The organism is Pseudomonas sp. UYEF17 (genome assembly GCF_040546125.1).
In the GTDB taxonomy this organism is placed as follows: domain Bacteria; phylum Pseudomonadota; class Gammaproteobacteria; order Pseudomonadales; family Pseudomonadaceae; genus Aquipseudomonas; species Aquipseudomonas putida_Z.
In genome coordinates this window covers 1-57671 of the sequence record NZ_JBEPNE010000019.1, presented here as the reverse complement: position 1 = coordinate 57671, position 57671 = coordinate 1, and the positions used below count along the sequence as shown (strand labels likewise).

General features: G+C 63.6%; 48 protein-coding genes (1 of these 48 running past the window's edge). 35 read left to right on the top strand and 13 right to left on the bottom strand.

The annotated features are described in order from the left end of the window. Both ABIB24_RS22565 and ABIB24_RS22560 read left to right on the top strand, forming a co-directional pair. Positions 1-759, top strand: partial view of an acyl-CoA dehydrogenase C-terminal domain-containing protein gene (locus ABIB24_RS22565; protein WP_274078861.1) — the 3' portion only. 1020 nt of this gene lie to the left of the window's left edge; only the last 759 of its 1779 coding nucleotides appear in the window; the start codon falls outside the window, past its left edge; it ends in the stop codon at positions 757-759. A gap of 11 nt (positions 760-770) precedes the next feature. Beyond that, the gene (locus ABIB24_RS22560; protein WP_137163854.1) at positions 771-2411 is read left to right on the top strand and encodes a fatty acid--CoA ligase; all 1641 of its coding nucleotides are present in this window, start codon (positions 771-773) and stop codon (positions 2409-2411) included. A 1004-nt stretch (positions 2412-3415) separates the two neighbouring features. Here ABIB24_RS22560 and galE read toward each other — a convergent pair. The 3 genes from galE to ABIB24_RS22545 form a co-directional block, all read right to left on the bottom strand. Then, on the bottom strand, positions 3416-4390 hold the full coding sequence (gene galE, locus ABIB24_RS22555; protein WP_289514900.1) for a UDP-glucose 4-epimerase GalE: 975 nt from the start codon (positions 4388-4390) through the stop codon (positions 3416-3418). A gap of 79 nt (positions 4391-4469) precedes the next feature. Continuing rightward, positions 4470-7085, bottom strand: coding sequence for a cellulase family glycosylhydrolase (locus ABIB24_RS22550; RefSeq protein ID WP_354317266.1), 2616 nt, complete (start codon positions 7083-7085; stop codon positions 4470-4472). A gap of 5 nt (positions 7086-7090) precedes the next feature. Then, positions 7091-8617, bottom strand: coding sequence for an O-antigen ligase family protein (locus ABIB24_RS22545; protein ID WP_274120527.1), 1527 nt, complete (start codon positions 8615-8617; stop codon positions 7091-7093). Between the two features lie 376 nt (positions 8618-8993). On the opposite strand from ABIB24_RS22545, the gene ABIB24_RS22540 reads away from it, so the two are divergent. From ABIB24_RS22540 to ABIB24_RS22500, 9 genes are all read left to right on the top strand, one after another. After that, the gene (locus ABIB24_RS22540) at positions 8994-10448 is read left to right on the top strand and encodes an FAD-dependent oxidoreductase (protein ID WP_354317264.1); all 1455 of its coding nucleotides are present in this window, start codon (positions 8994-8996) and stop codon (positions 10446-10448) included. Between the two features lie 67 nt (positions 10449-10515). Then, the gene (locus ABIB24_RS22535) at positions 10516-11472 is read left to right on the top strand and encodes a glycosyltransferase family 2 protein (RefSeq protein WP_289514896.1); all 957 of its coding nucleotides are present in this window, start codon (positions 10516-10518) and stop codon (positions 11470-11472) included. Positions 11473-11480: 8 nt separating this feature from the next. After that, positions 11481-12005, top strand: a complete 525-nt coding sequence (locus ABIB24_RS22530) for a serine O-acetyltransferase (RefSeq protein WP_025339010.1) — start codon at positions 11481-11483, stop codon at positions 12003-12005. 5 nt (positions 12006-12010) lie between these two features. After that, the gene (locus ABIB24_RS22525) at positions 12011-12988 is read left to right on the top strand and encodes a glycosyltransferase family 2 protein (protein ID WP_354317263.1); all 978 of its coding nucleotides are present in this window, start codon (positions 12011-12013) and stop codon (positions 12986-12988) included. Positions 12989-12997: 9 nt separating this feature from the next. Continuing rightward, complete coding sequence (locus tag ABIB24_RS22520) at positions 12998-14002, top strand: VirK/YbjX family protein (RefSeq protein WP_354317261.1); 1005 nt, start codon at positions 12998-13000, stop codon at positions 14000-14002. Between the two features lie 60 nt (positions 14003-14062). Further along, positions 14063-15265 (top strand): glycosyltransferase, encoded by a 1203-nt coding sequence (locus ABIB24_RS22515; RefSeq protein ID WP_025339013.1) that lies wholly within the window; start codon positions 14063-14065, stop codon positions 15263-15265. Further along, complete coding sequence (locus ABIB24_RS22510) at positions 15262-16449, top strand: glycosyltransferase family 2 protein (protein WP_274078870.1); 1188 nt, start codon at positions 15262-15264, stop codon at positions 16447-16449. The genes ABIB24_RS22515 and ABIB24_RS22510 overlap by 4 nt, the downstream gene beginning before the upstream one ends. Next, positions 16449-17201 (top strand): WecB/TagA/CpsF family glycosyltransferase, encoded by a 753-nt coding sequence (locus ABIB24_RS22505; protein ID WP_274078871.1) that lies wholly within the window; start codon positions 16449-16451, stop codon positions 17199-17201. Before ABIB24_RS22510 ends, ABIB24_RS22505 begins: the two co-directional genes overlap by 1 nt. Positions 17202-17358: 157 nt before the next feature. Further along, positions 17359-18780, top strand: coding sequence for an undecaprenyl-phosphate glucose phosphotransferase (locus ABIB24_RS22500; RefSeq protein ID WP_075045164.1), 1422 nt, complete (start codon positions 17359-17361; stop codon positions 18778-18780). A 181-nt stretch (positions 18781-18961) separates the two neighbouring features. On the opposite strand, the gene ABIB24_RS22495 is transcribed toward ABIB24_RS22500, so the two are convergent. After that, positions 18962-19903, bottom strand: coding sequence for a LysR substrate-binding domain-containing protein (locus tag ABIB24_RS22495; RefSeq protein ID WP_075046970.1), 942 nt, complete (start codon positions 19901-19903; stop codon positions 18962-18964). Between the two features lie 146 nt (positions 19904-20049). Between ABIB24_RS22495 and ABIB24_RS22490 the strand changes: the two genes are divergently transcribed. Continuing rightward, positions 20050-21426, top strand: coding sequence for an L-serine ammonia-lyase (locus tag ABIB24_RS22490; protein WP_354317260.1), 1377 nt, complete (start codon positions 20050-20052; stop codon positions 21424-21426). Positions 21427-21584: 158 nt separating this feature from the next. On the opposite strand, the gene ABIB24_RS22485 is transcribed toward ABIB24_RS22490, so the two are convergent. Next, positions 21585-22262: a DUF3313 domain-containing protein gene (locus ABIB24_RS22485; RefSeq protein WP_085704445.1), complete on the bottom strand. Its 678-nt coding sequence runs from the start codon at positions 22260-22262 to the stop codon at positions 21585-21587. A 211-nt stretch (positions 22263-22473) separates the two neighbouring features. Between ABIB24_RS22485 and ABIB24_RS22480 the strand changes: the two genes are divergently transcribed. Both ABIB24_RS22480 and ABIB24_RS22475 read left to right on the top strand, forming a co-directional pair. Continuing rightward, a complete protein-coding gene (locus ABIB24_RS22480) occupies positions 22474-22857 on the top strand; it encodes a type II toxin-antitoxin system RelE/ParE family toxin (protein ID WP_085615606.1) in 384 nt (127 codons plus the stop codon). After that, positions 22838-23143 (top strand): helix-turn-helix domain-containing protein, encoded by a 306-nt coding sequence (locus tag ABIB24_RS22475; protein ID WP_003260255.1) that lies wholly within the window; start codon positions 22838-22840, stop codon positions 23141-23143. Before ABIB24_RS22480 ends, ABIB24_RS22475 begins: the two co-directional genes overlap by 20 nt. A 103-nt stretch (positions 23144-23246) precedes the next feature. On the opposite strand, the gene ABIB24_RS22470 is transcribed toward ABIB24_RS22475, so the two are convergent. The 3 genes from ABIB24_RS22470 to ABIB24_RS22460 form a co-directional block, all read right to left on the bottom strand. Beyond that, on the bottom strand, positions 23247-24542 hold the full coding sequence (locus ABIB24_RS22470) for an NAD(P)/FAD-dependent oxidoreductase (RefSeq protein ID WP_085704449.1): 1296 nt from the start codon (positions 24540-24542) through the stop codon (positions 23247-23249). A 13-nt stretch (positions 24543-24555) separates the two neighbouring features. After that, on the bottom strand, positions 24556-25644 hold the full coding sequence (locus tag ABIB24_RS22465) for a polyamine ABC transporter substrate-binding protein (protein WP_137163868.1): 1089 nt from the start codon (positions 25642-25644) through the stop codon (positions 24556-24558). Between the two features lie 190 nt (positions 25645-25834). After that, positions 25835-27193, bottom strand: coding sequence for a glutamine synthetase family protein (locus ABIB24_RS22460; RefSeq protein WP_025339022.1), 1359 nt, complete (start codon positions 27191-27193; stop codon positions 25835-25837). Between the two features lie 183 nt (positions 27194-27376). On the opposite strand from ABIB24_RS22460, the gene ABIB24_RS22455 reads away from it, so the two are divergent. After that, positions 27377-28276: a helix-turn-helix domain-containing protein gene (locus ABIB24_RS22455; protein WP_025339023.1), complete on the top strand. Its 900-nt coding sequence runs from the start codon at positions 27377-27379 to the stop codon at positions 28274-28276. A 164-nt stretch (positions 28277-28440) separates the two neighbouring features. After that, a complete protein-coding gene (locus ABIB24_RS22450) occupies positions 28441-30351 on the top strand; it encodes a DEAD/DEAH box helicase (protein WP_354317258.1) in 1911 nt (636 codons plus the stop codon). Between the two features lie 152 nt (positions 30352-30503). On the opposite strand, the gene ABIB24_RS22445 is transcribed toward ABIB24_RS22450, so the two are convergent. Then, positions 30504-31889, bottom strand: a complete 1386-nt coding sequence (locus tag ABIB24_RS22445) for an aldehyde dehydrogenase family protein (RefSeq protein ID WP_039613622.1) — start codon at positions 31887-31889, stop codon at positions 30504-30506. A 107-nt stretch (positions 31890-31996) separates the two neighbouring features. Between ABIB24_RS22445 and ptrR the strand changes: the two genes are divergently transcribed. From ptrR to ABIB24_RS22425, 4 genes are all read left to right on the top strand, one after another. Continuing rightward, positions 31997-32863, top strand: coding sequence for a putrescine utilization regulator PtrR (gene ptrR / locus ABIB24_RS22440; protein WP_013972688.1), 867 nt, complete (start codon positions 31997-31999; stop codon positions 32861-32863). A gap of 125 nt (positions 32864-32988) precedes the next feature. Beyond that, complete coding sequence (locus ABIB24_RS22435) at positions 32989-33432, top strand: hypothetical protein (RefSeq protein ID WP_025339026.1); 444 nt, start codon at positions 32989-32991, stop codon at positions 33430-33432. A 54-nt stretch (positions 33433-33486) separates the two neighbouring features. Beyond that, positions 33487-34233, top strand: a complete 747-nt coding sequence (locus ABIB24_RS22430) for a phytanoyl-CoA dioxygenase family protein (RefSeq protein ID WP_025339027.1) — start codon at positions 33487-33489, stop codon at positions 34231-34233. A 197-nt stretch (positions 34234-34430) separates the two neighbouring features. Then, the gene (locus tag ABIB24_RS22425) at positions 34431-34952 is read left to right on the top strand and encodes an acyloxyacyl hydrolase (protein WP_046614221.1); all 522 of its coding nucleotides are present in this window, start codon (positions 34431-34433) and stop codon (positions 34950-34952) included. Between the two features lie 117 nt (positions 34953-35069). Here the strand turns inward: ABIB24_RS22425 and ABIB24_RS22420 are convergent, their stop codons facing one another. Then, positions 35070-37193 carry a TonB-dependent siderophore receptor gene (locus ABIB24_RS22420; RefSeq protein WP_354317256.1) on the bottom strand — a complete coding sequence of 708 codons (2124 nt, stop codon included), beginning with the start codon at positions 37191-37193 and terminating at the stop codon, positions 35070-35072. A gap of 249 nt (positions 37194-37442) precedes the next feature. Next, a complete protein-coding gene (locus ABIB24_RS22415) occupies positions 37443-38333 on the bottom strand; it encodes a universal stress protein (RefSeq protein WP_025339029.1) in 891 nt (296 codons plus the stop codon). 146 nt (positions 38334-38479) lie between these two features. On the opposite strand from ABIB24_RS22415, the gene hisN reads away from it, so the two are divergent. Together hisN and ABIB24_RS22405 are read left to right on the top strand one after the other, a co-directional pair. Continuing rightward, a complete protein-coding gene (hisN, locus tag ABIB24_RS22410; protein WP_085693207.1) occupies positions 38480-39271 on the top strand; it encodes a histidinol-phosphatase in 792 nt (263 codons plus the stop codon). Positions 39272-39496: 225 nt separating this feature from the next. Continuing rightward, a complete protein-coding gene (locus ABIB24_RS22405; protein WP_137163872.1) occupies positions 39497-40228 on the top strand; it encodes a hypothetical protein in 732 nt (243 codons plus the stop codon). 57 nt (positions 40229-40285) lie between these two features. On the opposite strand, the gene ABIB24_RS22400 is transcribed toward ABIB24_RS22405, so the two are convergent. After that, a complete protein-coding gene (locus tag ABIB24_RS22400; protein WP_025339032.1) occupies positions 40286-41266 on the bottom strand; it encodes a LysR family transcriptional regulator in 981 nt (326 codons plus the stop codon). 417 nt (positions 41267-41683) lie between these two features. On the opposite strand from ABIB24_RS22400, the gene ABIB24_RS22395 reads away from it, so the two are divergent. The 4 genes from ABIB24_RS22395 to ABIB24_RS22380 all read left to right on the top strand — a co-directional run bounded on the left by ABIB24_RS22395 (position 41684) and on the right by ABIB24_RS22380 (position 46113). Beyond that, the gene (locus ABIB24_RS22395) at positions 41684-42844 is read left to right on the top strand and encodes a quaternary amine ABC transporter ATP-binding protein (RefSeq protein ID WP_025339033.1); all 1161 of its coding nucleotides are present in this window, start codon (positions 41684-41686) and stop codon (positions 42842-42844) included. Between the two features lie 19 nt (positions 42845-42863). Continuing rightward, positions 42864-43817, top strand: coding sequence for a glycine betaine/L-proline ABC transporter permease ProW (gene proW / locus ABIB24_RS22390; protein ID WP_025339034.1), 954 nt, complete (start codon positions 42864-42866; stop codon positions 43815-43817). 70 nt (positions 43818-43887) lie between these two features. Further along, positions 43888-44916: a glycine betaine/L-proline ABC transporter substrate-binding protein ProX gene (gene proX, locus ABIB24_RS22385; RefSeq protein ID WP_075045175.1), complete on the top strand. Its 1029-nt coding sequence runs from the start codon at positions 43888-43890 to the stop codon at positions 44914-44916. Positions 44917-45057: 141 nt separating this feature from the next. Further along, on the top strand, positions 45058-46113 hold the full coding sequence (locus ABIB24_RS22380; protein WP_354317254.1) for a GlxA family transcriptional regulator: 1056 nt from the start codon (positions 45058-45060) through the stop codon (positions 46111-46113). Positions 46114-46287: 174 nt separating this feature from the next. Here ABIB24_RS22380 and ABIB24_RS22375 read toward each other — a convergent pair whose 3' ends face one another. Then, complete coding sequence (locus ABIB24_RS22375) at positions 46288-47019, bottom strand: RHS repeat-associated core domain-containing protein (RefSeq protein WP_354317253.1); 732 nt, start codon at positions 47017-47019, stop codon at positions 46288-46290. A 482-nt stretch (positions 47020-47501) separates the two neighbouring features. Here ABIB24_RS22375 and ABIB24_RS22370 point away from each other — a divergent pair, with 482 nt between their 5' ends. From ABIB24_RS22370 to ABIB24_RS22330, 9 genes are all read left to right on the top strand, one after another. After that, positions 47502-48458: a helix-turn-helix transcriptional regulator gene (locus ABIB24_RS22370; RefSeq protein WP_137163873.1), complete on the top strand. Its 957-nt coding sequence runs from the start codon at positions 47502-47504 to the stop codon at positions 48456-48458. 159 nt (positions 48459-48617) lie between these two features. Beyond that, positions 48618-49976, top strand: a complete 1359-nt coding sequence (gene benA / locus ABIB24_RS22365; RefSeq protein ID WP_137163874.1) for a benzoate 1,2-dioxygenase large subunit — start codon at positions 48618-48620, stop codon at positions 49974-49976. Then, positions 49973-50458: a benzoate 1,2-dioxygenase small subunit gene (gene benB, locus ABIB24_RS22360; RefSeq protein ID WP_004374327.1), complete on the top strand. Its 486-nt coding sequence runs from the start codon at positions 49973-49975 to the stop codon at positions 50456-50458. The genes benA and benB overlap by 4 nt, the downstream gene beginning before the upstream one ends. A 72-nt stretch (positions 50459-50530) precedes the next feature. After that, entirely contained in the window at positions 50531-51541 is a 1011-nt protein-coding gene (gene benC / locus ABIB24_RS22355) for a benzoate 1,2-dioxygenase electron transfer component BenC (RefSeq protein WP_354317252.1), read from the top strand. Positions 51542-51740: 199 nt separating this feature from the next. Continuing rightward, positions 51741-52502: a 1,6-dihydroxycyclohexa-2,4-diene-1-carboxylate dehydrogenase gene (locus tag ABIB24_RS22350; protein ID WP_274120538.1), complete on the top strand. Its 762-nt coding sequence runs from the start codon at positions 51741-51743 to the stop codon at positions 52500-52502. A gap of 58 nt (positions 52503-52560) precedes the next feature. Further along, positions 52561-53910, top strand: a complete 1350-nt coding sequence (locus ABIB24_RS22345; RefSeq protein ID WP_354317251.1) for an MFS transporter — start codon at positions 52561-52563, stop codon at positions 53908-53910. A 30-nt stretch (positions 53911-53940) separates the two neighbouring features. After that, entirely contained in the window at positions 53941-54855 is a 915-nt protein-coding gene (catA, locus tag ABIB24_RS22340; RefSeq protein WP_354317250.1) for a catechol 1,2-dioxygenase, read from the top strand. 161 nt (positions 54856-55016) lie between these two features. Further along, positions 55017-56216, top strand: coding sequence for a benzoate/H(+) symporter BenE family transporter (locus tag ABIB24_RS22335; protein ID WP_137163879.1), 1200 nt, complete (start codon positions 55017-55019; stop codon positions 56214-56216). 54 nt (positions 56217-56270) lie between these two features. Then, the gene (locus ABIB24_RS22330) at positions 56271-57521 is read left to right on the top strand and encodes an OprD family porin (protein WP_085615648.1); all 1251 of its coding nucleotides are present in this window, start codon (positions 56271-56273) and stop codon (positions 57519-57521) included. Positions 57522-57671 lie beyond the last annotated feature (150 nt).

Sequence of the window (57671 nt, the reverse complement as noted above, 5' to 3'; positions counted from 1 at the left end):
ATCGTCGTCCACCCGGACGTGCGGCGCATGCTGCTGACCATGAAAGCGCTGAACGAAGGTGGGCGGGCCTTCTCTACCTATGTGGCACTGCAGCTGGACCTGGCCAAATACAGCGAGGCCCCGGTCGCACGCGCCCAGGCCGAGGCCAGGGTGGCGTTGCTCACACCGGTGGCCAAGGCCTTCCTCACCGACATGGGGCTGGAAACCACCGTGCACGGCCAGCAGGTGCTGGGCGGCCACGGCTATATCCGCGAGTGGGGCCAGGAGCAGTTGATCCGCGACTGCCGCATCACCCAGATCTACGAAGGCACCAACGGCATCCAGGCCCTCGACCTGGTGGGGCGCAAACTGTTTGCCGATGGCGGCCAGGCCTATCGCAGCGTGTCCGACGAAATTACCGCCTTTGCCGAGACGCTGCCCGCGGCGTGCGCCGAGTTCGGCGCGCCGCTGCTGGCTGCCGTGCGCAACCTCGACGAGCTGACCGCCTGGGTGCTCGACCGCGCCCAGGGCAACCCGCGCGAGCTTGGCGCGGCGGCGGTGGAGTACCTGCAGGTATTTGGCTACACCTTCTACGCCTACCTGTGGGCACGCATGGCCGTGGTATGCCAGTGCCATGCGGCCCCTGAGCCGCTCCACCTGAGCAAGCTGGGCACCGCGCGGTTCTACTTTGCCCGCCTGCTACCACGCATTCATTCGCTGAGTGCTAGCGTCAGGGCCGGTAGCGACAGCCTGTATCTGCTCGAGGCCGGGCAACTGTGAAGGCCGCCGACATGATCACCACTCGCGTCATGCCCGCGGCCGAGCAGGCCTACGCCTATCCGCTGCTGATCAAGCGCCTGCTGCTGTCGGGCGTGCGCTACCAGCCCAACCAGGAAATCGTCTACGCCGACAAGCTGCGCTACACCTACACCACGCTGCTCGAACGCATTCAGCGGCTGGCCAATGTGCTGACCGCCGCCGGGGTCAAGCCTGGCGACACCGTGGCCTTGCTCGACTGGGACAGCCACCGGGCGCTGGAGTGCTTCTTTGCCGTGCCGATGCTGGGTGCGGTGCTGCACACGGTGAACGTACGGCTGTCCACCGAGCAGGTGCGCTACACCATGAACCATGCCGAGGACTGCCTGGTCCTGGTACATGACGATTTCCTGCCGTTGATGGCGCAATTGCGCGATGACTTGCCGACGGTGGAGGGTTTCATTCGCCTCGGCGAAGGCGACCCCGCAACGCAAGATGTGCCGCTGCTGGGTGAGTACGAACAACTGCTGGCGGCTGCCGAGCCGCAATTCGACTTCGCCGATTTCGACGAGCACTCACTGGCCACGCTGTTCTACACCAGCGGTACCACCGGCAACCCCAAGGGCGTGTACTTCAGCCATCGGCAACTGGTGCTGCATACCCTGGTCGAGCAGGGCACCCTGGCTGCCTGCGGCGAGGTGCCGCTGCTGCGTAGCGGCGACGTGTACATGCCCATCACGCCGATGTTCCACGTGCATGCCTGGGGCGTGCCCTATGTGGCCACGGCGCTGGGTATCAAGCAGGTCTACCCCGGGCGCTACGAGCCCAACCGCCTGGTTCGGCTGTACCGTGACGAGGGCGTGACGTTCTCCCATTGCGTGCCCACGGTGCTGCAGATGATGCTCGACAGCGAAGAAGGGCGCCGCGCCGACCTGAGCGGTTGGAAGATGCTGCTGGGCGGCAGCGCCCTGACCCTGGGCCTGGCGCAGCGTGCCAGCGAGCGCGGCATCAGCGTGCATTGTGGTTACGGCATGTCGGAAAGCTGCCCGCTGCTCAGCATCACCCACCTGAGCGCCGAGCTGCTGGCACTGCCCATGGCGCAACAGCTGCCGCTGCGAATCGATGCCGGCGTGCCGATTGCCCTGGTGGACCTGCGCATCGTCGACGCTGAAGGCATTGATGTGCCCCGTGACGGCGAAAGCCTGGGTGAAATCGTGGTGCGTGCACCGTGGCTGACCCAGGGCTACCTGCATGAACCGGAGCAGGGTGCCGCGTTGTGGCTGGGGGGCTGGATGCATACCGGCGACCTGGCCTGCATCGACCCGGCGGGTGTGGTGCGTATTCGTGACCGGATCAAGGATGTGATCAAGACCGGAGGCGAGTGGGTCAGCTCGGTGGCGCTGGAAAACCTGATCAGCCAGCACCCGGCTGTTGCATCGGTGGCGGTGATCGGCATCCCGGACCCGCAGTGGGGTGAGCAACCGTTGGCCTTGGTAGTCTGTTGTGACGGCATGCAGTTCGACCAGGCGGGATTGGCCGGGCATCTGCAGCCGTATGTCGACAGCGGGCACCTGAACAAATGGGCGATACCACGGCAGTTGCGTTGCGTGGACGAGATCCCCAAGACCAGCGTTGGCAAGATCGATAAGAAGCGAATCCGGCAGGCATTTCTCTGAATGCTGGCAGCACCGGCTGATGGGCACCTGTGGGAGCCGGCTGGCACCGGCTGCGCCGGTGTTCGCGGGTAAACCCGCTCCCACAGGTACAGCACATTCCTTCAGCTGATGGGGGCCCTGTGGGAGCGGGCATGCCCGCGAAGCAGGCGACGCGGTGGATGGCACCGGCTACGCCGGTGTTCGCGGGCGCGCCCGCGAAGCAGGCGACGCGGTGGGTGGCACCGGCTACGCCGGTGTTCGCGGGTAAACCCGCTCCCACAGGTACGGCACATTCCTTCAGCCGGTGAGGTCCCTGTGGGAGCGGGCATGCCCGCGAAGCAGGCGACGCGGTGGATGGCACCGGCTGCGCCGGTGTTCGCGGGCGCGCCCGCTCCTACAGGTACGGCGCACTCCTTCAGCTGATGGGGGGCTTGTGGGAGCGGGCATGCCCGCGAAGCAGGCGACGCGGTGGGGGGCACCGGCTGCGCCGGTGTTCGCGGGTAAACCCGCTCCCACAGGTACAGCGCATTCCTTCAGCTGGTGGGGTTCTTGTGGGAGCGGGCATGCCCGCGAAGCAGGCGACGCGGTGGATGGCACCGGCTACGCCGGTGTTCGCGGGCGCGCCCGCTCCCACAGGTATGGCGCATTCCTTCAGCTGGTGGGGGCCCTGTGGGAGCGGGTTCACCCGCGAAGCAGGCGACGCGGTGGGTGGCACCGGCTGCGCCGGTGTTCGCGGGCGCGCCCGCTCCCACAGGTACAGCGCATTCCTTCAGCTGGTGGGGTGCTTGTGGGAGCGGGCATGCCCGCGAAGCAGGCGACGCGGTGGATGGCACCGGCTGCGCCGGTGTTCGCGGGTAAACCCGCTCCCACAGGTACAGCGCATTCCTTCAGCTGGTGGGCACCCTGTGGGAGCGGGCATGCCCGCGAAGCAGGCGACGCGGTGGGTGGCACCGGCTAGGCCGGTGTTCGCGGGCATGCCCACAGGTAGGGCGCATTCCTTCAGCTGGGTAGCGAGCCCCACAATCTCAGCTTTGGCGCTGAGCCCAGGGGTACTGCAACTCCCACTGCCACGCATGCCGCACAATCGATTCCAGCGTGGCAAACTCCGGCCGCCAGCCGAGCATGCGCATGGCCTTGCCGGCATCCGCCACCAACCGGGGCGGGTCGCCGGGGCGGCGGGGGGCATCAAGGGTGCTGATCTGCCGGCCGGTCACCGCCCGGGCCGTATCGATCACCTGCTGCACCGAAAAGCCCAGCCCATTGCCCAGGTTGAACGCGGTTCGCTCGCCACCCGCCAGCAGGTAATCCACCGCCAGCGCATGGGCCGCCGCCAGGTCGGCCACATGTACATAGTCGCGTATGCAGGTACCATCCGGCGTGTCGTAGTCGCGGCCAAATACCGTTACCGCATCACGCCGACCCGAAGCGGCCTGCAGAATCAGCGGAATCAGGTGGGTTTCCGGGTCATGGCGCTCTCCCAGCTGGCCTTGCGGGTCTGCGCCGGCTGCGTTGAAGTAACGCAGGCATACCGACTTCAAGCCGTAGGCCCGGTCGAAGTCCTCGAGAATCTGCTCGACCATCCATTTGCTCAACCCGTACGGGTTGATCGGCCCCTTGGCATGCGTTTCGTCGATCGGCACGTACTGCGGGTTGCCGTAAACGGCCGCGCTGGAAGAAAACACCAGGTGCCTGATACCGGCATTCACCATGGCCTGCAGGAGGGAAAGGGTGGCCGCGACATTGTTCTGGTAATACTTGCCGGGCACGCTGACCGACTCGCCCACCTGAATGAACGAGGCAAAGTGGAACACGGCGTCGAAACGGCAAACCCCGAACAGCACATCCAGGGCGGGTTCGTCGGCGATGTCCAGTTTCACCCACTGGACGCCGGGGCCGGGCGATACCAGGTCCGCCACCACCACCTCATGGCCCGCAACGAGCAAGTGCTTGACCATGTGCGAGCCAATGTAGCCTGCGCCACCGACAACCAGAAACTTCATCCATGCCTCCCGGACTCTGCTGTTGTACAGCCGCGCTTTTCAGCTACAGGTCTGTGGTGAGGGTAGATGGCCATATACCCTATTTCAAGAACAGCCAGTTGGACATGTACTTGCCGTCGAACGTGATGCTGTAGTGCCCATCCTGGTAAGCCATCGGCAACGGTTTCAACTGTGCCTGCGCGTCCCGGGCGAACAGTTTCAGGCCAGCAGGCGCCTTGATGCTCAAGGTGCCGGCAAGCGGCTCGACGTTGAACGGCGTCTTGTAATCGGCCTTGGGCACGGCACGGGTACCCAGCGACAGCAGCAGTTCGCGTGACTGGCCCAGGGGCTTGCCGTCCAGGCTTTGCACCACGACGCTGGCGTACGGCGTTCGTGCTTGCACCTGGATGGCGCCCAGGCTGATCGAGCGACCTCCCAGCCAGCCAGTGGCGGCCTGGGTCAGGGGTGTGTCGATGGTATAGATGCCCTGTTGCCAGTTGCGCTTGAGCTCGCCCGTGTCGCTGAGCGCTTGCGTGGCGTCGGCTGGCAGCAAGGACTGCCCCGGGTCCTGCAGTACCTGCGCGCCGGCAGGGATGGCGGCGGGCTTCAGCCAGGGCAACTCCGGCGTCTGTGGCAGGGCGATCTGCAGTTGGCCCTTTTCCATGGCCGTGCGCAGCAGCGCTGAAGTGCGCGGGGTGATCTCCTGGTTGTACAGGGTGGCGGGTGTCGGCGCGAACACATAGCGGGTAGTGGCCGGCTTCACGTCCGCGCGGCGATAGAGCAGGGCGGCAGCGGGCAGGGTGGCGATCATCGCCGGGTCGTTGTACGCGTGCCAGTTGTCCGCCGTGCGCCAGCCTGGGTTGAAGGCCTGCTGGCTGTAGGCGTACTGCAGCATGGCGTCCCAGCCCTGGTGGGCGGCGGTGCCGGCCACGTACAGCGGCAGTGAGTGGCGGTCGGGCAGCGGGAAGGGTTCGGCGTTCCACTCGGAGACGGTCAGCGGCTTGCCGACTACCTGGGCGGCGGCGAGCCAGTCGATCATGCCGTCGCTGGTCAACGGGTTCTTCTCCAGTTGGCCATTGGCACCGTAGGCATGGGCATCGATGACATCGCCTGCGGTCAGTGCCGGCAGCGCGCTCAGGCCATTGCCGCCCCAGGTACTGGTGGTGGCAATCGGTACTTTCACGCCGAGGCCGCGCAGGTGGCTGATCATGTCGGCGTTGAAGCGCTGTTCCAGGTCGTTGAGAAACAGCTTCGAAGGGCCATGCTCCCAGGCGCGCCAGGTGAGGTCGGTGGGCAGGTCGTATTGTTTGGCGAAGGCTTTGGCAGCTTTCATGTAGCGCTCGCTGTGGTGCGGCACATCCTTGTTCGGCATCAGGGCGTTGCCATAATGCTGGGTGAGGTCGTTCTCATTGGTGAGCAATACGGCAGCGATGGCCGGGTCGTCCTTGTAGGCCAGGCCGGTGTATTCGTTCACATGGGTCAGGTACTGCTCGGCAAAGCGCTTCATCGCCTGTTGGATGCTTTGGTTCATATAGGCGTAACCCTTCAGGTCGACGTGGTTCTCGCCCTTGGCCAGTTCCTTGAAGTCATCGATGTTGTCATTGGCGGTAAGCGCCCGCTGCACGTGCAGGTCCAGCCAGATATAGATGCCCTCGTCCTTGATCGCGTTGATCCACAGGTCGAGCTTGCGCAGCGATTCGGCACTGAGCTGCTGGGTATCGCGCACCAGGGTGCCGTCGCCAAACACGTTCGGGCTGACCCAGGGCGAATCGTGATGGTGCAGACGCACCAGGTTGAAACCCAGTGCCGACAGGCGCTTGGCCTGTTGGCGGATTTCTTCGTCGGGGCTCTTGAACAGCGAATAGGCGGACAGGTTGGTGCCCCAGAAGCGCACCGGGGTGTTGTTTTCGAACATCAATTGCTCGCCAACAGCCTTGACGAAGCCGTGCTTGCCGGCAGGCTTTTCCGCAGCGTTGAGGAATGAAAGGTCCACTGGCGAGGTGCGCCAGTCCAGTTGGTCGTCGGGCCAACCGGCGGGGTCGGCCAGGCCGAAGCGTTCGCTGGGGGTGGGTCCCAGGTCGATGTCGCCGGTGATGTTCAGCACTGCCTTGATCTGCTGCCGACCGGCGTTGATCGGGTCGCTGTAGATGAACGCACGCAGTTCGGACGGGTTGCCGCGCTCGAAATACACCTTGGCCAGCGGTGGGTCGAAGCGCATTTCGATGCGCCGGCCTTGGTCAGCCTTGCCCCATGACCAGCCACGGTTGCCGGGCAGCAACTGCGGTGCGCCCATGTCCCCGGCAATTTGCGCAGGGTCGAACTCGAACACCATGCCGCCGCCCATCACCCCGGCCTGGCGGCTGTGGGCGTCGAGGTCGAAGGCCCAGCTCAGGGTTTGCGCCTGCTCCTTGCGGATATCCGCCGTGAGGTCGAAGTCCAGCTCCTTGTTCTTGCCCTGCAGCGTGTAGTGGTAGGGGCCATTGACCTTGAACGTGGTGGAGAAACCGGTCCAGCTCCAGTTGGCCGCCCAGAAGTCGAACTTGGCTTTCATCACCGGCCCACCGCCGCGGGTCACCATGGGCAGCCCGTTCTGTTCATCGACACTGACTTGCCACGCTGATGCCCAGCTGGTGAGCGGCAGCAAAGCCAGGCCGGCAATGGCCGAAACACGCAGCAGGGTTTGAAAACCCCGGCTGCGCAGGGGGAACAGACTCATAAGTGTCACCTTGGTTGAAGGCCGGGGTCGGCCAGCGCGATGGCCTGGCTGTTGTGCAGCCTGCGGACCATCTGGATGTAGGCCACGCCCAGCCCGGCGACAGTCCAGTACACCACCGGGATGAAGGTGATGCTGCTGACGGTGAAGATGATCACCAGGATGCCGATCAGTGTCGCCAGCAATGCCCGGCCGAGCTGGCGTTGTTCGTCGTCCTTGTCGGGGAAACTGCGCATGGCCTTGCGGATGCCGTGCAGTACGGTGGCGAAGAACGCCACGAACAGGCCAAGCCCGACCAGCCCTACCCGCAGCGCAAGGTTGATGTAGGTGTTGACGATGTCGATGATGCCTTCACCCTGGATCATCGATTGCATTTCCGGGGTGTTGCGGAAGTCGAACGAGCCGAAAAGCGGGTTGCGCTGGATGACGATCCACGAGTTGTCCATCAGCCTTGCGCGGTAGGTGATGTTCTCTTTCTCGAGGTTGCCAATGAACGGCAGCATGTCCAGTACCTTGTCGCCACCGGGCACGATGGTCAGCAAGGGCAGGGCCAGCACGCCGGCCGCGGCGAGCAGCGCCAGGCGCCTGACCGCACCTTTGCCCAGGGCGATGAACACCACCACGATGACCACGGCGCCGATCCACGGGCCACGGGACAGTGGCGCGAACAGCCCGGCGGCCAGCAGCAGGGCGCCCAGCGCCCGCTGCAGGGGGCGGCGCACGTAACCCTGGACGAACAGGAACAGGCCGATGGCCACGCTCATCACATAGCCCAGGGCAATCGCCTGCCCGGTGGTGACGCTGGCGCGCAGCGAACCACCACGGCTCAGGTAGCCGGACATGCTCCACGGCACGCCCATGGCGTCGACCAGGGCGCTGTACAGCAGCCAGTGGCGCACGTACTCGGCCACGCCGATCAGGGCCAGGACGAAGGAGGCAAGCACGAAGGCCAGCAGGGTGTCCTTGAAGTCGCTGATCTGGCGCAGGCCACGGCTGGCCACGTAATACGGCAGTAGCACGTCGACATACAGGTACAGCGTCTGGCGCAGGGTGTCGGTCAGGGTGGTTTCGCGCAGGTACAGCACGCTCATCAGCAGCAGGCCGGCCGCCAACAGCCTGTCGGGCCAGGTGCGGCCGAAGCGCAGGGTGTCGCCCTGCCGGCGCAGGGCCAGTGCCGCCGGCAGCAGCACGCACAGGGTCAGCAGGCGGATATGGTTGAGGTCGACCAGGTAATTGACCACGCCAAACCCGGGCACCTGCACCGAAGCCGGCGGGACCAGGAACAGCAGCATGTAGAACAGCGCCATGGGGTTGTGTTCGCGGCGCCCGGCGATGTACAGGATGACGGCGCCAGCCCCCAGGTACAGCCAGAAGCTGTGCGAGAAGAACGCCAGCAGGGTAAGCAGGAACCACAGGTTGCGCCGGCGCTTGAAGTCGCTGAGCGGGATCAGGTCGGTGGCAGGCCGCCGCGCCAGCAGGAAGACCACGCTCGCCAGAAACAGGATGACGATCAACGCACGAAAATGTTCAGGCATTGGCTATGTGCACCTTTGCGTCGGTGGGCAACGGCTAGCATCGTGGCTGATTGAAACTATAGTGACCTTTTAGCCAATCGGTCAGAGATCGACGTCATGCCGTCGATTGTGACGCTGGCCCCGGGGACTGGCGGTAGTAATGCGGCTTGTCGGGTAAATCTTTCAAAGGTGCAGGTCACTGTGTCATGGGGAAGCTTACTTTTTGCACTGCGCAAACGGGCCGTAGAGGATTTCTCCAGAGTTGCGTGTTGCTGGGGGTTGGTGGTTTGGTGTTCGCTGCTACGCCCGCCGCCGCCAGCCAACCTGCCGGCAGGCCCGGGTTCGTGGTGATCAACGGCTGGGTATTGCCGTCTCGCTACTTCCGGAACGAACACCCATGATCAAGGATTATCAGCAGCAGAAGGCCCTGCGCGACAGTTACGATGTCTGCATCATCGGTGCCGGCCCCGCGGGCATCACCCTGGGGCTGCGCCTGGCTGCAGCCGGCTGGAGCGTACTGCTTGCCGAAGGTGGCGGGCGTGAATATTCGGCGAACTCGCAAGCCTTGTACGCCTGTGCATCCACTGGCCTGGAGCTGTACGCCGGGGAGGCTCGCCTGCGTTACCTGGGCGGCACATCCAACCATTGGGCCGGCCGTTGCCGGCCGTTCAGCCCCTCGGACTTCGCCGTTCCCCCCATTGGCGACTTGCCTGGCTGGCCCATTCCTTATTCGGAGATTGCAGGCTACCTGCCTGCTGCCATGGATATCGTCGACCTGCCGCCCGGGTCGGATTTTCACGCGTTGAATGCTGGCCTCGACGGCGGAGAATTCGAGCCAGACCGCTTTCTGCTCAGTCCACCCACGCGTTTTGCGCAAAAGTACGCCACGGCCCTGGAGCAGACCCAAGGCCTGGACGTGTTCATCAACTGCAATTGCGTGAACCTGGAGTTCGACCAGGCCTCCGGCCACCTGGCCGCAGTCGTACTGTCCGATTATGCGTGCAATCGCCAGCGCCTGGTTGCGAGAAACTTCGTGCTGGCCACCGGTGCCATCGAGAATGCCCGGCAACTGCTCAACAGCGAGTCGTTGCTGGCGGCGGGTGTCGTGAGCAAGGACGGGCTGGTCGGCCGGTGTTTCATGGAGCATCTGAACATTGACCTTGGCTCCTTCATCCTCAAGTCGGGGCTGCCCCCCGAGCCGCGCGAGTACTACACCACCGACGCCTTCGTTGATGAATACAAGGCAGGTAAAGGCAATGTCAGGGCCGCCTTGCTGGCCGATGTACAAACCTATGGTCGTACTGCCGAGGTGAAGCATTTTCTGGAGAACCTGGCCTGCGACATGGGGGTAGCCAGCAAGATCGCCTTCGTGACCAAGTTCAGTTGCCCCGGTGACGGTGTCATCAGCACCATGATCGAGCAGTTCCCCAACCTGCGCAGCCGCATTTCGCTGCTGGACGAGAAGGACGCACTGGGCGTGGCCAAGGTCAATGTCAACTGGGCCCTGAGCGCTGATGACCGGCACACCATCAAGTGCATTGGCAGCGAACTGGCCAAGCAGTGGGCGGACATGAACCTGGGCTTCATCAAGCTCAATGACTTCGTTTATGACACCTCGATACCGCTGAAGCTGTCGCCACATGCCCACCACATGGGTACCACGCGCATGGCGTCGTCGGCGCAGTTCGGTGTTGTCGATACCAACTGCAGGGTGTTCGGTACCGAAAACCTTTACATCGCCGGCAGCAGCATCTTTGCCACGGGCGGGGCCTCCAACCCGACCATGCCGCTGCTGCAGTTTGCGGTACGCCTGGCCGACCACCTCGATGCCAGGATGAGCGCGGCTAGATAGGCCGCGGTGTGACGAATGTTGTGCTGATGCTGCAAAGGCGCGGGGACTTCTTCGAGGGATGGCAACAATGGCTAGCAAACCTGTGGACGTCATGGTGGTCAACTTCAACACGGCCGGGCTGCTGCAGCCGATGTTCGATGCCCTGCGCCGGGCCGACAGCGAACGGCTGGCCAGCTACCTGGTGGTGGACAATGCCTCGGTCGATGACTCGCTGCAGCGCATGGCCGAGGTGTGCCCGCAGGCGCTGCTGCTGAGCAACAAGCAGAATGTGGGGTTCGGCCGGGCCAACAACCAGCTGCTGGCGCACCTGAAGGGCAAGTACGCCTTGCTGCTGAACACCGATGCTTTCGTCGCCGCCGATTCCCTGCAGAAAACCCTCGACTACATGGAAGCCCACCCGGAGTGCGGGGTGCTGGGGGTGCGCCTGGAGGGCCGCGACGGCGACCTGCAGCCCAGTTGCCGCTACTTCCCCACACCGCTCAACGTGTTCGTCGGGCGTACCGGGCTGGGGCGCTTGTTCCCCGGCCTGAAGATGGTCGACGAAATGAACTGGGACCACGCTTCGGTCCGCGAGTGCGACTGGCTGCCTGGCTGCTTCTACCTGGTGCGCCGCGAAGTGCTCGACCAGGTGGGCCTGTTCGACCCGCGCTACTTTCTTTATTACGAAGAGGTCGACCACTGCAAGCGGGTGAAGGCGGCCGGCTGGAAGGTGGTGTTCTACCCGCATACCACGGTGGTGCACATCGGTGGGGAAAGCTCCAGATCGGTGGCCGAACTTGAGGCGGCCAGCCGGCAGATTTCGTCATACCAGATCGAAAGCGAGCTGCTGTACTTCCGCAAGCATCACGGGCTGGCGGGTCTGGCCCTGCACATGCTGCTGGTCACCTTGGGCGACCTGGTGCTGGCACTCAAGGCGCTGTTGAAACGACGCGGCCGGGGCGCGATACAGGCCTGCTGGCGTCACTGCCGGGCGACCTGGTCTTTGTTGTTCAAGACCCGGTACGCCAGCCAACCGACAAGGTAGGTGGAGCCATGTTCGAGAATATTCGTGCCGACCTGCGTGCCCACGGTGGCGACTGGGGCGCCCAGGGCTTCTGGGTACTGCTGGTGTACCGCTTCGGCCGCTGGCGCTATGGGGTGCGCCCGGCACTGCTGCGCAAGCTGTTTTCGCTCATCTACAAGGTCCTGTTCAAGTTCGTGCAGATCATCACGGGTGTGGAGCTGCCGTGCGAGGTGGTGATCGGCCGCAACTTCGTCATCGACCATTTCGGCGGCATCGTCATCAGCGGCTATGCCCGCTTTGGCGATGACTGCCGCATCCGCAATGGGGTGGTGGTGGGCCTGAAGAACGTCAACGAGCCGATTGCACCGGTGTTCGGCAACAACGTCGATATCGGCACCGGGGCCAAGGTGCTCGGTAGCATCCGTATCGGCAACGACGTGATCATCGGTGCCAATGCCGTTGTGCTGGTGGATGTGCCGGACAATTCGCTGGCGGTGGGGGTGCCGGCCATCATCAAGGCCAGGCAACCGGCCGCCACGGCGCCCGTCGAGTGAGGCCCATGGCGAGCAGGATCGGTGTGGTGGTGATTGGCCGCAACGAAGGCCAGCGCCTGGAACGTTGCCTGATTTCGCTGCAGCAGGGGGCGGACAAAGTCATGTACGTCGATTCGGGCTCCACCGATGGTTCACTGCACTTGGCCCGCAGCCTGGGGGTAGAGGTACTGGCGCTGGACCTGGGCACCCCGTTTACCGCCGCACGCGCCCGTAACGAAGGCTTTTTCGCCTTGCAGCGGCGGCTGCCGTCGATGCAACTGGTGCAGTTCGTCGATGGCGATTGCGAGGTGGATAGCGGCTGGCTGCCCGCGGCGCAGGCGTTTCTCGACGACCATCCCGACGTGGCAGTGGTGTGTGGCCGCCGACGCGAGCGTTTCCCGCAGCGGTCGGTGTACAACCTGTTGTGCGACCTGGAGTGGGACACCCCCATCGGCGAGGCCAAGGCCTGCGGTGGCGATGCCCTGATGCGGGTAGATGCGTTCGCCGCGGTCGGCGGCTTTCGCCCCGAGCTGATTGCCGGAGAAGAACCCGAACTGTGCGTGCGCCTGCGGGCAAAGGGCTGGAAAGTCTGGCGCCTGGACGCCGAGATGACCCTGCACGACGCCGCCATGACCCGTTTCAGCCAATGGTGGCGGCGTAGCCTGCGCGCTGGCCACGCCTATGCCGAAGGGGCATACCTGCATGGTCAGCCGCCCGAGCGGCACTGGCTGCGCGAATCGCGCCGGGCCTGGCTCTGGGGCCTGGGCATCCCCGTGGTGACCGTGCTGGCCTGCCTGCTGCTGGGCGGCTGGAGCCTGCTGTTGCTGCTGGTGTACCCGCTGCAGGCCGTACGCCTGGCCCGGCGTGGTGGTAAGTCGGTGCGGGAGAACTGGCTACAGGCGGTGTTCCTGGTATTGGGCAAGTTCCCGGAAATGCTCGGGCAACTGAAGTTCTTGCGCCACCGCATCGCGGCCGGCAAATCGACGTTGATCGAGTACAAGTGAGAGGGGCCCATGATGCTCGGCACGATCGTGAAAAGCGTGTTTACCTTGCACCCCGGCTACTCGTTGCGGGCGCTGAACAACAAGCGCAAGTTGACGCTGCAGATTGCCAGGCAATGGCCTGAGCTGAATACGTTCCTGCAGCGCATGACGGCGACGCTGGGCCCGCAAGGTTTGCAGCGGCTGGGGGTGGATTGCATCGGTGTCGTGCAGTGGCCTTACCTCAGCAAATGTTGGGAAGCCCCGCAGCGCCTGGAGGTGCTGGCTTCGCACTTCGAAGTGCTTGCCGGGCAGTTTCCGGCACTGTTGCTGCTGGGGCGGGACGAAAGCCTGACGCTGAGCGAGCTGTCCAGCCATTCGCCGGGCTGCCGCCTGGTGCTGGACCGGCCGATCTGGTTCAAGCGCGAAGGCGAGTTGGTATTGAACCTGTTCCAGGGCGACCTGCGCGTGGCATCCCTGGCGTTCAGCCTGTGCCGCAGCCAGGGCGAGCTTTGCCTGTTCATCGGTGCCGTGCAGGGCATCCACAAGGGTGTCGACAGCGAAACCTCATTGGCCATCTACCGCGACCTGACCAAGGACTTCGAAGGGTTGCGCCCACGCAGCCTGTTGCTCGAGGCATTGAAGTGCCTGGCCAGGACCCTGGGCGTGGCGCACCTGTATGCCGTCAGTGACGCCTGCCGCCACCATCGGCACGCGTATTTTGGCAACGACAAAGGCCAGGACCTGGCGGCCAATTATGACGTGATCTGGCTGGAGCACGGCGCTACTGCGTCGAAGTATGCGGATTTCTTCGCCCTCCCGCTGGCCGCGGTACAGCGGGCGGAACAGGACATTCCGGCGAAGAAACGGGCGATGTACCGCCGCCGCCAGGCGTTGCTCGACGATGTTTTCACCCGCTTGCAGGCCACGTTGCCAGGCAGCGGTCACAACCTTGGGCTACAAGGGAAACAGGAGGATGCACCTGACGAGGTGGCATCGGCGGGGCGCCGGCCGCCGGTAATCGACAGCCTGAAGTAACGGCCGGCCCTGCCACGGCAGGCCTGAAGGTTCATTACGCGGGTCTTGATCTGGATTCCTATGCGCATTGCTTATTTCATTAACCAGTACCCGAAGGTCAGCCACAGTTTCATCCGCCGCGAGATCCTGGCGCTGGAGCGCCAGGGGGTAGAGGTGCAGCGTATTGCCCTGCGCGGGTGGGACGCCGAGTTGCAGGATGCCGAGGACTCGAGCGAACAGGCCAGGACCCGCTATGTGCTGCAACGTGGCATCAAGGGCTTGCTGGCACCGGCCTGGCAAGTGCTGCGCGCACAGCCGCGCCGGTTCTTCCAGGCGCTTTGGCTGGCCATGCGCCTTGGCCTGCGGGCCGACCGCGCCTGGCCCTACCACCTGGTCTACCTGGCCGAGGCCTGCCAGGTACTGCAGTGGTTGCAGGCTGGCGAGGCAAAACATGTGCATGCGCATTTCGGCACCAATTCCACCGAGGTGGTGATGCTGGCCAACGTGCTGGGCGGGCCAGCCTACAGCTTTACCGTGCACGGGCCGGAAGAGTTCGACAAACCGCAGTTCCTGCACATGGGCGAGAAGGTGCGGCGTGCCGCATTTGTCGCGGCGGTCAGCTCGTACGGGCGCAGCCAGTTGTTTCGCTGGGTGGCACACGACCACTGGGCCAAGGTGAAGGTGGTGCATTGCGGCCTCGAGCGCAGCTTCCATGAGGTGGCGCCGGTCGGCGTGCCCACGGCGCCACGCCTGGTGTGCGTCGGCCGCCTGTGCGAACAGAAAGGCCAGTTGCTGTTGATCGAGGCCGCGCGGGTACTGGCCGCCCGGTCGATCGCCTTCGAGCTGGTGCTGGCCGGCGACGGTGAAATGCGTGGGCAGATCGAGGCGTTGATTGCCCGGCACGGCTTGAAGCAGCAGGTGCGCATCACCGGCTGGCTCAGCAGCGCACAGGTGCGCGAGGAAATCCTTGCGGCGCGTGCGCTGGTGCTGCCCAGTTTTGCCGAGGGGTTGCCGGTGGTGATCATGGAAGCCATGGCCTTGCGCCGGCCAGTGCTGACCACCTATGTGGCAGGCATTCCCGAGCTGGTGCGGCCGGGCGAGAACGGCTGGTTGTTCCCTGCTGGCGCCGTGGACGAGCTGGCGGCGGCCATGGCCGACTGCCTGGCGCAACCTGCCGAAGCGCTGCAGCGCATGGGCGAGGCAGCCCGCCAGCGTGTGCTGCAACGGCATGACATCGATACCGAGGCGGCCAGGCTGGCCAGCTATTTCAAGGCATCCGCATGATGAGTGTATTGGCTTGGTCATTGGGCACGCTGGCGGCCATCGCCCTGTTGCCGGTGCTGCTGCTGTTGGTGCAGGTGCTGATGGCTTGCCTGCCAGCGCGCGCGCAGCCGTTGGGCAACAACGCTCGTCCGCAGGTGGCCGTGCTGGTGCCAGCCCATGACGAGGCTTCGTTGATCGGCGCCACGCTGGCGAGCATTGCCCCGCAGTTGCGGCCTGGCGACCGCTTGCTGGTGGTGGCGGACAACTGCACTGACGACACCGCGCAACTGGCGCGCGAGGCCGGTGCCGAAGTGGTTGAGCGCCGCGATGCGCGGTTGCGCGGCAAGGGCTATGCCCTGGACTTTGGCGTGCGCCACCTGGCCAGCCAGCCGCCCGAGGTGGTGATCGTGGTGGATGCCGACTGCCAAGTGGGCGAGGGGGCGATCGAGCACCTGGCGCGGCGCTACCGTGAGGTCGCTCGCCCGGTGCAGGCGCTGTACCTGATGCATGCACCGGCAGGGGCCGGGCTGGCAGTGCAGGTTGCCGAGTTCGCCTGGCGGGTCAAGAACCTGGTGCGCCCGCGTGGTTGGGCACGGTTGGGCCTGCCTTGCCAGTTGATGGGCGCCGGCATGGCGTTCGGCTGGCGTGACCTGGCCTTGATCGACCTGGCCAACGGGCATCTGGTGGAGGATGTGAAACTGGGCCTGGACCTGTGCCAGCAGGGCAAGCCGCCAGTGTTCTGCCCCGAGGCCGTGGTCAGCAGCCGGTTCCCTGCCAGCCAGCAAGGCCTGGGTAGCCAGCGCACCCGCTGGGAGCATGGGCACCTGAGCCTGATGCTGGCCGATGCGCCCAGGCGTGCGCTGGCCGCAGTCACCCAGCGTAACGGCAGCTTGCTGGCCATGACCCTGGACCTGCTGGTGCCGCCCCTGGCGTTGCTGGTGCTGAGCCTGCTCGGGCTCAACCTGGTGGCCTGGCTGGGGTACCTGCTGTTCGGCCTGGCGGCACCTGCCTGGATCGCCCTTTGCGCACTGGCATTGCTCGGCCTTGCCGTCGCACTGGCCTGGGCGCGCTTCTGTCGCGAATTGATCCCGTTTTCCGTGCTGCTGTACGCGCCGTTTTACGCCGCAAGAAAGGCCCCGTTGTATCTGCGGTTCCTGATCAAGCGCCAGGTTGAATGGGTACGTTCAAAACGGGATGAAGGCTGATGGCTGAGTGGCAGAAACGCTGGAGCACCCTCGTCGGCAAGCTCGAAGTGGTGGCGGATGCCACTGCCGCGCAGCGCCTGCTGGACAGGCTGAGCGCCCCGGAAGCCGCGACCGTGCTGGGCTTCGTCAATGCCCATGCAATGAACCTGGTGGTTCGCGATGGCGCCTGCCACCAGGCATTGTCGGTGGCCGACGTGCTGCTGCGCGACGGTTCCGGCATGGCGATCCTGTATCGCCGGCTGGGGCTTGAACCGGGCCTCAACATGAATGGTACCGACTTTATTCCTCGGCTCCTGGCTGCCTACCGTGGGCGGCGGGTCGCGTTCTGGGGCACCCGGCAACCTTACCTGGACCAGGCCGTGCAGCGCAGCGCAGCTATGTTCGGGGTGGTGCCGGTGTCGGTCCACGATGGCTTTGCCAGCGTCGATGCCTACCTGCAACTGGCCAGGGAGCAACAACCGGAGCTGATCGTGCTGGGCATGGGCATGCCCAGGCAGGAGGTTGTGGCGGCAAGGCTGGCAGCAACTGGCGGGCCGTGCCTGATCGTGTGCGGCGGCGCGATCCTGGATTTTCTCGGCGGCAAGGTCAGCCGGGCGCCCGAGTGGTTGCGGCAGTTGGGCGGGGAGTGGCTGTACCGGCTGTTGCGCGAGCCGAAGCGTTTGTTCATGCGTTATGTGGTGGGCAACCCGTTGTTCTTGCTGCGTACCTTGCTGTACCGCCGCGACGGAGGGGCGGCCAGACACCCCGTATGAGCGGCACAATCCGCGCACACTGATGGCGGCTGGCTGCTACAGTGAGATCAATGGGTTGGGGCTGCAGGATTTCGCTTCACGGGCTTTGCATGAGCCGTTGTCAAGTCTTGCTGGTTTGTGGAATGCACTTGCTGCACGCAAATTGATGAGGTCTGAAATGGTTCTAGAGCCCAGAAGCAGTCGGTCCTTATTGCAGAGAAGAAGCAGCGTAAGTAACGCCATTCAGGCCGGCCTAGATGGGATTGCAGTCACCGGTATCGCCTGGTACCTGATCTACGACAAGTTTGGCTACATCACCTCCGATTACGTGATCATGCTGCTGTTGCTGGTGGGGGCCCTGGCAGTCATCTACGATCACTATGCGATATACCGTACCAACGTCGGCCTTTCCATCAAGGCTTTCCGGCTGTTCAAGGCTTGGTCGGTAACCTTTTGCTTCCTGGTAGTCATGGCTTTCCTGGCCAAACAGAGCGAAACCTATTCGCGGCTGCTGGTCGTGCAGTTGTTCATCATTGGCTACATCGCCCAGTTGTTCCTGCACTTTGCCGTGCGCGAATTGCAAAAGCGCTTCACCGCCCATGCCCGCCTGGACAACGCCCTGATCATTGGCGCCGGTGACCTGGCCAACTTCCTGTACCAGAAAATCAGCAACAACCCCTGGTTCGGTGAGCGTGTGCTGGGTTGCGTGCTGATCGACAGCGCCGATGAGCCGGGGCGCGAAAGCGCCGACGGCAAGCAGCGCATGCCGGTACTCGGGCATGTTGCCGAGCTTGACGATATCGTGGCTCGCCACGGCATCCGCACGGTGTACCTGGTGACCCCACTGGGCGGTTCCGAGGTCATCAATGATGTGTATTTCAAGTTGCTCGACAAGTGCATTGCGGTGAACTGGGTGCCGGATATCTTCTCGTTGCGCCTGATCAACCACAGCGTGCGGGAAATTGCCGGCATTCCCGTGCTGACCTTGTCGGAAACACCGCTGACGGGCATGAGCCTGTTCCTGAAGAACCTCGAGGACAGGGTGTTGGCGGCGCTGATCCTGCTGCTGGCATCGCCGGTGTTGCTGGCCGTTGCGCTGGCCATAAAGCTCGATAGCCGCGGCCCGGTGTTCTTCCGCCAGGAACGCACCGGCTGGACCGGGGAAGCGTTCCGCATCTGGAAGTTCAGGAGCATGCATGTCCATCAGCCGGAAGATGGCGTGGTGAAGCAGGCGCAGAGGAACGACCCGCGGCTGACCCGGGTCGGCGCCTTTATCCGCCGCACCAGCCTGGATGAACTGCCGCAATTGTTCAATGTGCTGACCGGGGAGATGTCGCTGGTCGGGCCCCGGCCGCATGCCTTGCAGCATGACACGTTGTATTCGCAGGACATCGTCGACTACTTTGCCCGCCACAATATCAAGCCTGGCATGACCGGCCTGGCGCAGGTGCGTGGGTTCAGGGGCGAGACCAGGGATATCGAGCAGATGATCCAGCGGGTGGACTCGGACATCGAATACATCAACAACTGGTCGCTGTGGCTGGATTTCGTGATTCTGGTGCGCACACTTAGCGCCTTTACCGGCAAGCAGGCCTACTGAGGCACAAATCTCGCAAGCGCTCTGCGCACCCTGTGGGAGCGGGTTTACCCGCGAAGAATCCAACGCGGTGCATGGCACCGGCTGTGCCGGTGTTCGCGGCTAAAGCCGCTCCCACAGGGTCCCTGCTAATTCAATGAGTCACTCGTAATTCCATGAAAGTGGGCAAGCGCTCTTGGCCACCCTAGTCCTTGTTCAGCGGGTGCAACTCCCTGAACCCCCGCGCTTCCTCCACCAGCCAGTCATGCACCGCCCGCGCTCCCGGCTGGTTCAGCCCGCCCGGCGGGTAATGCACCACATAGCGCTTGTGGTTGGCGATCGGCACCCCGAACGGCACGATCAGCGCCCCGCGCTCCAGTTCGTCGTTGAGCAGCGTGCGCCGGGCAATCGCCACGCCAATGCCGGCAATCGCCGCCTCGATGGTCAGGTGGTTGCGGTTGAAGGTGTGCCCGCGCCGCACATCCAGGCCGGCGGCGCCGATGCCCTCCAGGTAGAACTCCCATTCGGCATATTCCGAACTGCCGCGCCAGGCCGTGATGTCGTGCAGCAGCGGGTAGTGCGCAAGGTCTGCCGGCCCGTGCAGTGGCGGGCGCCCGCGCAGCAAGGTGGGGGAGCACACGGGGAAGATCTGCTCGTCCAGCAGCGGCGTCGAGAGCATGCCGGGGTAGCTGCCATCGTTCAGGTCGATGGCCAGGTCGAAATCGCCTGGGGTCAACGCCTGGGCACTGTCTTCGGCCACCAGGCGCAGCTCGATGTCCGGGTAGCGTTGTTGAAAGCGCGGCAGGCGAGGCGTGAGCCATTTGGCCAGGAACGACGGGATCGAGCGCAGGCGCAAGGTGCCGCGGATTTCCCCTGCGTCCAGGCGCAGCAGTTCGGCTTCGATGCTGCCATAGGCTTCGGTCACCGTCTGCGCCAGGCGTTGCCCTTCGGCGCTCAGTTCCACACCGCGCGCCCGGCGCAGGAACAGCCGATAGCCCAGGCGTTCCTCCAGCTGGCGCATCTGTTGGCTGACGGCGCCCGGGGTGATGTGCAGCTCTTCGGCACAGCGGGTGAAGGACAAGTGCCGGGCCGCACAGGCGAACACGTGTAGCCAGACGAACGTCTGGCCGTTGAGTTGTCGTCGCATCGTTTAGTACCACTAAAGCCTTGCTTAGGAAGTTTCGTTGGTCATCCATGAGCCAGCGCGGCAGTATCGCGCAAAATCGCAATACCGCTCAATTTCTCCAGATAACCGTGCTGCGGCTTCATACCCGGGTACGGTCAGGCATTAGCATGGCTATCAGTGTTTTCGACCTTTTCAAAATCGGCATCGGGCCGTCCAGTTCCCACACCGTCGGCCCGATGCGGGCGGCGGCTACCTTTGCCCAGGCCCTGCGCGAACAGGAGCTGCTGGCCCAGGTAACCCGTGTCGAGGTGCGGCTGTACGGGTCGCTGTCGGCCACCGGGGTTGGTCACGCCACCGATCGCGCCTGCCTGCTCGGCCTGATGGGGCAATGGCCGGACCGTATCGACCCGGCCACCATCGAGTCGCGCATCGGCCAGGTGATGCAGGAGCACTGCCTGATGCTCGATGGCAGCCACCCGCTGGCATTCGACTACAGCCGCGACATGCTGCTGCTCGACGAGAACCTGCCGTACCACCCCAATGCCATGAGCCTCGAAGCCATGGACGGGCAGGGCAGCCTGTTGTGCCAGACCTACTATTCGGTGGGCGGTGGCTTTATCGTCGAGCAAGCCGAGATCGATGCGCCAGCAGGCGAGGCGAGCGCGGTGGTGCTGCCGTACGAGTTCGACAGTGCCGCGCAGTTGCTGGCCTTGTGCAAGGCCCATGGCTTGAGCGTGGCGCAGCTGATGATGGCCAACGAATGTGCCTGGCGCCCGGAGGCCGAGGTACGCGAGGGCCTGCTGCGGATCTGGGGCGCCATGCGTGAATGCGTCGACAACGGCCTGCGCAACGAAGGCACCCTGCCGGGCGGGTTGCACGTCAAGCGCCGTGCGGCGCGGCTGCATCGCAGCCTGCAGGAACTGGGCAAGCCCAACGTGATCGGTTCCACCCTCAGCGCCATGGAATGGGTCAACCTGTTCGCCCTGGCGGTGAATGAAGAGAACGCCGCCGGCGGGCGCATGGTCACGGCGCCTACCAATGGTGCGGCTGGCATCATCCCGGCGGTGCTGCACTACTACATGAAGTTCAACCCGGGCGCGTGCGACGCGGACGTGGTGGACTTCCTGCTGGCGGCAGCGGCGGTTGGCATCCTGTGCAAGAAGAACGCGTCGATTTCCGGGGCCGAGGTTGGTTGCCAGGGCGAGGTGGGCTCGGCCTGTTCGATGGCCGCTGCCGGCCTGGCCCAGGTGCTGGGCGCTACGCCGCCGCAATTGGAAAATGCCGCCGAGATTGCCCTGGAACACAACCTTGGGCTGACCTGCGACCCGGTTGGCGGCCTGGTGCAGGTGCCGTGCATCGAGCGCAACGCGATTGCTGCGGTAAAAGCGATCAACGCCGTGCAGATGGCGTTGCGGGGGGACGGCGAGCACTTCATCTCGCTCGACCGGGTGATCCGCACCATGCGTGATACCGGGGCGGACATGCATGCCAACTACAAGGAGACTTCGCGCGGCGGCCTGGCCGTTGCCTTCGTCGAATGTTGAGTCACCGCAGCGGTCAGCGCGGTCTTGTGGGAGCGGCCTTGTGTCGCGAAAGGGCTGCGAAGCAGCCCCATTCATGCGCCTGAGCTGAGATCCCGGGGCCGCTCTGCGGCCCTTTCGCGACACAAGGCCGCTCCCACAGGTTCCGTGTCCGGTCGGTATCAGCGGGCTTTCTGCTTCGCTTCCAGGAAGCTCGCACGCATGTCCTTGGCCCAGCCATCCAGCACCGGCTTGACGTCATTCAGGGTCAGCTGCGTGGTCTTGTTCTCCAGATCCTGCCCCGTGCCCTTGCGCACGACCTGGGCCAGCACTTTCTGGCTGGCACCATCGAGGAACGCAGCCTCCACGCCGACATCCACCTCCTGGTCACGGCCGCCCATGGCGGTGTTCACACCGGCTGAAATCAGCGCGATTGGGATGACCTCATAGGGCTTGAGGCCCTCGTTGCTGGTGGACACCGCAGTAATGGCCGGGCGCACCACGATCACGCCCGGGCCGGGGCCCTTGGCCAGCGGTACCACGCTGCCCATTTCACGGCGCAGCGCTTCGTTGAAGTAGCGGGTGATTTCCTGCAGCGTCTGCGCCGAGATGACCGCCGTCGGCTGCGGCCTGGGGTAGAACTGGCTGGGCTCGATGAACACCTGGCTGTACTGGTTGACGTTGACCTTGGGGTCGATCCAGCGCATCACCGGGTCACCCGACGGGCTCTTGGCTTCCTGCAGCCGGCTGTAATCCTTGAGGAAGCCGGAGTAGTCCTTTGGGTCCACGCGATTGCTGGAGCAGGCGGCCATGGTAAGCAGTGCGGCGCACAACAGGGTAATGCGGGGCAATGATTTCATGATGAAGATGCATCCATGATAGGTCGGCCAGAACAACGCTAGCAGGTGCGCGACAGTTGGCTAGTGGGCTGGTTCAATCTGTAGTGGGAATTGGCTGCGGTAATGTTCCCAGGCGCGCAAATTCCTACAGTGTCTTGGGACCTCGCAGGCTTTTCAGTTTCTGCCGCCCTTGGAAAACTATGCCCGTTAAGGGTATGGTTGGGGTCCGGTGATGGAAATTTTCAAGCGCAAGGATTTCGCGCGTTGGCAAGCCGCTCACAGGCTCAGCGACGAAGTGCTGTGTAAAGCAGTGGACGAGATGTGCAGGGGCTTGGTCGATGCGAGCCTGGGTGGTGAGTTGTTCAAAAAACGCGTGGCAGCGCATGGTGCGGGAAAGCGCGGCGGTTATCGAACCCTTCTTTCCGCCCGCATCGGCAATCGATGTGTTTTCCTGCATGGCTTTGCCAAAAGTGACAAGGCAAATATCACCTTGGAGGAACAGAAAGCGCTGCGATTCGCTGGCAAAGTCTTTCTGGATTTATCACCGCTAGCGCTCTGCCGGGCGTTGCAGGCGGGTGTGCTGATGGAGGTATGTTGTGAGCAGCAAACTGATTGAATCGTTACGCGAGGACCTTGTCGCCCTGCACGAGGCCGGAGCGATCGGCAAGGTCACGCTTCGGGATTACGAAGCGCTATGCCCTGCACCAGTGCGAGATTTCAGCGCACTGGACATACGCCGTTTGCGCGAGGCACTCAACTTCAGCCAGCCGGTCTTTGCGATGCATTTGCACACGAGCGCATCGACAGTGCGCAAATGGGAGCAGGGCGAGACGCGCCCATCGGGACCGGCTTTGAAGCTGCTGAATATTATTAAAAACAAAGGGTTACAGGTTCTTCTTTGAGTCTTTTGTCTTGTTTTTTGAAAGTCCCTTAAAAACAGTGAGCTACGGAATTTTTTGAAAAATTTCGTTTAACTTCCGATTCGCAGGCAAGCCCGCTGCCACGTCAACCCAGCACCTCCCGCAATCGATACCACAACATCCCCAGCGCCAGCAGCGGCGAGCGCAGTGCCTTGCCGCCGGGGAAGGTCAGGTGTGGCACGGCGCTGAACACGTCCAGCCCCTGGCTGTGGCCGAGGGCGATGCTTTCGGCCAGCAGTTTCGCCGTCCAGTGCGTCACGTTCAGCCCATGTCCGGAATAGCCCTGGGCGTAGTAAACGTTGGGGTGCTGGCTGAGGCGCCCGACCTGTGGGAAGCGGTTGGCGGTGATGCCGATCATGCCGCCCCACTGGTAGTCGATACGCACGTTGGCCAGCTGCGGGAACACCTTCAGCACCTTGGGCCGCATGTAGGCGGCGATGTCCTTGGGGTCGCGGCCGGAATAGTGGCAGGCACCGCCGAACAGCAGGCGCCGGTCTGCCGTCAGACGGTAGTAGTCCAGGCCGACTTTCTGGTCGCACAGCGCCATGTTCTGCGGGATCAGGCTGCTGGCCAGTGACTCGGGCAATGGCTCGGTAGCCACCACGTAGCTGCCGGCCGGCAGCACCTTGCCGCTCAGGCGTGGTTCCAGTTCATCGAGGTGGGCGTTGCAGCCCAGCACCAGGCTGCTTGCCCGCACCTTGCCACGGGCTGTGTGCAGGGTCACGCGGGGGCCGTGCTCGATGCGCAGCACCGGGCTCTGCTCGAAGATGCGTACGCCCAGGCCGTGGGCGGCGCGGGCTTCGCCCTGGACCAGGTCAAGCGGGTGCAGGTGGCCCGAGCCCATGTCCACCAGGCCGCCGGCGTACTGGTCGCTGGCGACGATTTCATGCAGCTGGTCGGCACTGACCAGGCGGGTTTCAGGGCGATAGCCGAGTGCGGCCAGGTCGTCCTGTTCGTCCTTGAACGCGGCGAACTGCGCAGGGGTGTTGGCCAGTTCGCAGAAGCCCCAGCGCAGGTCGCAGGCAATGCCGTACCGGGCGATGCGGCTGGCCACCAGCGCTACCGAATCGATGCCGGCCTGTTTCAGGTAGTGCACGCCGTCCTGGCCGACATGCCGGGCAAAGCCGCTGACGTCATGGCCGATGCCGCGAATCAGCTGGCCGCCGTTGCGGCCGCTGGCGCCCCAGCCGATACGCCGGGCTTCAAGCAGCACCACCGAGAGCCCGCGTTCGGCCAGTTCCAGGGCGGTATTGACCCCGGTCAGCCCGCCGCCGACCACGCACACATCGGCGGTCAGTTCGCCGTCCAGGCTGGGATAGGGCGCTGCATCGCGTGCCGTGGCGGCATAGTACGAAGCGGTGTGTTGGGTAGTGAAAGACATGGGCGTTCTCGACTCAGCGGTTGGACTTGATCTTGCTCCAGGAGCGGGTCATGACGCGCATGATCTTCGGGCTCGGCGTGCTGGAGATGTACAGCTTGTCCAGCACGTCCTGGGGTGGGTAGATCTCGGGGTTTTTCACCAGTGACGCGTCCATGTAGGCCTGGGCATCGGGGTTGGCGTTGGCATATCCGACCGTGGCGCTGACCTTGGCAATCACCTTGGGGTCGAGCAGGTAGTTGATGAACGCCAGGGCCTGTTCGGGGTTGTTGGCGTCCTTGGGGATGGCCAGCAGGTCGAACCACAGGTTGCTGCCTTCCTTGGGAATGCTGTAGGCGACTTTCACGCCGTTTTTCGCCTCCACGGCGCGGTTGGCGGCCTGGAACACGTCGCCGGAGTAGCCGAAGGCCACGCAGACATCGCCATTGGCCAGGTCGGAAACGTACTTGGAGGAGTGGAAGTAGGTGATATAGGGGCGCAGTTCGAGCAGGCGGGCTTCCGCCTTGGCGTAGTCGGCCGGTTTTTCGCTGCGCGGGTCCATGCCCAGGTAGTTGAGCACGGCCGGGAACAGTTCATCGGGCGAGTCCATGAATGCCACGCCGCACTGCTTGAGCTTTTTCAGGTTCTCGGGCTCGAACAGCACCGCCCATGAATCGACATGGTCGACGCCCAGGGCCGCCTTGACCTTGTCGATGTTGTAACCGATGCCGTTGGTACCCCACAGGTAGGGTACGGCGTACTGGTTGCCCGGGTCGTTCTGCTCAAGCTGCTTGAGCAGCTTGGGGTCCAGGTGCTGCCAGTTGGGCAGCTTGCTGCGGTCCAGCGGCAGGAAGGCACCGGCCTGGGCCTGGCGTGCGAGGAAGTGGTTGGATGGCACCACCACGTCATAGCCGGTGCGCCCGGCCAGCAGCTTGCCTTCCAGGGTTTCGTTGGAGTCGAACACGTCATAGACCACCTTGATCCCGCTGCTGGCCTGGAAGTCGGCCACGGTGGTGTCACCGATGTAGTCGGTCCAGTTGTACACGCTGACCGAGGGAGTGGCCTGGGTGGTGGTGGCGAACAGCAGGGCGAATGCGGCGGGGATCAGGGCTTGCAGATGACGCATGGGGACACCTCGTTGGTATTGTTCTTGGCGTTCGGTGTATGGCGGCCGCTCCCACAGGTGACTCATTACCTTGTAGGAGCAGCCTTGTGCTGCGAAGAGGCCGGTAGGGCAAAAGATCTACTGTGGCGGTACTGGCCCCTTCGCAGCACAAGGCTGCTCCTACAGGTCCAGTGCATGCCTTGGAAGTTGATTACACGCTCAGCATCAGGAACTCACGCTCCCACGAGCTGATCACGCGCTTGTAGTTCTCGTGCTCGGCGCGCTTGACCGCCACGTACCCCTGGACGAACTGCTTGCCCAGGTACTGCTGCACGGTCTCGCAGTCTTCCATGTGCTGCAGGGCGTCCTCGATGGTGATCGGCAGGCGCAGGTTGCGCCGCTCGTAGGCACGGCCCTGCACAGGGGCGCTGGGCTCGATGCGCTCGACCATGCCCAGGTAGCCGCACAGCAGGCTGGCGGCGATGGCCAGGTACGGGTTGGCATCGGCGCCCGGCAGGCGGTTTTCCACGCGCATCGCCTCGGGGCTGGAGGTGGGCACGCGCAGGCCGGCGGTGCGGTTTTCTTCACCCCACTCGACGTTCACCGGTGCCGAGGTGTCCGGCAGGAAGCGGCGGAACGAGTTGACGTTGGGCGCAAACATCGGCAGCAGCTTGGGGATGTACTTCTGCAAACCGCCGATGTGGTACAGGAACAGCTGGCTCATGCTGCCGTCTTCATTGGCGAAGATCGGCTTGCCGGTGGCGATGTCGACCACACTCTGGTGCAGGTGCATGGCACTGCCGGGCTCGTCGGTGATCGGCTTGGCCATGAAGGTGGCGGCCACGTTGTGCTTGAGCGCGGCTTCACGCATGGTGCGCTTGAACACGGTGATCTGGTCGGCCAGGTCCAGGGCGTCGCCGTGGCGGAAGTTGATCTCCATCTGCGCCGGGCCGTCTTCATGGATCAGCGTGTCCAGGTCCAGGCCCTGGATCTCGCACCAGTCGTAGACGTCTTCGAACAGCGGGTCGAACTCGTTGGCGGCATCGATCGAGAACGACTGGCGGCCACTTTCGGCACGGCCGGAACGCCCCAGCGGCACTTGCAGTGGCAGGTCCGGGTCTTCGCAGCGCTGGGTCAGGTAGAACTCCATCTCCGGTGCCACGATCGGCTGCCAGCCTTTGTCGGCATACAGCTTGAGCACTTTCTTCAGCACGTTGCGCGGCGACAGCTCGATGGGGTTGCCTTGCTTGTCGAAGGTGTCGTGGATCACGATCGCGGTCGGCTCGATCGCCCACGGGATCTGGTACACGGCGCTCGGGTCTGGGCGGCAGACCATGTCGATGTCGGCGGCATCGAGCAGGTTGTAGTAGATGTCATCGTCAACGTAGTCGCCGGTGACCGTCTGCAGCAGCACGCTCTCGGGCAGGCGCATGCCACGCTCATGGAGAAACTTGGCGGTGGGCGCGATCTTGCCGCGGGCGATGCCGGTCAGGTCGCTGATCACGCATTCGACTTCGGTGATCCGGTGTTCTTTCAGCCAGGTGGACAGCTGATCGAAGGGGGCGTTCATACAGACCTCTTGGTTGGGTTTTAGTGTGGGAGCAGGCGTGCCAGCGTAAACCGTTCTACGGTTTCGAAGGCGTCCCGCTTCCCAGGTGACGCGCTGGAGACTATCTTGGTCGCAGCCCGCATGGCTGATCTATCCACTTTCTCCGGCAATGAATGCACCAAAAGAGTGCAACTAGGACCGAGCGTGACAACCGCCAATGCCCTGCAAGTCCAGGCTTTCCACACCACCGACGTGACCGAACAAGTACGTGCCACCCCTGGCTGGCAGCAGCAGTACCGGCAGATGTCGCCCGGGCATTTCAGCGGAGAGCTGCGTTGCCTGGGGCTGGACGGGGTGGAGGTATACGAGGAGCGGCTGAACACCCGGGTGGAGCAGTTTTTCCGCGCACCCAGCGGTTCGCTGGCGTTCTGCTTCGACTGCAGCGAGAACAGCCTGTACCTGCTGAACGAACAGAGCCGCAACATCTGGATCACCCCGGAGAACTACCAGGAAGTGGCGGTCGTGTTCGACCAGGCCTTCCTGGCCCGCCATGGGCTGGACCCGCAGCGCCTGGAAGGGTTGTTCATGGTGCCGCTGGGCAGCGGCCAGAACGCGCTGTTCGGCAGCTGGCTGAGCGCGACGCTGACCCGCCTGGGCCAGGCGGATTGCCCGCTGCAGGGGCAGGCCCTGGCGGAGCAGCTGCTGGAGGACTGCCTGTTCATCCTCGACAACGCCTGCCAGCGCCTGCAGGGCGTGGCATTGGGCCGGCGTGACGAGGAACGGGCGATCATGCGCCGGGTGAGCGAGTGGGCGGCCGACTGCCCGGAGGAGACGCTTAACCTGGTGGAGCTGGCGGATGTTGCCGGGGTTTCCTTGCGTCAGTTGCAGCAAGCCTTCAAGGCGTATACCGGGATGCCGCCGGCGCACTGGTTGCGCCTGCGCCGGCTCAACGGTGCGCGGCGCGATCTGCTGCACGGCGGTGAAGTGACCGTGGCCGAGGTGGCGATGCGTTGGTCGTTCTGGCATTTGGGAAGGTTTTCAGAGAGTTACCGGCAGTTGTTCAAAGAGTTTCCCAGCGAGACCTTGAAGCGGGGCAGGGGCTGAATCTGGTGGTATAGCTGCTGCCACAGGATCACCTCAGTGCCAGGCGTTGTGAGGTCCCTGTGGGAGCGGGTTCACCCGCGAAGAGGCCGGCCCAGGCAATACACAACCCAGCATTCCACAGCGAAAATTGCTATCGTGCCGCCCTGATTCCACCCGAGGTGCCGATGTTCTACCTGCCTTTGCCCAGCGACCAGGCCGACCGCCTCGCCAGCGAGCCCACCACCGACTTCTTCACCACCGCCAGCGTCCTCGACGCCGCCGCAGTGCTGTTCGTGCAGAACCTGCCGCGCCAGCCCGCCACCGCCTCGGCGGATGCGCAGGAGCGCCGCTTTGCCGAAATAGTGCGCATTGCCAACGAGGTCGAAAGCGCCGCGCCGGGGCGCTTCCAGGGCCAGGTAGCGCAGCACTTCGATCGCGAAGCCTTCGCCATGGGCCTGGGCATGCTGGGCGAAAACGGTATCGCACTGCTGTCGACCGAGGTGGAGTACCAGGCCGACGAGTTGCTGGACGCCGAGGGCCAGTGGAACTTCCAGTTCGCCGACAGCTACCGCCAGCGGGCAACCCCGCTGCACCCGGTGTACCTGCCGTCATTGGCCAGCGACCTGATGCTCAGCGACCAACAGAACCGCCTGCTGCGCGAATTCCTCAGTGGTATCGATGAGTCGGTGGCGGTTCAGGGCTTTGCCGGCACCGGCAAGACCTTCCTGATTCACCAGTTCGCGCGCCTGCTCGAGCCGCAGCGCACGCTGTTGCTGGCGTTGACCGAAGGCCAGCTGCGCGCGCTGCAGGCGCGGGTCAAGGATGCCGCCGCCTACACCGCACTGACCTTCGGCCAGCTGGCCGACGAGCTGCTCAACCGCGACCTCACCAGCAATGGCTGGCGCCTGCGCGACCCGTATCGCACCAAGCTTTCGTGGCGCCCGCAGGATGCGCAGGTGGTACGTTGGCTGGCCATTCCCGACATCGGCCCGCTCGCCGCGCGCGATGTGGTTGCCTTGTGCATCCGCGCGGTGCGCACGTTCTGCCACAGCGCCGACACCCAGCTGCAGTTGCACCACCTGCCCTGGGCCGGGCCGGGGACCACGCCACTGGACCAGGAAGTGTTGCTGGAAAAGGCACGGCTGTACTGGCAGGAGCTGATTCGCCCGTCGGCACGGGAAATCCAGTTGCCGGTGCGCGACTACCACCGGGTCAAACTGCTGTCGCTGACCAGTCATGTGATCGACAGCCGCTACACCCATGTCATCGTCGACGAGGCCCACGAGCTGTCGGCACCGATGCTTGCCGTGCTCGACCGCAGCCCGCAGTCGATCATTGCCCTGGGTGACGAGCTGCAGAACCTCAACGGCCTCAGCGCGCACCATGGCGGCTTCATCCGCCAGCGTTACATCGACCACTCGCTGCGGGCCGGGCCGGCGATGGACAACGTGCTCAACCCGCTGATCCAGGCCCACCCGGCGGCGATCCAGGCAGCCTTCAGCGGCAGCGCCGAGCATTACACCCGGGTCAGCTTCTTCGATGCGGTAACGGTGCCGGAACAGCCCACGGCGTTGATCGTCGACGATGAATGGGGCCTGTTTGGCTGGTTCCAGCGCCTGACCCACCAGGGCGTGCCGTTCGTGCTGCTGAAAAGCGCGCGCAAGGACTTCGAGCTGTTCGTCGAAGACTGCATCGAGCTGTACCGCCATGGCACCCGGCCGCGTCACCCGATGCTGTTCCGCTATGCCAGCTGGCAGGCGCTGGAGCAGGACAAGGGTGATGACAAGGCGTTCGTCGCCGTGGCCAACATGCTGCGCAAGGGTTACACGCCAGAGCACTTTGCCAGGGCCAAGAGCCGTTACCGATGGGACAAGGCGCCCAAGCTGTTCCTGGGGCGGGTGCGGGATGTGAAGAACATGGAGTTCGCCCGGGTGATGGTGTCGCCGGAGCTGATGGTAGCGCCGCAGGTGGCGGGGAACCGCAATGAACGGGCGCGGATGCTGGCGGGGTTGTATACCGCCTGTTCGCGGGCGCGGCATGAACTGATCGTGCCAGGGGGGATGCTGGACTGGGTCAAGGACCAGGTTCGGGATTGATATTGTTGGGGCTGCTTTGCAGCCCATCGCGACACAAGGCCGCTCCTACAGGGGACCGCGATACAGGCCGGCCCCACAGGATCGCGCCGTGATCGCCTGTAGGAGCGGCCTTGTGTCGCGATGGGCCGCAAAGCGGCCCCAGTTACGCTGAATCAGTTACGGTCCAGCCACACCGTCTGGGCATTGGTGAACTCACGCACACCAAAGTGCGACAGCTCACGCCCGAAGCCGCTCTTCTTCACCCCGCCAAACGCCACGCGGGGGTCGGAAGCGCAATAGCCGTTGATGAACACGCCGCCGGTATCCAGCGCCGCGGTCATGCGCTCGGCCAGCGCGTAGTCGGCGGTGTAGATGGTCGAGGCCAGGCCGAACTCGCTGTCGTTGGCCAGCTCCACCGCATGCTCCGCATCACGTGCGCTGATGATCGCCGCTACCGGCCCGAACAGCTCCTGCTTGAACGCAGTCATCTGCGGGGTGACGTTGGCGAACACGGTCGGCGCGTAGAAGTTGGCAACGCCATCGACCTTGTGGCCGCCCAGCAGCAGGGTGGCGCCTTCGGCGATGGTCGCCTGGACCTGGCCATCCAGCTCGTCGCGAAGGTCGTAACGGGCCATCGGGCCGATGTAGGTACCTTCTTCCAGCGGGTTGCCGACCTTCAGCTCGCGAGTGGCCTCGACGAACTTGCGGGTGAATTCGTCAACGATGCTTTCCTCGACGATCAGGCGCTTGGCCGCAGCGCAGACCTGGCCGGTGTTCTGGTAACGGCCGATCACGGCTGCTTTCACGGCGGCATCCAGGTCGGCGTCGGCCAGCACGATGAACGGGTCGGAACCGCCCAGCTCCAGCACGCACTTCTTCAGCGCCGCGCCGGCTTGCGCACCAATCGCCATGCCGGCACGCACGCTGCCGGTCAGGGTCACGGCGGCGATGCGCGGGTCGTTGATGGCGCGGGTGACGCCGTCCGGGGTCACGTTCAGCACTTCGAACACGCCTTCCGGCAGGCCGGCATCCTTGAACAGCTCGCCCAGCAGGTAGGCGCTGCCCATCACGTTCGGCGCGTGCTTGAGTACGTAGGTGTTGCCGGCCAGGATTGCCGGCACGGCGCCGCGCAGTACCTGCCAGACCGGGAAGTTCCATGGCATCACGGCCAGGATCGGGCCCAGCGGGCGGTATTCGATGCGGGCTTTCTCGACCTGGGTCGGCTCGGCGGCGAGCATGGCCGGGCCATGTTCGGCGTACCAGCGGCACAGGCCGACGCACTTGCTGACTTCACCACGGGCCTGGGCGACAGGCTTGCCGATTTCGCGGCTGATCATTTGCGCGAAGGCTTCGGCCTTGGTTTCGAGGGTGCTGGCCAGGGCAAGCAGGTACTCGCTGCGCTGACCCAGCGACACCTGGCGCCACTGGCGGTAGCCAACCTTGGCGCGTTGCAGCGCCGCTTCCAGTGCGGCGTCGGTGTCGAACGGGTAGGCGCCGATCTGCTCGCCGCTGTACGGGTCGAGGGAGATGGCGTGGGTCAGGCTGCTGATCGCGCTCATGGCGGGACACTCTCGTTGTTGTTGAACCGTGACGCCAGACTAGTGGGCTATGGCTTTAATGAAAACTGAATAATAATGAGCGAAACATTCACGTTTGGAGAAAGGCTGTGGACCTGGTGCAACTGGAGATCTTCAAGGCCGTGGCAGAGCAGGGCAGCATCAGTGCCGCCGCGCAGCATATCCATCGGGTGCCGTCGAACCTGACCACGCGTATCAAGCAACTGGAGGAGGACCTGGGCGTGGAGCTGTTCATCCGCGAGAAGAGCCGCCTGCGCCTGTCCCCCGCGGGCTGGAACTTCCTCGAATACACACGGCGCATCCTCGACCTGGTGCACGAGGCGCGGCTGACCGTGGCCGGTGAAGACCCGCAAGGCACCTTCGCCCTGGGGTCGCTGGAAAGCACGGCCGCGGTGCGCATCCCGGCCTTGCTGGCGGCCTACAACCAGCGCTACCCCAAGGTCGACCTGGACCTGTCCACCGGGCCTTCCGGGACCATGCTCGAAGGCGTGTTGTCTGGCCGCCTGGTGGCGGCGTTCGTCGACGGGCCGGTGCTGCACCCGACGCTGGAAGGCATGCCGGTGTTCGAGGAAGAAATGATGGTCATCGCGCCGCTCAACCACGCCCCGGTAACCCGCGCCCAGGACGTCAACGGCGAAAGCATCTACGCCTTCCGCGCCAACTGTTCGTACCGCCACCACTTCGAGAACTGGTTCGTGCAGGACCAGGCGGTGCCGGGCAAGATCCACGAAATGGAGTCGTACCACGGCATGCTGGCCTGCGTCAGCGCCGGCGCCGGCCTGGCCATGATGCCGCGCAGCATGCTCGACAACATGCCCGGTTGCAGCACCGTCAGTGCCTGGCCGATGTCGGAGGATTTCCGTTACCTGAAAACCTGGCTGGTGTGGCGACGGGGCACGGTATCGCGCAGTTTGAGCATGTTCGTGAAACTGCTTGAGGAAGGGCGCGCAACCTGATGTTCCAGCACAATATTCACACCATTGATGCGAATTTCATCCAGACGACCATGCATCAGCACGAACGCCGTTACGCCCGAAGGATCAGATAATAGGTAAGCCATCCTCGAAAGGAGGGTCGTACCATGCGTAACCATCACTATGCCCTCGGCGCGGCACTGCTGATCACCCTGGCGCTGCCATGGACCCTGGCGGCCGCCGCAGACCTCAATGCCCCCATCGACATGCAGGCCGTGCAACTGCAACAGCAGGAGCAGAACGGCGTCCGCTACCTGCAAGGCGGCATCGGCCAGGACGAAGCCAACGCCCTGCGCAAGACCCCGGGCTATGACCTGCATGTGGAACTCTCCACCGGCCCGGAAGGCAAGTTCCAGAGCGGTGCCACCGTCGACATCCAGAATGCACAGGGCCAGCCCGTGCTCAGCCTTACGGATGCCGGGCCGCTGCTGTATGTGCAGTTGCCTCCCGGCAAATACAAAGTGACTGGCAACGCCCAGGGTGAGACGGTGCAGCAATTGGTGACCGTGAATGGCAAGACCCCCGCGACCGTGAACCTGAACTGGCGTTGATGAAAAAAAGGGCAGGAGTACGGATGTGCTCCTGCCTGAAAGGAGCGCATCGCCATGAGCCTGGACCTTCAGCTGGAGATGTTGGACGAGCGGGGCTATGTGTTGCTCCCCGGTGTGCTCGAACCCTTGCGTATCGCCTTGTTGCGCTGCGCCATCGATGACCTGCAGCCCATCCACTGGGATTACCAGGGGCTGCTGGAACACTACAAGTGCGTGTTCAACCGCAACCCGTTGTGGTTGCCCTTTCTCGACCTGCCGCCGCTGATCGCCCTGGCCGAAGCGGCACTGGGCGCCGACTGCCATGTGATCGGCCAGACCGCCTGGCGCAGCCACCCGGGCTACCCCGGCGTGGCCCTGCACCTGGACCATCTGCCCATGCAGTTGCCCGACTGGCTCAGCGAGCGCGGCGATTTCACCCAGCCCCCGCAGATCCTGACTGCGCAGCTGTACCTCAGCGATATCGACCATCACATCGGGCCGACCTGGATTGTGCCCGGCAGCCACCGCGCGGCGCGGCCACCACAGGCTGGCGAGCAACACTGGCAGGGCCGTGAGGCCCAGCCGGTGCTGTGCAAGGCAGGGGACGCGCTGGTGTTTCGCAGCGATGTCTGGCACAGCGGCGGGGCCAACTGCACCCAGTCACGCGAGCGCGACATGCTGCAAGTGCACTATGGCCGGCGCATGGTCGCGCAGAAGTTTTCGCCGTACCTGAACTGGCGTTTCAACCCGCAGGTGCTGGAGGAAGCCACCCCCAGGCAAAGGCGCCTGCTGGGCGAACACGAAGAGGCGGAATACGACTGACCGCTGCTGTTCGGCATGGCAGATGCTGGCGCAGGGTATTAGCCAATGGTGGCAATTCACTTTCAACTTTGTGTTTATCTGGTCGATAATCAGAAAAGTATTACTTCGTGTGACCGGTCTGGATGCATCCGGTCGCCAGATAAGATCGAGGGGCCCAAGCCCCCGCTTGCCGTATAGACCATCAGGAGAAGTCATTGATGAAAACCCGTCTAGCAGCTTCGCTGGCTGCTGCAGTGCTGGCCTTTGCCGGAACGAATCTGGCTCAGGCAGCACAGGTGACCGGCGCCGTTGGCGCCACTGGCCAAGGTGACATGACCTACCGTATTGGCCTCTCGTTCGACTGGGACAAGAAATGGCTGGAAAGCAGCACCGGTCATCTGACCGGATACTGGGATGCGGCCTACACCTATTGGGAAGGCGGTGAGGCCAGTGGCGCACACTCGCTGTCGTTCAGCCCAGTGTTCACCTACGAGTTCAGCGGTTTCACCTATACCCCGTACATCGAGGCCGGCATTGGTCTGGCGGCGTTTTCCAAGACCGACGTGGGCGACCAGCGCCTGGGCTCGTCGGTCAATTTCGAAGACCGCATCGGCTTCGGCCTGAAACTGCCGGGGGAGCAGAAGGTGGGGATCCGCGCGATGCACTACTCCAACGCGGGGCTCAAGCAGCCTAACGACGGCATCGAGTCGTACTCGCTGTTCTACAGCAAAGGGTTCTGAGACCGGGGGGCCGCTTTGCGGCCCATCGCGACACAAGGCCGCTCCTACAGGAGATCGCGGTTTCCTTGTAGGAGCGGCCTTGTGTCGCGATGGGCTGCAAAGCAGCCCCAGGAACGGTCAGAAGGTATACGAAACCCCAGCTTGCACCGTCCGCGGCGCTCCTGGGTAGGCGTAGAAGTTGAATGCTCCCTCGTCGTATTCCTTGTTGAACAGGTTCTTCAGGTCCAGGTTGAGGCGAATGTTGTCGTTGACCTTGTAAAAGGCCAGCAGGTCGACAACGGTGTACTGGTCCATGTTGTAAGTCACTGCCTCGGTTTGGCCATTGCGGTCATCGACGTACTTCACACCAACCCCCAGACCAAGGCCTTTAGCCAATCCGTCCTGGAATTCGTAGGTGTTGAGCAGGCTGAAGCTGTTCCTTGGAATGTTCGCCAGCCGGGTGCCAGAGGGCAGGCGGTTGTCCTTGGTCACTTCAGCGTCAACGTAGGCATAACCACCGATCACACGCCACTCCGGTGTCAGGTTTCCGGCAACGTTGATATCCAGGCCACGGCTACGTACTTCGCCAGCGGCAAGGTTGTAGTTGGGGTCCGCCGGGTCGCGTGTCAGCACATTTTCCTTGACGATGTGGTAGATCGCCGCGTCAACGCTCAGTTGACGGTCCGGCGCTTCCCATTTCACACCCAGCTCATACGACTTGCCTTTCTCCGGGTCGAAGCCCGAACCTTGCAGGCTGGCGCCGCTGTTGGGCTTAAATGAACGGGCGGTATTGGCATAGACGGCAACCGTATCGGTCAGGTCGTAGATCAGGCCAACGCGCGGGGTGACGCCATTCTCGCCTTTGCTGAAGTCTCGGTTTGCGGGCCGCTTGTCGTCGTAGTCATGCTCGAAACGCTCGAAGCGAACACCTGCAAGTGCCTTCAAGCGCTCAGTCAGAGCCACCTGGTCCTGGATGAAATACGCCCAGGTCTCGAGCTTCTCGCTGTCCCAGGTGGTTGGTACCGCTGCCAGCTCCGGCCTCGGCTGGCCTAGTACCGGGTTGTAGATATCGATCGTGTAGGGCGCGGTGGAACGTCGAATGATCGAACTGTAGTGATAGTTCTCGTACTCGACGCCGGTCAGCAGGGTGTGGCTGAACGCGCCTGTATCGAAATGCCCGGTGAGGTTCAGCTGCCAGTCGCGGTCGGACCACTCCAGCTTGCGGTAATTGAAGTTGCGCTGCAGGGTGCGGCCATCTGCGGGGGCACTGGTGGCCTCTACAGCATTGCCTTTGAGTGAACCGTCAAGGTATTGGAAGCCTCCACCCAGCGTCCAGTTGTCGTTGAGCAGGTGCTCGAAACGCAACTGGGCCATGTTGTTGTCATTGTGCAGCAGGTTGTCGCTGCCTTTCTCCCAGATGTAGGTGTCGCGCGAGGCGCTGCCAGTCTGGGTGGCGTAGCGGGTCAGGCCACGGTCCAGCGGGTGGTTGTTGCGCATGAAGTCGCCCTCGAAGACGATCTTCGTGCTGTCGTTGACCTGCCAGCTGAGCACCGGCGCCACGTCATAGCGCTCGCTTTCCACGTCGTCACGGAAGCTTTCGCCGCCTTCGCCCAGCAGGTTCAGGCGGTAGGCCAGCGAGCCGTCCTGGTTCAGCGACCCGGTGGCGTCCAGGGTCGCACGGTGCATGCCCTGGTCATCGAACTGGCTGCCCAGGGTAACTTTCGACTCTGGCAGCGGCTGCTTGCTGACCACGTTGAAGGTGCCGCCGGGGTCGCCACGGCCGTACAGGCTGCTGGCCGGGCCACGGATCACTTCCAGGCGCTCGACGGTGTTGGCGTCGGGGGCGTTGGGGTAGCCGCGGTTGATCGGGAAACCGTTGCGGTAGAACTCCCCGGTGGTGAAGCCACGCACGGTGAAGGTGGTCAGGCCCTGGCCGCCGAAGTTGTTGGCGCGGCCGACACCGCCGGCGTAGTCCAGGCCATCCTGCAGGCGCGTGGCGCCGGTATCTTCCAGTACATCCTTGGGCACCACGCTGACCGATTGCGGGGTTTCGTGCAGGGCGGTGTCGGTGCGGGTGGCGCTGGCCGAGCGGGTAGCCTTGTAGCCCTCGACCGGGCCATCGGCACGTTCGCTGTCGGCGCTGCTGGTGATGTTCAGGGCCTGGAGTTCGATCTGGGCGGGTTCGCCGAGCGGTTCAGGCTCGGCAAAGGCCAGCGGGGAGACAGCATGAAGCACACAAAGCGAAACGAACGTGCGACGCATCGACGGTACGATCCTGGAGTAGGGCGCTGAGGGTAGGGTGGGCAAGCGCCGAGAAACTACTACGAATCATTATCAAATGCATGCATTCTTTTTGTGTGGCACTGGTGTACCAGATACCAAGGGTGGAATCTGTGTTGGCTTCTTCGCGGGTAAACCCGCTCCCACAGGGGGTTCACCAAGCCTGAGGTCAGTGGAATTCCTGTGGGAGCGGGTTCACCCGCGAAGAGGCCGGTGCAGGTATACCAGCACTCACCGAACCGCCTTGATCGCCAGCACATTGCACAGCGGATGCTCCAGCACATGCGCCGTGGTCCCGCCCAGGAACGTCTGCATGGCGTCATGCCGGTGGCTGCCCATCACGATCACATCCGCCCGGCTGTGCCCGACGAACTGGGCAATCACCTTGATCGCGGCCCCTTCCAGGAAGTGCCTGCGCTCCAGCGGGATCTGGTGGTGGTCGCCCAGCCGGTTGAACGCCGCCCGCTGCGCGGTGCGCACGCTGACATCGAAGCCTGGCATGGTCACTGTGCCGGCGCCGAAGTCGGCAATGTGGGTCTTGGCCGCGTCGCACACATGCAGCAGGTGCAGCTCGGCATTGCACTGCAGGGCCAGGGCATGGGCGCAATGGATCACCTGCTCATCCAGGTGCTCGCCGGCGCCATGGCTGTTCAGGTCCACCGCGGCGGCAATCTGCCGGGGCAGCGGCAGGCGGATATCGCTGACCAGGTGCACGGCGACCGGGCTGTCCTTCAGCAACTGCCAGTCCAGTGGCGTTACCAGCAGGCGCTTGAGCACCGGTTCGTGCTGCACGTCCTTGATCAGCAGGTCGCAACCCAGCCGTTCCACCCGCTCCAGCACGCTGCCCAGCGGATCGCGGGTCAGCAGCAGTTCGGTAGACACATCCAGGCCGGCGTTGGCCAGTTGTTCGGCTTCGTCCGCCAGCCATTGGCGGTTGTCGCTGAGCAGCCGCTCACGCTCGCGGCTATCGCTCATCAAACCGAAGGTGTCGACATCGTCGACGAACACGTTGATATCCAGCAAGGCACCGCTGGATTCCGCCAACGCCGCAGCGCGTTGCAGCGCTGGCGTGTGGCGCATCTGCGGGCCGAGCATGACGAACAGACGCTTGAACTGGCTCATCTCACACCTCCACGTGTGGCAGCCCCCCGGTGTCTGGTCTTGTTCAGTCTAGACCGCGCAGGGCCGCATGAGCGGCCGACGGAGGCTGGCGCGGCACGGTGTGTCGGGTATTATGCGGGCCCCATCATTTTCACGAGGCCCGCCCCATGTCCCTGAGTGCTGAACAGATCGGTGAATTCCGCGCCTTCGCCGAGCAGCTGGCCGATGCTGCTGCCGTGGCGATCAAGCCATACTTTCGCGCCAGCCTGGACGTCGAGGACAAGGGTGGGCGCCTGTACGACCCGGTGACCGTGGCCGACAAGGCAGCCGAGGACGCCATGCGCGAGCTGATCCAGGCCCGCTATCCCGACCACGGCATCCTCGGTGAAGAGGCCGGCGTGGCAGTCGGCAGCAGCCCGCTGACCTGGGTGCTCGACCCGATCGACGGTACGCGCGCCTTCATCACCGGCCTGCCGCTGTGGGGCACGCTGATTGCCCTGAACGACGGCACGCGCCCGGTTGTAGGGGTGATGAACCAGCCGTTCACCGGCGAACGCTTTGTCGGCACACCGGAAGGCGCCTGGCGCAGCGGTACGCCGTTGCAGACCCGCGCCTGTGCCGACCTGGCCTCGGCCACGCTGATGTGCACCACGCCGGACATGTTCGATACCGCCGCGCGCAAGGCTGCATTCGAAGCCGTTGCCGGCAAGGCGCGCCTGATGCGCTACGGTGGCGATTGCTATGCCTACTGCATGCTGGCTTCCGGGTTTGTCGATGTGATCGTCGAGGCGAGCCTGCAGCCGTATGACGTGCAGGCGCTGATGCCGATCATCGAAGGGGCGGGCGGGGTGATCACGGCGTGGGATGGCAGCAGCGCGCAGAATGGCGGGTGCGTGGTGGCCTGTGGTGACCCGGCGCTGCATGCACAGGTGGTGGAGATGTTGCGTCACGCCATGTGATTCATGTGTTGCTTGTGCCGGCCTCTTCGCGGGTAAACCCGCTCCCACAGGTACTGCGCAGTTTTCAAGATATGTGATGATCTTGTGGGAGCGGGTTTACCCGCGAAGAGGCCGGCACAGGTATGCAAAACCCCCGATCACCGCACTTTTTCCAATTTCCGGGCTCTATGCTTGGCCAGGCCACACTGATCCCCGGTGCGGCCGCCGAATATCGACCCGGTGCCGATGGTTGCAAGCAAGCCAAAATTCTTCCTCCGCCTGCTATTGGCAGGCACCCTCACGTGCCTGTGCGCCTGCACCCAGCAGCAGGGTCGCGACATGGTCAACCAGCTCGGCAACGGCAAGCCCAGCGAACTGTTCCAGACCAGCGTCGACCGCCTGGCCACGCTGTCCATGCGCGACAACCTGCAGAGCTTGTACCTGCTGATGAACAAGCTTTATCTGCGCAACCCCAACCAGTGGAAGCTGTCCGGCTACGTGGACGCGGCCACTGCCGAGCGGCAGATCCGTATCGCCATCGAACAACGCCAGCCCTTGCCGCAACTGGGCAACCGTCGCGACCTGGCAGCCTTGAGCTTTGCCCTGAGCCCCGAGTTTCGCGGTGACCGGGTGGGCGCCTTCATCTACGCCATCGGCAGCATGCTGATCACCGCCCACGGCGGGCGTACCGAGTTCTACATGACCGATACCATCGACCCGCTGTTCGTCAACAACGCGGCGCGCAATATCGAGAAGGCCACCTGGATGTTGAGCCAGCGGCAGGATGCCAATGGCGTGCTGCTGTTGTTCTCCAACGAAATCTCGGAAGAGGGCAGCAACCTGAGTTTTGCCGTTGAGTTCGGCAAGATCGTGGCACGGCTGGACTTGCTGGCGGAGTTGCTGGATGAGCGATACAGGCGGATTGGCTTGAATTATGCGCAAAGCCTGTTGTTGATGAACTTCCTGCCGGTGCAGTGAAGTGGGCGGTTCCGGGGTGCCTGTACCGGCCTCTTCGCGGGCACAGGCAACCGACATTCAGCGGGTACGCAACGACTCCAGCAACGGCTGAAACTCCGCCAGCAACCAGTCCCGCAAGCGGCAGCAACTGGAGTCATGGTCCTTGTCTTCGTTGAACGCCAGGAAGTGGAAGGTATCCTTGAGCACCAGTTCCTCTTCCACCGGCCTTGCCAGCAGCCCTTGGGCCACCAGCGGCTCTACCAGGTGGTGCCAGCCCAGCGCCACGCCCTGGCCACCCAGGGCCAGCTGCACCAGCAGGTTGTAATCGTTGGCATTGAAGAAGTGCGGGCCGGTGTTGGCGCGGCTTTTCAGGTCGATGTCATGGAACGCCAACCAGACGTTCCAGTCCACGTGCTCGGCCACCTGCGAGCGGCCATAAGGGCTGAGGTTCAACAACGTGCCATCGCGTAGCCCCTGCAGGGTACGCACCTCCGGGTGCTGCGCCAGGTACAGCGGTGTGCACACCGGGTAGATCACGTCGTGGTTGAGCTGGTGCGAGCTGTAGCCCGCCTGCACCTTGCCCAGTTTGGTGATGTAGATGTCCGGGCGAACCCCGGGCTCCATGGCCAGGAAGTTCTGCGTGGTCACCAGGTTGATGTCGATGTCCGGGTTCTCATCGAAGAACCTCGGCATCCGCGGCCCCATCCACAAGGCGGCGAAGGCCGGCGAACAGCACAGGGTGACCACCTGCTTGCTGTTGGTGTTGCTGCGAATGCGCTCGGCAGCCTGGGAAATGTTGACGAACGACAACTGCACCGCATCGAAGAAGATCGAACCGGCCACCGTCAGCTCCACCGCACGGCCCACGCGGGTGAACAACTCGGCGCCCAGGTAGGTTTCCAGTTCGCGGATTTGCCGGCTGACCGCTGCCTGGGTCACGCACAGCGCCTCGGCGGCGCGTGTGAAGTTCTGGTACTTGGCGGCGGCGACGAAGACTTTGACCGCACGCAGCGAGGGCATCTTGATCAGCGTCTGATCGGGTTCGGAGTGTCTGACCATGTCGGTGGGGTGCAGTCCTTTGTAGGAGCAGCCTTGTGCTGCGAAAGGGCCCCTGCAGGCACCCATGGCTCAAGTGTATGAGCCGGTCTCTTCGCTGCACAAGGCTGCGCCTGCATTCAAGCGCACTGCGCCAGGCTGTGGCTCGGGGCTCAGGCCCTGATTGATAACTTCAGGTAATGGTTTGCGTGAAACAAATGTCGTTGGACCCGCTCTGGCTCAAGGCCTAACGTTGAACCCACGGCGCGACATTCGAGACATCGATAGTCGGACAACTTTGAAGCAGGACATTCTGCGTGCCGGTTTTGACTCACGTTCGAATTTGAACGGACTGCCAAGCGTACTCGCACTGATCTCTACCCGCCTTATTGAAAGTGCGATGTTGAAAGATTGGTTAATAAGCATAATAAAGAGGGTCGTATGAGCCATGCCGATGAGATTCTTTCGGTAAAAAACATCTTCAAAGTGTTCGGTCCCAACCCGAACATGGCCATGGAGATGCTCCGCAAGGGGGCCGACAAGAACGAAATCTTCAGCAAGACCGGCCACGTCGTCGGCGTGTTCGATGCAAGCTTTTCCGTCAAGCGTGGCGAAATCTTCGTCATCATGGGCCTGTCCGGTTCGGGCAAGTCGACCATGGTGCGGCTGTTCAACCGCCTGATCGAGCCCACCTCCGGCAGCATTCACCTCAACGGCAAGGAAATCACCGGGCTCTCCGACAAAGCCCTGCTGGATGTGCGCCGCAAGGAAATGGGCATGGTGTTCCAGTCCTTTGCGCTGATGCCGCACATGAGCGTGCTGGAAAACACCGCGTTCGGCCTGGAGATTGCCGGCGTAGCGGAGGCCGAACGCCACAGCCGCGCCCGTGAAGCATTGAGCCAGGTTGGCCTGGCCGGCCATGAAAACAGCTACCCGCACCAGTTGTCTGGCGGCATGCAGCAGCGTGTAGGCCTGGCCCGGGCCCTGGCCAACGACCCGGCGATCCTGCTGATGGACGAGGCGTTCTCCGCGCTCGACCCGCTGATCCGCAGCGAAATGCAGGGCGAGCTGATCCGCCTGCAGGCCGAGCAGCAGCGCACCATCATCTTCATTTCCCACGACATCGAGGAAGCCATCCGCATCGGCCATCGCATCGCGATCATGGAAGGTGGCCGCGTGGTGCAGATCGGCACCCCGCAGGAGCTGATCAACCAGCCGGCCAACGACTACGTGCGCACCTTCTTCAAGAGCTTCGACAGCTCGCGGGTGCTCAAGGCCGGTGATGTGGCCAAGTTCGACCCGGCGGTGGTGTGCAAGGTCAACGGCAAGGCACCGAGCTTCCAGGCCGGCGTGCCGTTCGGCTACCTGGTCGATGACCGCGGGCAGTTGCTGGGCGTGGTCGACACCGACGCCAACGGCGCTACCGCCAGTGAGCGTTACAGCCTGCACGAGCAGTGCCCGGTATACACCGACACGCCACTGCACGAAGTGCTCGGGGTGGCGGCCGACCTGCCGTACCCGGTACCGGTGCTCGACCGCCAGGGCGCCTTCAAGGGCACGCTGTCGAAGAACGAGCTGTTGCAGACCCTGAGCCGCCACTAATACCCAGAGGTACACCCTCATGTCCGAATTCAGCATTCTCGACCCGTTCCAGGCGGCCACCATCCCCTTGGGCGACTGGGTCACCGCCACCCTGAACTTCCTGGTGCACAACTTCCGCGAGGTGTTCCGCGCCATCCGCTGGCCGATCGACCAGGTGCTCAATGGCATCGAGTTCACCCTGCAGAGCATCCCACCCACCATCGGCATCATCCTCTCCTCGCTGCTGGGCTGGCAGCTGGCCGGCAAGCGCATGGCCGTGCTGTGCTTCGTCACCCTGACCTTGCTAGGGCTGATCGGCGTATGGGCCGAATCCATGACCACCCTGGCGCTGGTGCTGACCTCGGTGTTCTTCTGCGCGGTCATCGGCATACCGCTGGGCATCCTGTGTGCCCGCAGCGACCGCCTGGAGCGCATCATCCGCCCGCTGCTCGACGCCATGCAGACCCTGCCGGCCTTCGTCTACCTGGTACCGGTGGTGATGCTGTTCGGTATCGGCAACGTGCCCGGCGTGCTGGTAACCATCGTGTTCGCCCTGCCGCCACTGGTGCGCCTGACCAACCTGGGCATTCGCCAGGTGCCGGAAGACAAGATCGAGGCCGCCCGTGCCTTCGGTTGCACCCCACGGCAGATGCTGACCCGCGTGCAGCTGCCGCTGGCCACCTCGACCATCATGGCCGGCCTCAACCAGACCCTGATGCTGTCGCTGTCGATGGTGGTGATCGCCTCGATGATTTCCGTCGGCGGCCTGGGCCAGATGGTCCTGCGCGGTATCGGCCGCCTCGACATGGGCCTGGCCACGGTCGGTGGCGTAGGGCTGGTGCTGCTGGCGATCTTCCTTGACCGCCTGACCCAGGCCATGGGCGCCCGCACCAGCGCCGACCCGAGCCTGCGCTGGTACCACACCGGCCCGGTAGGCGTGGTCATGCGCCTGTGTGGCGTGGCGCAACCGCAAGGGCGGCGCAAGACCGCCTGAGCACTGCAAGGCTTTTGAGACGTTCGATCTGCCGCACTTGAAGATAAAAATCAGAAGAAGGTAAGCGACGATGCACGAATCCAAGTTCTCCCGCAGCATCCTCAAATGCGCCACTGCGCTGACCCTGGTGGCAGCCGCGCTGGGCGCGCACGCCTCGGCCGAAAAACCGGGGGAGGGCGTGAAGGTTACGCCGATCTTCCCCTCCATCGCCGAAGAGCGCTTCCGTGGCGAAGTGGCCATGGAAGGCCTGCGCGAGCTGGGCTACAAGGTCCAGGAGCCTAAGGAGACCGAGTACGGCGTGATGATGGTGGCCCTGGCCAACGGCGATGCCGACTTCACCGTGCACCTGTGGGACAAACTGCACAACCAGTTTTACCAGCAGGCCGGTGGTGACGATGTGATGGTCAAGACCGGCGACATTCTGCCGGGCGTGGCCCAAGGCTACCTGATCGACAAGAAAACCGCTGACCAGTACAACATCAAGTACATCACCGACCTCAAAAAGCCAGAGATCGCCAAGCTGTTCGACACCGACGGTGACGGCAAGGCCGACATGACCGGTTGCAACCCGGGCTGGGGTTGCGAGCTGGTGATTGCCCACCACATGAAAGCCTACGACCTGGACAAGAGCATCACCGTCAACCAGGGCTCGTACTTCGCGCTGATGGCCGACACCATCACCCGTTACAAGGAAGGCAAGCCGATCTTCTACTTCACCTGGGTGCCACAGTGGATCGCCAGCGTGCTGGTCGAGGGCAAGGACGTGGTCTGGCTGGAAGTGCCGAAGACCGACCTGCCGGATGGCAAGAATGATGTCGACACGATGTACCACGGCAAAAACCTCGGCTTTGCCATCGACAAGGTGGTGGCCGTGCTGAACAAGGACTTTGCCGAAGAGAACCCGGCAGCGCTGAAGTTCCTGTCGCTGGTGCAGATCAGCACCGACGACGAGAGCAACCAGAACCTGAAGATGCAGCAGGGCGAGAAGAAGCCTGCCGACATCACCCGCCATGCCAAGGAATGGGTAGCGGCGCACCGCCAGCAGTTCGACCAGTGGCTGCAGGCATCGCGTGACGCTGCGGCCCAGGCTGGCAAGTAATCTGATCCATTAGCATTGGCTCCTTCGCGGGTGAACCCGCTCCCACAGGTACTGCACAGGCTCTGAATACTGTGCGATACCTGTAGGAGCGGGTTCACCCGCGAAGGGGGCAACGCGATTTCCGCTGTTGAGTTAATAGCCATGAGCCACTTCGAAAGCATCCTCAAGAACACCAACCTGGCCCACCTGGACCCGGCCATCCGCACTTCGCTGTCGATGCCATGCCAGCGTGTCGCCTTCGTCCTGCGCGAGCACTTCTCGATGATGGCCTTCACCGCCGCCATGGACAGCCTGGTCACCGCCAACCTGATGAGTGCCACGCCGTTGTTCCAGGTCCAGGTGGTGGGTGAGGGTACCCAGGTGATGAGTGACCTTGGCATCGCCCTGCCGGTCAACACTCAACTGGCCGACCTGGAGGTGCAAGGCCTGGACTGCCTGCTGGTGTGCGGCGGCTTCCGTGTGCGCCTGGAAACCGCACCGCTGCTGCGCGCCAGGCTGCGTCAGGCCGACCAGCACGGCTGCCAGCTGGGCGGTTTGTGGAACGGTGCCTACTTCCTGGCCGAAGCCGGTTTGCTCAACGACCATGATTGCGCCTTCCACCCCGATGGCCGGGCGATGATGAGCGAGCTGTTCCCCAAGGTGCGCATCAGCCGCCAGGCCCATGTGCTGGACCGCCGGCGCATGAGCTGCGCGGGCGCCAGTAGCGCGCTGGACATGATGCTGGCGCTGCTTGAACAGTGCGGTGGCGTAGCGTTGCGCCGCGCCGTGGAGCAGATGCTGGCGTGCGACCGGGCGCGGGTACTGAGTGATGCACCTGCCAGCTCGCCGGAAATCGACACCAGCCTGCCCAACGGCGTGCGCCTGGCCCTGGAGCTGATGCACGCCAATATCGAAGACCCGATCGGCATCGACGAGATTGCCGAGCATGCCGGCTTGTCCAGGCGGCATCTGGAGCGCCTGTTCCGCCGGCATGTACAGGCCACGCCGCCGCGTTACTATCTGGAGCTGCGGTTGACCCATGCACGGCAGTTGCTGCAGCACACCAGCAAGTCATTGACCGAAGTGGCGGTGGCCAGCGGGTTTGTCAGCTTCCCGCATTTCTACCGGCGCTTCCGTGAGCTGTTCGCCATTGCCCCGCGGCAGTACCGGGCAAGGAGCCAAGGGTGGGCAGGGCGGCAGGATGTGGCTGTGCACTGAACTTTCGGTTGCCTGTGCTGGCCTCTTCGCGGTTATTGCACAGGTGTTGCGGCAGTGGTGATCTCTGTGGGAGCGGGTTCACCCGCGAAGAGGCCGGCACAGAAAAACACCGTTCGATAACCGAACATCTTCCGTCAGTATCGTTGAGAGGCTGTACGCAATTAATACTGCTGTCTATGAACGCTTACGAGCTTCGGTCATTTTTCGGAGGTCGCTGTTGCTCTGGATGATGTGTGAGCTTTGGCTTAATGGATTGTAGAGTTCAGCTTGCATGTTAGTGGTGTCACCAAAGACCCTCTGGTCGTTCAAGCCAGACAGAGCATTTGAAGGCGCGGGGGCATAATGGATCACCGAAACTTCATGTCTGACGGCGAGTTGTTTTAGCATGTTTTGTGCGAGTTCGGTTTTATTGATTGCCTGTCGATCCACCAGGAAATTCACAAGCGTTAAAGGTAGTTGTTTTTTTGTCGTGCTGACTAATTCATTGACATCTTTAATGAACTCGGTAAGCTTGGGGCGCGCTTTGCGGTCTAGCATCATGACATTCAGCGTGACAGGGTTGCCTTCTCCAGCGTCAGTGACATACCAGTTGTATGATTTGTATTGGCCAACGGCTTTGGTTCCACCTGACTGATACAGCTTTTTTAATGCCGTACGACCTGTTGGGTCGGTATTGTTTATGGGGTCGCCAAGTACGTATGCGTAACTGTTCAAGCCGCCTGACTGGAATGGGCTGAGTTTGTCAGGGCTGACGAAGCGGCAAAAATCAGGGCAGTAAGCTCGGTAGCCGTTACCCAGAAAATAGAAGCCGGTAAGTTGGTCTTGATGTTCGCCATTGAAACCAATTCTCGAACTTGAGGTTGTTGATCTAAAACCATAGCACATATAGGAGTTCTGATGTGACACGGGATATCCTCAGCATGACAGATGCAATAAGCATGATTATAAAGTGCTTTCCTGATGTCGCTACTGTCAGAAATGTCAGGTAGCCTGACTTACCAGGGCGGCAGGATGTGGCTGTGCATTTACCTTTCGGTTGCCTGTGCTGGCCTCTTCGCGGGTAAACCCGCTCCCACAGGTATTGCACAGGTCTTGCGGCAGTGGTGATCTCTGTGGGAGCGGGTTCACCCGCGAAGAGGCCAGCACAGGAAAACACCGTTCGATAACCGAACATCTCTCCCGTCATGAACGTCCGCTATCCGCCCATCCATTCCCAAGGTCGCATTGCCCAACCCCCGCCTTTTTGCTTAAGTGTGCCCATCCACCGGTTGTCGCCTGCCCCCGCGACCCGCAGCCGGCTCGATAGAATGACCGTGACGACCGCAACCACAGCCCACCGGGCCGTAGGAAGCGGCGACCAGAACAATAACGATCCGAGTGCCTTGCCTATGGAAAGCCGCCTGCTGAGCGAGCGCAGTAGCGTGTTTCATCACGCCGACCCTTATGCTGTGTCCGATTATGTGAACCAGCACGTAGGCCAGCATTGCATCGGTCTGTCCCGCACCACTCATCCGCAAGCCAGCCTCAGCCACCGCAAGTTCGCCGAACTCGACCTGTGCCGCATCAGCTACGGCGGCAGCGTGCGCGTTACCTCGCCGGCACTGGAGACCATCTACCACCTGCAGGTGCTGCTCAACGGCAACTGCCTGTGGCGCGGGCACAAGCGCGAGCATCACCTGGTGCCGGGCGAGCTGCTGCTGATCAATCCCGACGACCCGGTTGACCTGACCTACTCGGAAGACTGCGAAAAATTTATCCTCAAGGTGCCGACCCGGCTACTGGACTCGATCTGCGACGAACAGCGCTGGCACCGCCCGGATGGCGGGGTGCGGTTCTTGCGCAACCATTACCGGCTGGACGAACTGGACGGGTTCGTCAACCTGCTGGCCATGGTCTGCCATGAGGCGGAAGTGGGCGATTCGCTGCCTAGGGTGCAGGGCCACTACAGCCAGATCGTCGCCAGTAAGCTGCTGACCTTGATGAGCACCAATATCCGCCGCGAAAGCCTGAGCGCGCCGCAAGCGGGGCTTGAGCGCATTCTTGACTACATCGAGCGCAACCTGAAGCTTGAACTGACAGCTGAAGCACTGGCGGAGCAGGCGTGCATGAGCCTGCGCTCGTTGTATGCATTGTTCGACCGGCATCTGCAGACCACGCCCAAGCAGTATGTGCGCCAGCGCAAGCTGGAGCAGGTACATGCCTGCCTGGGTGATGCCAGTTGCGCGGTACGCAGCGTGACCGAACTGGCCATGGATTATGGCTTCATGCACCTAGGGCGGTTTTCCGAGGTGTATCGGCAGCAGTTTGGCGAGTTGCCCTCGGAAACCTTGCGTAATCGGCGCTGAGCCGCACCGGCCTCTTCGCGGGTAAACCCGCTCCCACAGTGCCCCGCAGAAACACCAGCCTGCACAAAACGGATAGCACCGCGCACAAACCGGATATTCCCGCCCAATACCAATCCCTAACCTGACCAGGTCTAAACAATAACAAGGGAGACCCTGGCCATGTCCCTGGGATTCGACTACCTCAATGCCTTGCTCGAGGACGACCGTGACAAGGGCATCTACCGCTGCAAGCGCGAGATGTTCACCGACCCACGCCTGTTCGACCTGGAGATGAAACACATCTTCGAGGGCAACTGGATCTACCTGGCCCATGAAAGCCAGATCCCCGAGAAAAACGACTTCCTCACCCTGACCATGGGGCGCCAGCCGATCTTCATCGCGCGCAACAAGGACGGTGAACTCAATGCCTTCCTCAACGCCTGCAGCCACCGCGGCGCCATGCTCTGCCGGCACAAGCGCGGCAACCGCTCCAGCTACACCTGCCCGTTCCACGGCTGGACCTTCAACAACAGCGGCAAGCTGCTCAAGGTCAAAGACCCAGGCAACGCCGGCTACCCCGACAGCTTCAACTGCGACGGCTCCCACGACCTGACCAAGGTGGCGCGCTTCGAGTCGTACCGTGGCTTCCTGTTCGGCAGCCTGAATGCCGACGTCAAGCCGCTGGTCGAGCACCTGGGCGAGTCGGCCAAGATCATCGACATGATCGTCGACCAGTCGCCGGAAGGCCTGGAAGTGCTGCGCGGTGCCAGCTCGTACATCTACGAAGGCAACTGGAAGCTAACCGCCGAGAACGGCGCCGACGGCTACCACGTCAGTTCCGTGCACTGGAACTACGCCGCCACCCAGAACCAGCGCAAGCAGCGCGAGGCGGGTGAAGAGATCAAGACCATGAGTGCCGGCGCCTGGGCCAAGCAGGGCGGTGGCTTCTACTCCTTCGACCACGGCCACCTGCTGCTGTGGACCCGCTGGGCCAACCCCGAAGACCGCCCGGCCTACGAGCGCCGTGACCAGCTGGCCGCCGACTTCGGCCAGGCCCGTGCCGACTGGATGATCGAGAACTCGCGCAACCTGTGCCTGTACCCGAACGTGTACCTGATGGACCAGTTCAGCTCGCAGATCCGCATCGCCCGGCCGATTTCGGTGAACAAGACCGAAATCACCATCTACTGCATCGCGCCGAAAGGCGAGAGCGCCGATGCCCGCGCCAAGCGCATTCGCCAGTACGAAGACTTCTTCAACGTCAGCGGCATGGCCACCCCGGATGACCTGGAGGAGTTCCGCTCGTGCCAGACCGGCTATGGCGGCGGCACCGGCTGGAACGACATGTCCCGCGGCGCTGCGCACTGGGTGGAAGGCGCCGACGAGGCGGCCAGGGAGATCGAACTCAAGCCGCTGCTGTCGGGCGTACGCACCGAGGACGAAGGCCTGTTCGTGCTGCAGCACAAGTATTGGCAGGACACCATGATCCAGGCCCTGAAGGACGAACAGCAACTGATCCCCGTGGAGGCCGTGCAATGAGCCTTTATGAAACCGTGCGCGACTTCCTCTACCGCGAAGCGCGCTACCTGGACGATGCCCAGTGGGACCAGTGGCTGGAGCTGTACGCCAGCGATGCCAGCTTCTGGATGCCGAGCTGGGACGATGACGACACCCTTACCGAAGACCCACAAAGCGAAATCTCGCTGATCTGGTACGGCAACCGTGGCGGCCTGGAAGACCGGGTGTTCCGCATCAAGACCGAGCGCTCCAGTGCGACCGTGCCCGACACCCGCACCTCGCACAACATCAGCAACATCGAGATCGTCGAGCAGGGCGAGGGCAGCTGCCAGGTGCGCTTCAACTGGCACACCCTGAGCTTCCGCTACAAGACCACCGACAGTTACTTCGGCACCAGCTTCTACACCCTCGACCTGCGCGGCGAGCAGCCGCTGATCAAGGCCAAGAAAGTGGTGCTGAAGAACGACTACGTGCGCCAGGTCATCGACATCTACCACATCTGATCCAGGGTTTTGCGAGCGCTGCCCGGTGCGTCCTGCGATGTGCCGTGGCCCGGCTCGCCCGCGAGGTGCAACATGAGCTACCAGATCGCACTGAATTTCGAAGACGGGGTGACCCGCTTCATCGAGGCCACCGGCCATGAAACCGTGGCCGATGCCGCCTACCGCCAGGGCATCAACATCCCGCTGGACTGCCGCGACGGCGCTTGCGGTACCTGCAAGTGCAAGGCCGAGTCCGGGCGCTACGACCTGGGCGACAACTTCATCGAAGACGCCCTGAGCGAAGACCAAGTCGCCGAAGGCTACGTACTGACCTGCCAGATGCGCGCCGAAAGCGACTGCGTCATCCGCATCCCGGCCTCGTCGCAGCTGTGCAAGACCGAGCAGGCCAGTTTCGAGGCTGCCATCAGCGATGTCCGCCAGCTGTCGGCCAGCACCATTGCCCTGTCGATCAAGGGCGAGGCCCTCAGCCGCCTGGCCTTCCTGCCGGGGCAGTATGTCAACCTCAAGGTGCCGGGTAGCGAGCAGAGCCGCGCCTATTCGTTCAGTTCACTGCAGAAGGACGGCGAGGTCAGCTTCCTGATCCGCAACGTGCCGGGCGGGCTGATGAGCAGCTTCCTGACCAACCTGGCCAAGGCCGGCGACAGCATGACCCTGGCCGGGCCGCTGGGCAGCTTCTACCTGCGGCCGATCCAGCGCCCGCTGTTGCTGCTGGCCGGTGGCACCGGCCTGGCGCCGTTCACCGCGATGCTGGAGAAGATCGCCGAGCAAGGCAGCGAGCACCCGCTGCACCTGATCTACGGCGTGACCAACGACTTCGACCTGGTCGAGCTCGACCGCCTGCAGGCGCTGGCGGCGCGCATCCCCAACTTCACCTTCAGCGCCTGCGTGGCCAACCCGGACAGCCAGTACCCGCAGAAGGGCTACGTGACCCAGCACATCGAACCGCGCCACCTGAACGATGGTGATGTGGATGTGTACCTGTGCGGCCCGCCACCGATGGTCGAGGCGGTCAGCCAGTACGTGCGCGAGCAGGGCATTACCCCGGCGAACTTCTACTACGAGAAGTTCGCGGCGGCGGCCTGAGGTTTTGCCAGGGCCGCCTGTCTCGTGCCGATGAGGGCGGCCTCCATTCAATTGACTGTCAGATTGCTGGGGCCGCGGTGCGGCCCTTTCGCGACACAAGGCCGCTCCTACAGGGGACCGCGGTGCTTGTAGGAGCGGCCTTGCGTCGCGATGGAGGGCGCAGCCCTCCCGGCAATGCTGGACTGAGTAGGAGATCGAGATGAACAACCGATTCCAAGGCAAGGTCGCCCTGGTCACTGGTGCCGCCCAGGGCATCGGCCGTGGCGTGTGCTGGCGGCTCAAGGCCGAAGGCGCGCAAGTGGTCGCGGTAGACCGCTCCGAACTGGTTCACGAACTGGCCGGCGAGGGCATGCTCACCCTCACTGCCGACCTGGAACAACACGCCGACTGCGCCCGGGTCATGGCCAGCGCGGTTGAAGCATTCGGCCGCCTCGACATCCTGGTCAACAACGTCGGCGGCACCATCTGGGCCAAGCCCTTCGAACACTACGAAGTGGACCAGATCGAAGCCGAAGTACGCCGTTCGTTGTTCCCCACCCTGTGGTGCTGCCATGCCGTACTGCCGTACATGCTCGAACGCGGCAGCGGCGCCATCGTCAACGTCTCGTCCATTGCCACCCGTGGCGTCAACCGCGTGCCCTATGGCGCGGCCAAGGGCGGCGTCAACGCGCTGACTGCGTGCCTGGCCTTCGAAACTGCCGGCCGGGGCATCCGGGTCAACGCCACCGCTCCCGGCGGCACCGAAGCGCCACCCCGGCGCGTGCCGCGCAACAGTGCCGAGCAGACCGAACAGGAAAGGCACTGGTACCAGCAGATCGTCGACCAGACCCTCGACAGCAGCCTGATGCACCGCTACGGCAGCATCGACGAGCAGGTCGGCGCGATCCTGTTCCTCGCTTCCGACGAAGCCTCGTACATCACCGGCGTGACCTTGCCGGTAGGGGGCGGCGACCTCGGCTGAGCGGCACCCACAAGGCAAAGAGCTTTCTTTCACAACAAAAACAAGAGCGACAGATGCCATGCGAACCCTTGACGTACACCCGATCATCGATAACGCGCGCTTTACCCCGTTCCACTGGATGGTCATGGCCTGGTGCGGCCTGCTGCTGATCTTCGACGGCTATGACCTGTTCATCTACGGCGTGGTACTGCCGGTCATCATGAAAGAGTGGGGCCTGACCCCGTTGCAGGCCGGTGCACTGGGCAGCTATGCGCTGTTCGGCATGATGTTCGGCGCCCTGGCGTTCGGTAGCCTGGCCGATCGCATCGGGCGCAAGAAGGGCATCGCCATCTGCTTCGCCTTGTTCTCCGGGGCGACCATCCTCAACGGCTTTGCCAGCAGCCCGAGCGAGTTCGGCATCTACCGCTTCATTGCCGGCCTGGGCTGTGGCGGCCTGATGCCCAACGCCGTGGCACTGATGAACGAGTACGCGCCCAAGCGCCTGCGCAGCACGCTGGTAGCGATCATGTTCAGTGGCTACTCGCTGGGCGGCATGCTCTCGGCGGGTGTCGGTATCTTCATGCTGCCGCGTTTCGGTTGGGAATCGATGTTCTTCGCCGCAGCGGTGCCATTGCTGCTGTTGCCGGTGATCCTCTACCACCTCCCGGAATCGATCGGTTTCCTGGTGCGCCAGGGCCGTACCGACGAGGCCCGCAAGCTGCTCAAGCGGCTGGACGCGGATTGCGACCTGCAACCTGACGATGTACTGGTCGCCCCTGTGGGAGCGGGCTTGTCCCGCGAAAGGGCCGGCAAGTTCACCGCTGTAGTCGAACTGTTCCGCAACGGCCTGGCCATTCGCACCCTGGCGCTGTGGCTGGCGTTCTTCTGCTGCCTGCTGATGGTCTACGCGCTCAGTTCCTGGTTGCCGAAGCTGATGGCCAACGCCGGCTACAGCCTGGGCTCGAGCCTGTCGTTCCTGCTGGCGCTGAACTTCGGCGGCATGGCCGGGGCGATCCTCGGCGGCTGGCTGGGCGACCGCTACAACCTGGTCAAGGTCAAGGTGGCGTTCTTCATTGCCGCCGCGCTGTCGATCAGCCTGCTGGGCGTCAACAGCCCCATGCCGGTGCTGTACCTGCTGATCTTCATAGCCGGCGCCACCACCATCGGCACGCAGATCCTGCTGTATGCCGGCGCCGCCCAGCTGTACGGGCTATCGGTGCGTTCCACCGGGCTGGGCTGGGCCTCGGGCATCGGCCGTAACGGCGCCATCGTCGGCCCGCTGCTGGGTGGTGCGCTGATGGGCATCAACCTGCCCCTGCAACTCAATTTCATCGCCTTCGCCATCCCCGGCGCAATTGCCGCGCTGGCCATGGCCGTGCACCTGGCCAGCGGCCGTCGGCATGCCCAGGCCATTGCGGCGCAGGCGTAACTCCAGAACAACAACATGAGGTAACCCACCATGACCGTGAAAATTTCCCACACTGCCGAGGTACAGCAGTTCTTCGAAGAGGCCGCAGGCTTTGGCAACGATGCCGGCAGCCCGCGCCTGAAGCGCATCGTGCAGCGCCTGCTGCAAGACACCGCGCGGCTGATCGAAGACCTGGAAATCAGCGAGGACGAGTTCTGGCATGCCGTCGACTACCTCAACCGCCTGGGCGGCCGTGGCGAGGCCGGGCTGCTGGTGGCGGGGCTGGGCATCGAGCACTTCCTCGACTTGCTGCAGGATGCCAAGGACCAGCAGGCAGGCCTGGTCGGCGGCACCCCACGCACCATCGAAGGCCCGCTGTACGTGGCCGGTGCGCCCATTGCCGAAGGTGAAGTGCGCATGGACGACGGCAGCGAGGAGGGCGTTGCCACGCTGATGTACCTGGAGGGCCAGGTGCTCGACCCGCAAGGCCGGCCGCTGCCGGGGGCCACGGTCGACCTGTGGCATGCCAATACCCGTGGCACTTATTCGTTCTTCGACCAGAGCCAGTCCGAGTACAACCTGCGCCGGCGCATCGTCACCGATGCCCAAGGGCGCTACCGCGCGCGCTCCATCGTGCCGTCAGGCTACGGCTGCGACCCGCAGGGGCCGACCCAGGAGTGCCTGGACCTGCTGGGCCGCCATGGCCAGCGCCCGGCGCATGTGCACTTCTTCATCTCGGCGCCTGGGCACCGGCACCTGACCACGCAGATCAACCTGGCCGGGGACAAGTACCTGTGGGATGACTTTGCCTATGCCACGCGCGATGGGCTGGTGGGCGAGGTGGTGTTCGTCGAGGGCGAGGCGGGGCGGCATGCCGAGCTGAAATTCGACTTCCAGTTGCAGCGGGCCCAGGGCGGTGCCGATGAGCAGCGCAGTGGGCGGCCGCGGGCGTTGCAGGAGGCCTGATCCACCCAGTTGGCTTCTTCGCGGGTGAACCCGCTCCCACAGGTACGGCGCAAATGCTGGAACCTGTGTAGTCCCTGTGGGAGCGGGTTTACCCGCGAAGAAGGCAACACAAGAACAAGAGCCGGTCACCTAGCCCGGCCAGATGCCTTGCGAGAGGTGCCATGAAAACCCTGATCAAGGACAGTTCACTGTCCGCCATCGTCGCCGGCTGCATCGCCACGATGATCTCCTACGCGGGCCCCCTGGTGATCATCTTCCACGCCGCAGAAGCCGCCGGCCTGTCCCATCGGCAACTGTCCTCCTGGGTCTGGGCAGTGTCCATGGGTAGCGCCGTGCTCGGCGCGCTGCTCAGCCTGCGCTATCGGGTGCCGGTGGTGATCGCCTGGTCGATCCCCGGCTCGGCGCTGCTGGTCACCGCCTTGCCGCAACTGGGCCTGGAACAGGCCGTGGGCGCCTACCTGGTGGCCAACCTGGTTTTGCTGCTGATCGGCATCAGCGGGGCCTTCGACCGCATCATCGCGCGCCTGCCAGGCTCCATCGCCGCCGGCATGCAGGCCGGCATCCTGTTCAGCTTCGGCATCGAGGTGTTCCGCGCCTTGCCGGTGCAACCGCTGCTGGTACTGGCAATGTTTGTCACCTACGTGCTGATGCGCCGGCTGCAGCCGCGCTACGCCGTGGCGGCGGTGCTGTGCGTGGGCACGGTGGTGACCGTGGCAAGCGGGGCGTTTCGCAGCGAGGCGCTGGTGCTGGAGCTGGCGTCGCCGCAGTGGGTCACCCCGCAGTTCAGCCTGGCAGCGGTATTCAGCCTGGCACTGCCCCTGGTGCTGGTGGCCCTGACCGGGCAGTTCATGCCGGGCATGGCAGTGCTGCGCAACGCCGGTTACCCCACGCCGGCCAGCCCGATCATCAGTGCCAGCGCCCTGGCCGGCGCCGCGCTGGCGCCGTTCGGTTGCCACGGGCTGAACCTGGCGGCGGTCACTGCCAGCCTGTGCACTGGCCATGAAGCCCATGAAAACCCACGGCGGCGCTATGTCGCGGCGGTGGCTGGCAGTGCGCTGTACCTGCTGCTGGGAATCGCCGGGGCCACGCTGATGTCGCTGTTCGCAGCATTCCCCGCCGCCCTGATCGCCGCCCTGGCCGGGCTGGCCCTGTATGGCGCCATCAGCGAAGCCCTGGCCCGCAGCCTGGCAGAACCAACCGAGCGCGATGCCGGGCTGTTCACCTTCCTGGTCACCGCTTCGGGGGTGGCCTTCCTGGGCCTGTCGGCAGCGTTCTGGGGCCTGCTGTTCGGCCTGCTGAGCCATGGGTTGCTCAGGCTGCGCCAGCCACGTGCCCGGGAGGTGCTGCGCCGTACCCCATGAACCGCCGTGCTTCCAACGCTTTACCCATAAAAACAAGATCAAGAGAGCTTCGGAATGAACCACACCCCTTGCGTCGCCCTGGGCCTGACTTTGCTCAGCCAACCGTTGCTGGCCGCCGAAGGCGGCTTCTTCGAAGATTCGAAGGCCACCCTGAGTGCCCGTAACTACTACTTCAGCCGCGACTTCTCCGACATCGTCGGGGCCAACCGGCAATCCAAGGCGGAGGAGTGGGCCCAGGGCTTCATCCTCGACTTCAAGTCGGGCTACACCCCGGGCACGGTCGGCTTTGGCGTGGACGCCCTGGGCCTGCTGGGCATCAAGCTCGACAGCAGCCCCGACCGCACCAACACCGGGTTGCTGCCGGTGCACGGCGATGGCCGCGCCGCCGACGAATACAGCCGCCTGGCGCCCACCTTCAAGGCCCGGTTGTCCAGGACCGAATTGCGCGTCGGCGAACTGCAACCCAACCTGCCGGTGCTGACCTTCAGCGACATCCGCCTGTTGCCTCCCACCTACCAGGGCGCAAGCCTGAGCTCGGCGGAAATCGACGGCCTGACCGTGCAGGCCGGGCACCTGAAAAGCACCCACCTGCGCAACGAAGGCGGCGACGGCAAGATGAACGCCATGCTCGGCCATGTGCCGATGCGCCAGGCAGAAAGCGATGCCTTCAACTACCTGGGCGGGGACTATGCGTTCAATGCCAACCAGAGCAGCGTCAGCCTGTGGTACGGGCAGCTGGAGGACATCTATGAACAGGGCTTTGTCGGCCTCAAGCACAGCAAGCCCGTAGGCAACTGGGTGCTCAGCGCCAACCTGGGGTATTTCACTGCACGCGAGGATGGCGATGCGTTGCTCGGCAACATCGACAACCAGGCGTTCTTCTCGATGTTCACGGCCCGGCATGGCGGGCACAGCTTCCATGCCGGCTACCAGGGCATCTATGGCGACAGCCCGTTCCCACGGGTATTCGCCAACATCTCGCCGCTGGGTAACGAAGTTCCGACCTACGAGTTCGCCTACACCGACGAACGCTCGTACCAGGTGCGCTACGACTACAACTTCGCGGCCATGGGCGTGCCGGGGCTGACGGCCACCGTGCGCTACATCACCGGTAACAATGTCGACACTGGGCTGGGTTATGAAGGGCGCGACCGCGAGCGCGACCTGGACATCGGTTACGCCGTGCAGGGCGGGGTGCTGAAGGGGCTGGGGATCCGGGTGCGCAATGCCATGGCCCGGTCCAATTACCGCAGCGACATCGACGAGAACCGCTTGACGCTGGTGTACACCTGGCAGTTGTTCTGACGCATCCACAGGGTGCCTGCGGGACCTTTGTAGGAACTGCACATAACTCATTGAGTTAGCAGGGACCCTGTGGGAGCGGCTTTAGCCGCGAACACCGGCGCAGCCGGTGCCATGCACCGCGTTGGATTCTTCGCGGCTAAAGCCGCTCCC

Coding starts and splice junctions, on each gene's coding strand:
- ABIB24_RS22460 (WP_025339022.1), bottom strand. CDS start 27,193: ATGAACGCCCCCTTCGATCAGCTGTCCACCTGGCTGAAAGAACACCGG.
- ABIB24_RS22535 (WP_289514896.1), top strand. CDS start 10,516: ATGGCTAGCAAACCTGTGGACGTCATGGTGGTCAACTTCAACACGGCC.
- ABIB24_RS22350 (WP_274120538.1), top strand. CDS start 51,741: ATGAACAACCGATTCCAAGGCAAGGTCGCCCTGGTCACTGGTGCCGCC.
- ABIB24_RS22480 (WP_085615606.1), top strand. CDS start 22,474: ATGGAAATTTTCAAGCGCAAGGATTTCGCGCGTTGGCAAGCCGCTCAC.
- ABIB24_RS22470 (WP_085704449.1), bottom strand. CDS start 24,542: ATGTCTTTCACTACCCAACACACCGCTTCGTACTATGCCGCCACGGCA.
- ABIB24_RS22560 (WP_137163854.1), top strand. CDS start 771: ATGATCACCACTCGCGTCATGCCCGCGGCCGAGCAGGCCTACGCCTAT.
- ABIB24_RS22420 (WP_354317256.1), bottom strand. CDS start 37,193: ATGCGTCGCACGTTCGTTTCGCTTTGTGTGCTTCATGCTGTCTCCCCG.
- ABIB24_RS22330 (WP_085615648.1), top strand. CDS start 56,271: ATGAACCACACCCCTTGCGTCGCCCTGGGCCTGACTTTGCTCAGCCAA.
- ABIB24_RS22500 (WP_075045164.1), top strand. CDS start 17,359: ATGGTTCTAGAGCCCAGAAGCAGTCGGTCCTTATTGCAGAGAAGAAGC.
- proW (WP_025339034.1), top strand. CDS start 42,864: ATGTCCGAATTCAGCATTCTCGACCCGTTCCAGGCGGCCACCATCCCC.
- ABIB24_RS22450 (WP_354317258.1), top strand. CDS start 28,441: ATGTTCTACCTGCCTTTGCCCAGCGACCAGGCCGACCGCCTCGCCAGC.
- ABIB24_RS22505 (WP_274078871.1), top strand. CDS start 16,449: ATGGCTGAGTGGCAGAAACGCTGGAGCACCCTCGTCGGCAAGCTCGAA.
- ABIB24_RS22345 (WP_354317251.1), top strand. CDS start 52,561: ATGCGAACCCTTGACGTACACCCGATCATCGATAACGCGCGCTTTACC.
- ABIB24_RS22530 (WP_025339010.1), top strand. CDS start 11,481: ATGTTCGAGAATATTCGTGCCGACCTGCGTGCCCACGGTGGCGACTGG.
- ABIB24_RS22525 (WP_354317263.1), top strand. CDS start 12,011: ATGGCGAGCAGGATCGGTGTGGTGGTGATTGGCCGCAACGAAGGCCAG.
- ABIB24_RS22540 (WP_354317264.1), top strand. CDS start 8,994: ATGATCAAGGATTATCAGCAGCAGAAGGCCCTGCGCGACAGTTACGAT.
- ABIB24_RS22545 (WP_274120527.1), bottom strand. CDS start 8,617: ATGCCTGAACATTTTCGTGCGTTGATCGTCATCCTGTTTCTGGCGAGC.
- benC (WP_354317252.1), top strand. CDS start 50,531: ATGAGCTACCAGATCGCACTGAATTTCGAAGACGGGGTGACCCGCTTC.
- ABIB24_RS22485 (WP_085704445.1), bottom strand. CDS start 22,262: ATGAAATCATTGCCCCGCATTACCCTGTTGTGCGCCGCACTGCTTACC.
- ABIB24_RS22520 (WP_354317261.1), top strand. CDS start 12,998: ATGATGCTCGGCACGATCGTGAAAAGCGTGTTTACCTTGCACCCCGGC.
- benB (WP_004374327.1), top strand. CDS start 49,973: ATGAGCCTTTATGAAACCGTGCGCGACTTCCTCTACCGCGAAGCGCGC.
- ABIB24_RS22465 (WP_137163868.1), bottom strand. CDS start 25,644: ATGCGTCATCTGCAAGCCCTGATCCCCGCCGCATTCGCCCTGCTGTTC.
- ABIB24_RS22405 (WP_137163872.1), top strand. CDS start 39,497: ATGGTTGCAAGCAAGCCAAAATTCTTCCTCCGCCTGCTATTGGCAGGC.
- ABIB24_RS22395 (WP_025339033.1), top strand. CDS start 41,684: ATGAGCCATGCCGATGAGATTCTTTCGGTAAAAAACATCTTCAAAGTG.
- ABIB24_RS22380 (WP_354317254.1), top strand. CDS start 45,058: ATGAGCCACTTCGAAAGCATCCTCAAGAACACCAACCTGGCCCACCTG.
- hisN (WP_085693207.1), top strand. CDS start 38,480: ATGTCCCTGAGTGCTGAACAGATCGGTGAATTCCGCGCCTTCGCCGAG.
- benA (WP_137163874.1), top strand. CDS start 48,618: ATGTCCCTGGGATTCGACTACCTCAATGCCTTGCTCGAGGACGACCGT.
- ABIB24_RS22425 (WP_046614221.1), top strand. CDS start 34,431: ATGAAAACCCGTCTAGCAGCTTCGCTGGCTGCTGCAGTGCTGGCCTTT.
- ABIB24_RS22335 (WP_137163879.1), top strand. CDS start 55,017: ATGAAAACCCTGATCAAGGACAGTTCACTGTCCGCCATCGTCGCCGGC.
- galE (WP_289514900.1), bottom strand. CDS start 4,390: ATGAAGTTTCTGGTTGTCGGTGGCGCAGGCTACATTGGCTCGCACATG.
- ABIB24_RS22415 (WP_025339029.1), bottom strand. CDS start 38,333: ATGAGCCAGTTCAAGCGTCTGTTCGTCATGCTCGGCCCGCAGATGCGC.
- ABIB24_RS22435 (WP_025339026.1), top strand. CDS start 32,989: ATGCGTAACCATCACTATGCCCTCGGCGCGGCACTGCTGATCACCCTG.
- ABIB24_RS22445 (WP_039613622.1), bottom strand. CDS start 31,889: ATGAGCGCGATCAGCAGCCTGACCCACGCCATCTCCCTCGACCCGTAC.
- ABIB24_RS22550 (WP_354317266.1), bottom strand. CDS start 7,085: ATGAGTCTGTTCCCCCTGCGCAGCCGGGGTTTTCAAACCCTGCTGCGT.
- ABIB24_RS22400 (WP_025339032.1), bottom strand. CDS start 41,266: ATGGTCAGACACTCCGAACCCGATCAGACGCTGATCAAGATGCCCTCG.
- ABIB24_RS22430 (WP_025339027.1), top strand. CDS start 33,487: ATGAGCCTGGACCTTCAGCTGGAGATGTTGGACGAGCGGGGCTATGTG.
- ABIB24_RS22495 (WP_075046970.1), bottom strand. CDS start 19,903: ATGCGACGACAACTCAACGGCCAGACGTTCGTCTGGCTACACGTGTTC.
- ABIB24_RS22510 (WP_274078870.1), top strand. CDS start 15,262: ATGATGAGTGTATTGGCTTGGTCATTGGGCACGCTGGCGGCCATCGCC.
- proX (WP_075045175.1), top strand. CDS start 43,888: ATGCACGAATCCAAGTTCTCCCGCAGCATCCTCAAATGCGCCACTGCG.
- ABIB24_RS22490 (WP_354317260.1), top strand. CDS start 20,050: ATGGCTATCAGTGTTTTCGACCTTTTCAAAATCGGCATCGGGCCGTCC.
- catA (WP_354317250.1), top strand. CDS start 53,941: ATGACCGTGAAAATTTCCCACACTGCCGAGGTACAGCAGTTCTTCGAA.
- ABIB24_RS22370 (WP_137163873.1), top strand. CDS start 47,502: ATGGAAAGCCGCCTGCTGAGCGAGCGCAGTAGCGTGTTTCATCACGCC.
- ABIB24_RS22515 (WP_025339013.1), top strand. CDS start 14,063: ATGCGCATTGCTTATTTCATTAACCAGTACCCGAAGGTCAGCCACAGT.